The organism is Dolichospermum lemmermannii CS-548, from assembly GCF_028330815.1.
GTDB classification, from domain to species: Bacteria; Cyanobacteriota; Cyanobacteriia; order Cyanobacteriales; family Nostocaceae; genus Dolichospermum; species Dolichospermum lemmermannii.
Genome location: NZ_JAQMTJ010000056.1, coordinates 1 through 57,671 on the forward strand (window position 1 = coordinate 1; position 57,671 = coordinate 57,671).

Genomic DNA, 57,671 nt, shown 5'->3' on the forward strand with positions numbered 1-57,671 from the left:
AAGTAGAACGGCTTGAATAATTCAAAGTTTGTAGTGAGGAATTTATTCCTCATTTGAGGGCTGAAGCCCTCACTACGAAATCATCTCCAGATTTTTTACATTACTTAATATACTTTGATTTATTTTCGTCTACTTACTTAATAATCTTCCAGGTATTCTTAAAGATTCTCTTGGTAGTGCTGGAGGACAACCAGGAACTACTACTCATATAGAAGCTTTTTATCGTTATCGAATGTCAGATAATATTAATATTACTCCTGGTGTAATCTTGATATTTGAGCCAAGACATAGCCCGAATAGCGACATGATTACCATTGGTATTCTCCGAACAACTTTTAGTTTCTAAAGCTATATTTTTACGAATTAAAATACAAATTTTTCTATAATAGGAGTTGCAAAAAAATGTGGACTAAATCTATTAGTAATATTTTAGGAATGGGAATATTTGGCAGTTTTTTAGCTGCTAATTTACCTGTTCAAGGGCAAATTATGATTCAAGGTGGTAATCTATCTGGAAATCTGAATTATAACTATGACAATCCCATAGTACCTGTTTTTAATGGATTAACTGGGTTAGATGTTAACTCATTTAATTTAGAAACTGACATTGGTAGAATATCTAATTTTCAAGGGACTGGACAATTAAAAGAAGTTAGTAATTTAGCAGGTATTCTCCAAAATGGTCAACCGACAATTGGGACTTTATCTGGTTTAATAACTGGGAGATCACAAACTGCTAATGGTAATTCTCTACTTTTTAATAATACTCCTATAACTATCAATGGTGTTGTCTCTTCTCTTCAGAAAATTAATAACTTTACCCAAGCCGGGAATATCGCCATTACTGGTGGCAAGATTGATACTAATTTACTCACCAATATAACTCAACCTGGAGCATTTAATTTTGGGACAAATTTAACAAACCTTGGTGTATTATCAAATTTAGGGAGAACAGCCACAGAGCAGTTTAACTTACCTCAATTAGGCTTGAATCCCCAAGTTATTCAATCATTAACTAATAATCTCAACTATGGGAGAGTTGGTTCTCCTGGGTTGATAACAACTCCTGGACTACCTTCGAGAATTTACCCCGGTTTAACAGCACCCAGAAAATAAATCAACTATAATTCGATAAACTTACAGTATTTTATTGTACAACAGTATAACTGAGTTTATTAATTACAGAAAATGCCGCAAGATTTAACTTTAATCCATAGCTTACTTCTGTTCAGCACCGCATTTATTGCCGGTGGACTCAATGCTGTAGCGGGTGGTGGCAGTTTTATTACCTTTCCTACCCTGATATTTACAGGTATCGCCCCAATTAACGCTAATGCTACAAATAATACTGCCCTGTGGATAGCAGCTATAGCTAGTGCAAGGGCATATCGTCAAGATTTAAACATCGAAAAACGACAATTATTATTACTAGCTGGTACCAGTTTAGTGGGTGGTGTCATTGGTTCAGTGGCTTTATTATATACATCACCAGATGTATTTAAAAAGATGTTGCCCTATTTGTTACTATCAGCAACATTGATATTTACATTTAGTGAATCTCTAAAAAGCTGGCTGCAACTTCAGAGTAAAAATGATGTTTCTGCACCTCCACCTTTATTTATTCTCCTAGTTTCTCAATTGGCAATCTCTATATATGGTGGTTTTTTCGGTGCGGGTATAGGCATTTTAATGTTAGCAACTTTAACCTTTTTAGGGATGAAAAATATTCACTCTATTAATGCTTTTAAAACCTTGTTAGGTAGTTGCATTAATGGTGTGGCAATTATTCCTTTTATGTTCGCTAATTTGATTGCTTGGCATCAAGTTATGATCATGGCGGTTGGTGGTTCTCTGGGTGGTTATTTATGCGCTCATTTTGCCCGCAGACTAGAACCCAGCTTGGTGCGAAAATTCGTGATTGTGGTAGCTTTTGGGATGACTACTTACTTTTTTATTCATGGTTAAGTAGGTAAATACAATTATACTCAAAACGGCTTATCTGTTGCCTTCCATAACCGGAAAGGGAATAAATTCCCTGTCTCATAGCTCAAGTCCGTTAAAACGGACTAATATATTTTCCTAGTGTCTAGTATAAATACTAAATGGACGGGCTAGAAGCCCACCCCACAATAATTGTATGACTGGTGGTCTGTGCAAATATTAATTAAATATAAAACTATTAATTTTGTGACTTTGATTACAGTTTTTTCTATTTGGTAACGCTTGAATGGGAAAATAACTTATTTGTCCACAAGAATAAACAGGACTATCTCAAGGATTACACCATAGGGATCACGGCTAATCTAAGGAAAGTTACATCTAAAGTAAATTTATATATCTCAGGTATGATGATAATAATTATCAGGTTTGAGATAATGACCGAAGATATCAAATTTTTCACATTCACAACAATTAAACAATTTTTGTCACTTTTTCTAAAAAATTATTAAATCCAGGGGTTTTAAAATGCAAGTATCACAAAAGATTCATTGCCCAAATTGCGGTAGTGCTGCTGAACGTCACTATATTTATGATAGTCAAATTACGCGGACACAATGCCCTAGTTGCGATTACCTAATGATAACTTGCACCCGCACCGGTAAAGTAATTGAGGCTTATGCACCAGGCATTTATGCCAGGAAATAATTGACAATTATAATTACCTTTTTGTTGTTCTTAATTGTCCACAAGCAGCATCAGCTTCTAAACCGCGAGAATAACGGACACTAACCGCAGTATTTTGTTGTTGAAGAACATTAACAAAGGCTTCTATTCTCTCACGGGTTGGTCTTTTATAATCTACTTCTTGAATGGGATTATAGGGAATTAAGTTAACGTGACTTTGAAAACCCCGCAGACGTTTTGATAGTTCTAAAGCGTGTTCGGGTAAGTCGTTGACTCCAGCGAGAAGAACATATTCAAAACTAACTCTGCGTCCAGTTATTTCTACATATTCTCGACATTCTGCCAGTAAGTCTTCTATGGGGTAGGGTTTGGCGCTGGGAATGAGTTGTTCTCGTAATGCTTGGTTGGGTGCGTGGAGACTGACAGCGAGGGTAATTTGTAGTTGGTGTTGGGCGACTTCAAGAATGCGATCGCGGATACCTACAGTAGACAGTGTAATAAATCGCGCACCAATTCCCATATCTTGATTAATGGATTTAATCGCTAAAAGCACATTTTCCGTATTCAACAATGGTTCACCCATGCCCATGAATACCACATTACTCACCCGTTCTTGAAAATCCTCTTGGACAGTCAGGACTTGATCAACAATTTCCGCACGGGTAAGATTACGCTTGTAACCACCTTTCCCAGTCGCACAAAAATCACAAGCCATAGGACAACCAACTTGAGTAGAAACGCAGACTGTTAAGCGTTTATCGCTGGGAATACCCACTGTTTCCACAATTTCCCCGTCAGCCAATTTGAGGAGATATTTGACGGTATCATCGGGGGCAACGGAGCGGTAATGTAGAGAAGAACGACCTATGGGAACATCTGCAACTTGCAAACGCCAATTTTTCGGAAATACAGAAATATCAGCGAGCGATCGCACACTCTTATTATAGATCCAATCATGCAATTGCTTACCCCGATAACCGGGTTGTCCCTGCTGCTGTACCCAAGCAGTTAACTCCGTCACGGAAGCACCAAGGAGAGGGGGAAGAAGTTGAGATTTAGTCGAGTTAGGAGAATCTAGCTGAGATACAAACGGCGTAGCAGACATAAGAAATCACAATTTGATGCTAATTTTCTATTGTACTATATTGTTTTTGTTTCGCGCAAAGGGGCAAAGGAGCAAAGGCGCAAAGGAAGAAATAGATTAAGAAATTTCCAAGGTATACTAAACACGGGTGAGATTTAAACTTTTGCCAAATGACAAAGAACCCAAATGTGTAGGGGTAAAGCAAGAGCTAAACCCCTACGTTTAGAATCAAACAATCAAGCCGTTTTGAGTATAATAATAGTAACCTCTGGTGGACAAAATAACCGTCCGGGGAAATAAGTTCCTAGACCTCGATTTACATATAATTGATTATTTCCCACTTTATGTAAACCCTGTGACCATTGCCAATGGCGTAATATAGAATGGGTTTTCCGTAAAAATGGTAATTTACGCCGAATTTTTTTGGGGATTTTTTTGACTATTTTTGCATAGTAAATCATTGCAGATCCGAGTCCAGGAATTACGATTTGTCCACCGTGACTATGACCAGATAATTGTAAATCTACCCGCCATTTTTTGAGAATTTCGGCTGTATCTGGGTGATGAGATAAGACAATCCGAGGTGTAGTAGAATCAAGTTGATTCATAATTGCTTCTGGATTAAATTCTTTGGCATAAAAATCCGCTAATCCCACTAGAGGTAATTTTTCTCCAACTGGGTAAGCAATTTGATTCCAAAGTACATTAATCCCCACATTTGTTAAAGCATTTGTAATTTCTGATCTTGAACTGGGATAACAAATATCATGATTGCCAAGGATAGCATAGACACCATAGCGACTTTCTAGATTTTTTAATCTTAGTGCTAGTTGATGAATTGGTTTAGCAATTGTGTTAACATAGTCGCCAGTTAAAATAACTAAATCTGGTTTTGTGGCATTACTAACTGCAATTGCTTCTGTTAACATTTTTTCTGATAATAGACCATTATCATAGTGAAAATCTGACATTTGTACCAACTTTAATCCTGCTAATGATAGAGGTAAGTTGGGGATTTTTACTGTCAATTTTTCTGTACTCAAAGATCCAGTTAATAATTTGTGCATAATAGAATAAAACTATGTTTATAAATCAAGACAACATTTCTGAAATTTTGTTGGGTTGCTGTCGCTTAACCCAACCTACAATTATCAAAATATAATCGGATTTCTTTTGACATTAACAAAATATTTTGATATTAGCTGTAGCAAAAGAGTAATATATTTGAATACTCAGATACCCGACTTATTTAAGAAGTCGGGTATCTATTATCTATCATTCTATGATGATCTACTTATAGCTATTAGGAAACTAATCTATCTTGTAGTTTTGCCACCATTTCCGCACGAGTAGAAACCTCTAATTTACGGAACATCCTTTTTAAAGCTTGCTTGACAGAATTTTGAGTAATCCATAATTTAACGGCAATTTCCCCATTAGTTAAACCTTGAGCCACTAATTTGGCAATTTCTAATTCTCGCGCTGTGAGAGGACAATTACCAGCAGATGCAAAGGTTTTTGGTGTTGCTTGGAGTGTGGCCATTTTCGCTGATAAATGTAAACAAACTGCACTTAAATCAGCTAAATCATTACTATCAAAAGGCTGACTTCCGGGGTCACGAGCAAAGTTTAAAGTCCCCACTAATTGACCATTACAAACTATCGGACCAGTCATTACGTGTTCGTGACGAGTGCAATAGTTTTTCCAGTCTTCTGGGGATAAAATTAATTGTTCATGGGTGGGGGCGTGACGTTCGACAACATAACGCCCAATGGGGTTAGCTTCTAAGCAGACAGCGGGAATTTCAATTTGAGTATCTAATTGGTCACCTAGGAGATCCATACCCCAATGTTGTACTGCAAAATGGTCGCCAATGGTATCCATGAGAGCTAGTTTTAATTCTTGCTCATTTTGGACATTAGCGATCGCTTGAAAAATGGCGTGGAGAGTTTTAGCCATAAGTGTACCCATTTGGGGTCTATGCGAACCTCGATAATTACCTCTATGCTAATACCAGCAACGATAAAAAGCTATTTTAACTTGTAACCAGAGGACAAGCACGATGACAGTTACTCAAATCTCAGCCCAAGAACTTTTTCAGGCTGCCTATCAAAACCGTTATACTTGGGATGAAAATTTCCCTGGCTATACCGCAGATATTACTTATAAGTATGATGACCAAGTGATCAAAGGTCAAGTGGTGATTGATGCCAATATGAAGGCAGAAGTTCTGAATGTGGAAGACGAAGCTGCTAAAAAAGCCATTCACGGACAAGCTTGGGAAATCGCCGTTCACCGTGTCCGTCGCGCTTTTGAACAAACCCACGGTGCAAATACTTTTAGACCCGGTGAAACTGACGCAACCGGCGCAGTCGAAATTTTTGTTGGTGGAAAGTCAGAAGGAGATAAGTACAAAGTGCGTAACAATGAAGTTTGCCACGTTCACCGTTTAATTCACGGTACTTTTGTGACTATTGACACTTTCAGCAGTCACGACACTGGAGAAGGATATCTTTCTCACACATACAATTCTGTTTATCATGACCCCGAAACCGGCGCTCAAAAGGGCGGTAAAAGCGATTTTACTGATGAATATGAGAAGGTAGGAAATTACTACATTCTTAACCGTCGGGAAATCCGCACGGAAATCGCAGAACGCATTTCTATTCAAGATTTCATCTTTTCTAACATTGAGTTGTTAGGTTAAGTAGAACGGCTTGAATAATTTAAAGTTCGTAGTGAGGAATTTATGCCCCATTTGCGGGCTTCAGCCCTCACTACGAAATCATCTCCAGATTTTTTTCCTTTCTTTGTGAGAAATCCCATGTAAGTCCTGTGTTTAAGCTTATTGTTGGCAGTTTTGCCAAAAATTATCTTTGGCTAAGGTATTGTCATATATTAGATTGTCTATTATTATATTTTTGGTTGTGCTTCTAGCCTGCCGTAGTCAGCAATAATTCTTGGTATTTTCATACGACGAAAAGTGCCAAATCAATGCTATTTTCAAAATTGTCAATGTTTTTACTGAGGGAAGTTCAGCTTTAACAATTTAAAGATGTATTAATCCTTATTAGTACCAATGCCGTAAGGGACTTCCAATCTAATAGGTAAGTGTCTTGGGAATCAGGACTCCTGTCCTTGGGGGGAATGTCTAACTCTCAGACCAACAGAACTACTAAGACAAGAGAGGCTATTCCCGATGAATTGGGAAGCCCTGTCCGTAAGACTGACAGGTTAGTTCACTTAACAAATACGGAAAAATGGGGTCTTTAAGTAAGCCATCTTATCGGATTGTCGCCATACCGGGGGAAGGAATTGGTCCAGAAGTTGTAGAAGCTTCCTTGCAAATTCTTCAACACGTCGCTAAAATTGAAGGATTTACCTTGCGGGTAGACTATGGTTGGCTTGGTGCAACTGCCTTCTTGCAAATGGGTAGTTATTTCCCTCAAGCCACTGTCCAACTGTGCGATGGAGCTAATGGGATTGTATTTGGTGCGGTTAGCCAAGGGGGACTCCTAGAACTGCGAAAGCACTATGACTTTTTTTGCAATCTGCGTCCAATTCGGATTGTTGATAGTTTAGTGCATAAATCTAGCCTTCGGCCAGAAAAGGTTCAAGGACTCGATATACTAATCATTCGAGAATTAGTTAGTGGGATTTATTTTGGACCGGCTGGACGTTCTTCAGATGAAAAGGGAGCTTATGGCTACCATACCATGCTCTACTACGATGAAGAGATTCGACGAATCGCTCGTATAGCTTTACAAAAAGCCCAAGAGCGAAGAGGATTGCTCACCGTAGCTCACAAAGAAAATGCCTTGCCTCATTTGGGTTGGACTCGTCTGGTGCAAGAAGAAGCAATCAAGTTTCCAGGTGTTGTTGTTGAACCAATGCTGGTGGACAACTTAGCCATGCAAATGGTTCTTAATCCCCAGAGATTTGATACAGTTTTGGCGGGCAATATGTTTGGAGATATTCTGAGCGATATTGGCGGAGCTTTAGTTGGATCTCTCGGCTTATTAGGGTCAGCCAGTCTGAATGCTGATGGATTTGGACTATACGAAGCCATTCACGGTACAGCCCCAGACATTGCTGGCAAAGGAATTGCTAATCCTCTAGGAACTCTTGGAGCTTGTGTTTTAATGCTTCAGCAATGGGGGGAAGTGGGTGCTGCCCAACGAATTATAGCAGCGCAAGAGCAAGTGTTATCTGAAGGATATCGGACAGCCGATTTGTTTCCCCAAGGATCTGAAATATTGATCAATACTGAAAAATTAATTGACCTTTTATTAGAAAAACTTTCCAGCTAACAACATTCTCAATTCCGGGGGCTTTATGAGTAGTATCAAACAGATTTTATACTTAGGTGATGATATCAATACTGATGATATTATGCCTGCCAATCGAGCGACAAATGATGACCCTGATAATTTGAAACACTATGCTTTAGAACATCTGATTGGAGTAGGGGAGTTACTAAAATACGATGTGATTGAAGCCGGAGAAAATTTCGGCTGTGGTTCTAGTCGAGAAATTGCCCCCATTGGCATCAAAGCTGCGGGAATAGAAAAGATTCGGGCGAGATCGTTCGCAGAAATTTTTTATCGTAATAGTATCAATATTGGACTTACCCTGGAAATTTTGGGAGAAAAACCGGAGAATCCGGTAGTTGATGCGATCGCCGCAGCCGGTGGATTGATACCTTTTAATCAAAAGCGTCGTCAGGGAAAAATTACCATTCCTGCCAGCGTGACTTCCCCGCGACCCATGACTTTAGTGGAAAAACTTTTAGCCAAATCCTCTGGTAATACCTACGTCACTCCAGGAGAAGTGGTTTTTGCTCAAGTTGATTTAGCCCTATCCCACGATGCTGTGGCCAGCCCTGTCGCTAAAATATTTTATAAACACTATGGAGAAGATGCAAAGCTGTGGGATGCTCAACGGGTAGTTTTAGTCGCAGATCACTTCATCCAAGTCAATGACATCCGTGTTGATCACAAAGCTGAACTCATGTATCAACAGATGGTTCAGTTTGCCAAAGACCAAGAATGTCACTTATTTGATGTAGTTTCCCCAGGGGAAGCCGCAGGTATCTGTCACGTTTTACTTCCAGAAAAAGGATTTGTCCGACCAGGGATGATCATTGCCGGCACAGATTCCCATACCTGCACCTATGGAGCATTAGGAGCTTTTTCCACAGGGGTGGGAACTACGGATATGGCGAATATCTATGCTATGGGGGATATGTGGATTCGTGTTCCCTCAACATTAGTATTTGATTTATCGGGAACTCTACCGCACCATATTAGTGCCAAAGATATTATCTTGTTTATCTTAGGTCAAATTGGTTGTGCTGGTGCTACTGGTAAGGTAATGGAATTTAGAGGATCAATACTCGCACAACTACCTTTTGATGAACGATTGACTTTAGCTAATATGGCTATTGAGTGTGGTGCAGTCTGTGGGTTAATTGTTCCTGATGAAACAACCCGAAATTATGTGAAAAGTCGTTCTACACAAGAGTTTGTAGAAATGATTGCCGATCCTGATGCTGAATACGAAAAAGTATATCAATTTGACCTCAGTAATTTAGAACCACAAGTTGCCCGTCCTCCAAAACCAGATCAGGTCATACCTATTAGCCAGTTAGAGGAGACTCCAATTACCAAAGCTTTTATTGGCTCTTGTACGGGGGGCAAGCTTTATGATTTAGCCCAGGCTGCTGAAGTTTTACAAGGTCGTCAACTGGCAGATGGCGTGAGCTTGTTTGTGGTCCCTGCTTCCGTAGAGATTCGTGAACAAGCTGAAGCCTTGGGTTATCTGGAAATTTTTGCACAAGCAGGCGCACAGATTCTCAAGTCAGGTTGTGGAGCTTGTATTAATTCTGGAATGGGGGTGTTAGGTAAAGAAGAAACGGGGGTTTATGCAACCAATCGCAACTTTAAAGGACGTAGTGGCGATCCTACAGGTAAAAACTATTTGGCCTCGCCAAGAACAGTGGCAATATCAGCCATAAAGGGGAAAATTAGCCACCTTCTGGATGAAAAATAAATCTAAAAAAGAGGGAAATAAAAAATATTTAACCCACAATACGAGAATGCTAGGTGATAAAATGGATGAAATTGTGAAAAAATTTGCAGGTCTAGGTCTTCCGGGCGTAATTCTTGTCCTTTTAGCAGTCACATCAGCAGGTAGTAATGCTGGTATTGTTGCTGCCATTACAGCAGTAGGCGGACCATTTGGCATTGTCGGAGGGATAGGTTTACTCGGACTGACAAAAGTTTTAGGAGATGCAATTGCTGCATACGGGATTGAAGCTATTATTAAGTCCGTCTATTCAGAACGAATCAAAACTGAGTCAGTGAGATTGCTTGTCAAAGAAATTGAAGAGCTACCCATTTCAGACGAGTTAAAACTCAAATTGAAAAATCATCTGAGTTCAGAAAGCAAAAACTATTTAGGGTTTGCTGAAAAAGTTGTCTGTGAGGGCTAGGAGTCAGGAGTCAGGAGTCAGGAGCGATGCCCTGAGCTTGTCGAAGGGTCAGGAGGAAGAATTAGAAGAAGAGAAGAGAAGAATAGTATTGAATCCAAGTGATAGGTTTTTGCTAATTTCAACCCTTATTCCTTGCACCTGATTCACCTTTTTTACCTTCAAACTCTTGATATATCTCAGTTCTAGCTTTATTCAGCAGCCCCTATTTACCCTCGCTAGGAAAAGTAGGTATTTCAACCTTCAAATAGGAAATTGGACACCTTTTTGAGTAATAATAAAGCTACTATTTTATTTCATATTGCTGAATTACTATGCATGGAAATGTTATTCTAGCTATCAGTTCATCGTCATGTTTTTGACTTTTCTAAATTTCCTGATTTGTAGTGTTTTTTGATTAATCATAAAACTTACGTATGGACAGAAAATACCAAATAGGTTGTATAGTTTTCACAGATGCAAATGATGGTTAATTCTTGTAGTGTGTAAGTCCCAAATTATTGAGAATGGCTATAAATTTAAGGTGAATAGGGAGGGAAATGTTAAAAATTGACTTGAAAGCGAATGACTTTTAGCTAACTTAGTATAAATTCTAGAATCGGTTTCTTGCCATATCAAGACTCCAATTTCATTCCCACTAGAAAAGTTTCAACCAACAATATCAGGACTTTAGGTGATCAAAATGGACGAAATCGCAAAAAAACTTGCTGGTCTGGGTCTTCCAGGCGTAATTCTATTAATTTTAGCAGTCACATCAGCAGGTAGTAATGCTGCTATTGTTGCTGCGCTCACAGCAATAGGCGGACCCTTGGGCATCCTTGGTGGTATAGGGTTACTTGGTCTGACAACAGTTGTAGGAGATAGTGTTGCTGCATACGGGATTGAAGCTATTATTAAGGCCGTTTATTCAGAACGGCTCAAAACCGAGTCAGAAACATTACTTATCAAGGAAATTGAAGAGCTACCCATTTCAGACGAGCTAAAAGCTAAATTGAAAGATCATCTAAGTTCAGTAAGTTCTACTTCCACAGAACCAGCTTCAGAACCCAGAATAGTGGAAATTGTTGATGAAAACGAATAATTTCACTATTAAATTGGGTAACATTTAAGAGCGAATAGTAAGTGCCAAGACAGAATTAATTGCATATTGGTTATTTACCAATCTTTTGCCAATCGAGGATTTCAGTCCAGATTTTTGTGTAATTAATTTTGTCCAATTATTTACCAAGTGCATACCGCTATAGTGAGAATAGAAAAATGGCCTGTGGGTCTGATTTTTTCGGGTCACACTCTCAAAGGCCATTATTTTCTAACAAAAAATGATCCAGGATGCGAATGCAACGCAGTGTGCTGGAAAATATCTTAGTTGAAACTGTTCCCTATGACTTACGTCACGCTACGCTATCACCAACAACTTATTCAACAACCCGTAAACTTATGTTGAAACAATGTATTCATGAGTTATTTAAAGCCCAGGTTGCTCGAACTCCGCAAGCAATAGCTGTCGTGTTTAGGGATAAGCAACTGACATACCAGGAATTAGATTTGCAAACAGACCTCCTGGCTAATTATTTGCAAAAACTAGGGGTAGGAACTGGGGTACTTGTAGGAATTTGTCTAGACCGCTCCCTAGAGATGATAGTGGGTTTATTAGGAATTCTCAAAGCTGGGGGAGCGTATCTGCCGCTAGATCCTAATTATCCAGCAGAAAGATTGAACTACATGATACAAGATGCTCAAATCTCTGTGTTGGTAACGCAAGAAAAATGGTCTACTTTAATATCTGATTATTCAGGGACAATTATTTGTTTAGATAGTCAACATGATGCAATTTTTGATCATAGTGATAGCGAAGCGCGACCTAGGAATCGCCATCTTGTGAATACAGTTAAACCTGATCATTTGGCTTATGTCATCTACACATCAGGGTCTACAGGAAAACCCAAAGGGGTAATGATTGAACACCAGTCATTGGTGAATTTTACCCAGATGGCGATAGCTCAATACAACATATCCACGGGCGATAGAATTCTCCAATTTAGCTCGATCAGTTTTGATGTTGCCGCTGAAGAAATCTATCCTGGTTTAAGTTGTGGTGCAACTTTAGTTCTACGAACTGAGGAAATGATAAGTTCCGTCTCCTCATTTGTACAGCAATCTCAAGATTGGCAAATAACTGTCTGGGATTTACCGACAGCTTACTGGCACTTAATAGTAAATGAATTAGCTATGAATCCCATAGCATTACCTGAATCATTACGCTTAGTAATTATTGGCGGCGAACGGGTATTACCAGAACGAGTGAAAACGTGGCTCAAGGATATTGGACATTTCCCTCAGTTAATTAATTGCTACGGTCCAACCGAAACTACCGTTGCTGCTTCAATTTGCTGTTTATCCAGTTTGAGTGCCACCCAACTAGAAAGAACAGAAATACCTATTGGTAAACCAATGGGGGATAATATCGAAATTTATATCTTAGATCAAAACCTGGAATCAGTTCCGACTGAAACCATAGGAGAAATATACATCGGTGGTGCTGGACTTGCAAAGGGCTATTTGTACCGACCAGAACTAACCGCAGAAAAATTTATTAAAAATCCCTTTGACAATTCAAAATTATATAAAACTGGTGATTTAGGACGGTATTTACCAGATGGCAACATAGAATTTTTAGGACGAATTGACAATCAAATAAAATTTAACGGCTTCCGCATTGAACTAGAAGAAATTGAATCCCTCCTCAATCAACATCCCCAAGTTTTTCAAAGCATAGTTATTCTGCGGGAAGATGTTCCTGGAAACAAACGTTTGGTAGCTTATATTGTCCCATCCTCAAGAGAAGAAATTAACTGTACAACGCTGCAAAGCTTCCTGAAAAACCAGCTACCCAGTTACATGATGCCCAGTGTCTTTGTTTCCCTAGACGCTTTACCTCTGACTCCAAATGGGAAAATTGATCGTCAAGCCCTTCCCATCCCTGATATTCAAGAAACCTTTGTAGCACCGCGCAATTCACAGGAAGAAACTCTTGCCCAAATCTGGGGTAAGGTTTTTGGTGTAGAACAGATTGGTATTGATGATAATTTTTTCCAATTAGGCGGTCATTCGCTAATCGCCACACAAATTGTGTCTCGAATTCGGGATGTTTTCCAAATTGAATTATCCTTTGGACAACTTTTTGCAAACCCGACAATTAACGATTTAATTAAGGTAATTATCCAGCAGCAGCAACTACAACAACCATTACCCCTAGCCAAAATTACGCCGATTTCCAGAGAGGGTTATTTACCTGTTTCTTTTGCCCAGGAACGAGTGTATTTTATTGAGCAATTAGCACCCTCCATGACCGCTTACCAATTTCAAGAGAGTTTGCGAATCAAGGGCAATTTAAACATAGATATTTTAGAAGAAAGTCTCAGCGAAATTTTGCGTCGCCATGAAATTTTCCGCACGACATTTCCGGCAGTAGAGGGCAAGTTAGTACAATTAATTCATCCACCTCAACCTGTAAAATTACCAGTAATTGATCTGTCAAATTTTCCTAAATCAGAACAGGAATCGGAGGTACAAAGATTAACAGAAATTGCAGTTCATGAGCCTTTTGATATTAGTCAATTACCCTTAATTCGTTGGACATTATTAAAATTAAGCAACCAAGAATATGTGTTGGTTCATGTTGAACATCACATGGTTCATGATGGTTGGTCATTCAATTTATTTTTGCGAGAATTATTAACATTATATCAAGCCTATTCAGAAGGAAAACCCTCACCCCTAACTGAACCCTCACTCCAGTTTGCCGATTTTGCCCATTGGCAACGACAGTGGGTGTTAACAGAACCAGCACAAGCCCAACTAAAATATTGGCAGCAAAAATTAGCTGGTAGTCCTCCTGTATTAGAGTTACCAGGCGATCGCCCGCGACCAGTCGAGCAAACTTACCAAGGCGGCATGGTGCGGATGGAACTGCCCCTGGATGTTTGTGAAGCCCTGAGAAAAATGGGTCGTCAAGAAGGGGTGACTTTATTTATGAGTATGTTTACGGTTTTTGTAACCATGCTCTACCGCTACACCGGACAAGAGGACCTTTGCGTGGGATCTGGGGTAGCTAATCGCCGTTGGCGGGAGACAGAAGGGTTAATTGGCATGATTGTTAATAACATTGTCCTCCGCACGGATTTATCTGGTAATCCCACCTTTCGAGAACTTCTGGCTCAAGTGCGTAATGTCACCTTGGAAGGCTACGCTAATGAAGATCTACCCTTTGATAAAGTCGTAGAAATTCTCAAACCAGAAAGAAATCTCAGCTACAATCCTCTATTTCAAGTAATGTTCAGCTTCCATGATGCTCTTTTACCTGATTTGAATCTACCTGGATTGAGCATTAAACAGCATGAGACACTCAACAATAAATCAGCCAAATTCGATCTTGATGTTGTTGTGATGCCTCGTTCTGAACAACGGGTAGGGCGCAATTCTCAAGAAGAAGCCAAAGGAATAGAAACAGAGGGCATAACTCTTGTTTGGGAATATAATAGTGACCTGTTTGATGTCACCACCATTGAACGGATGACGGGTGAATATCAAACGTTAGTAGCAGAGATTGTGGCTAACCCTGATCAACAAATTTCCCAATATCCCCTCCTCACAAAAGAGCAGCAGCATCAATTATTAATTAACTGGAACGAGACGAAAACAGCTTATCCTCAAGGGAAATGTATTCATCAGTTAGTGGAAGAACAGGTAGACAAAAATCCTGATGCAGTAGCACTGATATTTGATCATCAAAAACTTACCTATGGAGAATTAAATACACAAGCTAATCAACTGGCGCACTACCTCAAAAACTTAGGAGTAAAACCCGATACATTAGTTGGCATCTGCATTGAACGTTCCTTTGAGATGATCGTGGGACTTTTGGCAATCCTCAAAGCAGGGGGCGCTTATGTATCTTTAGATCCTGCCTATCCCGCCGAACGATTGAGCGATATAGTTAATGATGCTCAACTACCAATTCTGGTAACAATGCAGCAATGGGCAACCATAGCCGCCGATCATAATCTGTCAATAGTTTGTTTAGATACCGAGAAAACTGTAATTGCTACCCAAAGTCAAGAAAACCCTGACCAGGCAGTAGCAGCCACCAACTTAGCTTATGTCATCTATACATCAGGTTCCACAGGCAAACCCAAAGGAGTGCTGATTGAACATAATTCCTTAGTTAATTTTACTCAAACTGCGATCGCCGCATATCAAATCATCCCCACCGATAGGGTTCTCCAATTTGCCTCCATTAGTTTTGATACCGCCGCCGAAGAAATCTATCCCTGTTTAGGCAGTGGTGCTACCTTAGTGCTGCGGACAGAAGAAATGTTACAGTCTGTGTCTGCATTTGTGCAGCAGTCCCAAAATTGGGGACTAACAGTATGGGATTTACCAACAGCCTACTGGCATTTGCTAGTAAATGAATTAGCCAATGGCAATTTATCCTTACCAGAAACATTACGACTAGTAATAATTGGTGGAGAAAGAGCGCTACCTGAAAAAGTAGCAACATGGCACAAATGGGTAGGTAATTATCCAAAATTAGTTAATAGCTATGGTCCAACGGAAACCACTGTAATTGCCACTTTGAGTCCATTGTCTGACAATACTCTCAATCGTCAGGAAATCCCCATTGGTAAACCTATTAGCAATGTACAAGTATATGTCTTAGATAAATACTTGCAACCCGTTCCCATCGGAGTACCAGGAGAACTCCATATTGGCGGAGCAGGTGTGGCACGGGGTTATTTACACCTGCCAGAATTGACCGCAGAAAAATTTATTAAAAATCCTTTTGTCAACAAAGAAGAAAGTAGATTATACAAAACCGGGGATTTAGTTCGTTATCAACCTGATGGCAACCTAGAATACCTGGGACGGATAGATTCTCAAGTAAAAATTCGTGGTTTTAGGATTGAACTTGGTGAGATTGAAACAATATTAAATCAACATTCCCAGGTGAATCAAGCCGTCGTCATTGCCCGTGAAGACATTCCTGGCAATAAGCGTCTTGTCGCCTACATTATTGGTAATCAAGCACAAGTCCAATTGGAGCAAATCCGCCAATTTCTCAAACAGAAGTTACCCCCATACATGATTCCTGCTGCCTTTGTGCCATTAGATCAACTACCAATGACTCCTAACGGCAAGGTAGACCATCGTGCTTTACCAATCCCAGATACTGCTGACACCAATTTAGCGGCAGGATTTGTTGCGCCTCAGACTCCCATAGAAGAAAAGTTAGTCGCAATTTGGGCTGAAGTTTTAAGACAACCGAATATCAGCATTCACGACAATTTCTTTGAATTGGGTGGCGATTCAATCATCAGTATTCAGATGATTTCTAGGGCGAACCAAGCCGGATTACAACTGACTCCCAAACAACTGTTTCAGTATCAAACTATTGCCGAGTTAGCCAATGTTGTCAGCACAAATCGGCAAATTAAAGCCAATCAGGGATTAGTTACAGGTTCAATACCGCTAATGCCTATTCAACATTGGTTTTTCGAGCAAAATTTCCCCGATGCTCATTATTTTAATCAATCAGCCTTGTTAGAGATTCCATCAATAACACAGCCAGATTTATTAAAACAAGCAGTGCAAAAATTATTATCGCATCACGATATTTTGCGTTCATGCTTTGTTCTTGAAAGCCACCCCCCGCAACATATTAATGCTACAACCCAAGAAACAGTTCCTTTTATGCTTGTGGATTTGTCGGCATTGTCTTTAGAGGAACAACAAACTGTAATTAAAACCAAAGAGTCCGAACTTCAAGCCAGCTTGAATTTGTCATCAGGGGAAATTGTCCGAGTTGCGCTGTTTAACCGAGGAATTAATCGGCCAAGTCAATTACTAATTATTATTCATCACCTAGTAGTAGATGGCATTTCATGGCGGATTTTACTGGAAGATTTAGCAACGGCTTATCAGCAACTTAGTAGTGGCGAAACTATCAAATTACCAGCCAAAACAACTTCTTTTCAAGAGTGGGCAAACCAACTACAAGCATATAGCGAATCAGCAACCTTGTCCACAGAAATTGATTATTGGTTATCCCAGTTTGCGGGGAATATTACTTCATTACCCATAGATTATCCTGACGAAAAAACAGAAAATACACTAGCTGTAACTAATTCCCTAACTCTCTGTTTAAATGAGGAGGAAACCCGCGCCTTATTGCAGGATGTTCCCGCTGCCTATAATACACAAATTAATGATATTTTGTTGACTGCATTGGCACAAAGCTTTCATGAATGGACAGGAGCAAATTCATTAATTGTTGATTTAGAGGGACATGGACGAGAAGACTTATTTGAAGATATAGATTTATCCCGGACTGTCGGTTGGTTTACTACTTTATTTCCTGTACAATTCAACCTTGGTTTGGGGAATCAGTTAGAAGAAACTTTGAAATTAGTGAAAGAACAACTGCGTCGCCTACCTAAACATGGTATTGGCTATGGTATCTTGCGATATTTACATCCAAGTTCGATAATTCAAAATAAATTCCAAACTTTACCTCAAGCAGAAATCAGTTTTAATTATTTAGGTCAATTTGATCAAGTTCTGTCTGCCTCTGCCATGTTGGGAGCAGTTAAAGAATGGAAATCAGAACAAAGTCAGCGGGGGTATTGCAGCCATCTCTTGGCAATAAGTGGATTGATTCACTCAGGAAAGTTAGAAATGGAGTTTGCTTATAGCGAGAAAATTCACAAGGGAGCTAGTATTGAAAAGTTTGGGCTGGGATTTATGGAAGTATTAAGAACCCTGATTCTTCACTGCAAATCAAAGGAGTCATCCACCTATACCCCTTCTGATTTTGCTGCTGCTAAAATCAATCAACAACAGCTTGATAAATTAATAGAAAAAATTAATAGAAAAAACCCCAAGAGTTAGATGAATTAATAGTTTAACTAAAACCTACAATCCTGCTGTGAGATGCTTGATTTCCAAGATTAATTATTGACAACCATTTAATTAAATTTATGCAAGAAATAGTGATTGATTCTAATGATGACGTTGATGATTATTCTGCCTTAACTGAGCAGGAGCGACATAAAATATTGGTAGAATGGAATGATACCAGGGCAGATTATCCTCGACATTTGTGTGTACATGAATTATTTGCAGCACAAGTGGCAAAAACTCCAGACAATATTGCTGTCATTTTTGAGGGGCAGAAACTTACTTATCAAGAGTTGAATCACCGAGCTAACCAAGTGGCTCATTATTTGCAATCTTTGGGTGTTGAGCCAGAAGTGCTGGTAGGGATTTGTGTGGAGCGTTCCCTAGAAATGATCGTCGGAATGTTGGGCATCCTTAAGGCGGGTGGAGCCTATGTGCCACTAGATCCAACCTATCCGAAAGAGCGTTTATCGTTTATGCTCTCAGATTCGCAAGTCCAGGTGGTGTTAACCCAAGAAAAATTCGTTGAAGAGTTGACTGCAAGCGGGGCGAAGTTGGTTTTTTTGGATACTGACTGGGAATCTTTTCAGCGAGAGAGCAACGAAAATCCTGGTAGTGGGGTTACATCAGCAAATCTGGCTTATGTAATTTATACATCAGGATCAACAGGAACACCCAAGGGCGTGCTGATTCAACATCAAGGGGTGTGTAATCTAATCCACTCACAAATAAAGCTGTTTGACATACACCACGCGAGCTGTGTTCTTCAGTTTGCTTCTTTCAGCTTTGATGCTTCAGTTTGGGAAATTTTCATGACTCTGTGTTCAGGAGCTAGCCTTTACATTGGAACTCAAGATTCCTTGCGCCCAGGAACGGATTTAATGCAATTTTTGCGTAAGCAATCAATAACTCAGGTCACATTACCACCCACGGCACTAGCAGCGTTACCAAAAGAGGAATTGCCAAACTTGCAAACCCTCATCGTTGCCGGAGAAGCTTGTAATCCGAAGTTGATTGCTGAATGGTCAAAAGGGCGGCACTTTTTTAATGCTTACGGGCCAACAGAATCAACAGTCTGTGCTACAGTATCACAATATACTGGCAACACTCAAATGACGATTGGTCGAGCGATCACTAATACACAAGTTTATATTCTCGACCACTATCAACAACCAGTTCCTATAGGTACTCCTGGCGAATTGTACATTGGTGGCGACGGCTTGGCTAGAGGCTACTTAAACCGCCCAGAGTTAACCAAGGAAAAGTTTATTCCCCATCCCTTTGAGGAGGCAGGAGGCAGGAGGCTTTACAAAACTGGGGACTTAGCCCGCTTCTTACCAGATGGCAATATTGAGTTTTTGGGGCGACTCGATCATCAGGTGAAGATTCGCGGCTTCCGTATTGAATTAGGAGAAATTGAGGCGCTTTTGAGCCAACACCCGGATGTACAAGAGGTGGTAGTAATCGCCCGTGAAGACATCCCTGGTGATAAACGTCTTGTCGCCTATATTGTGCTTAACCAAATTGATGCAAGCGTGACTACCCTCAAACGCTTTCTTCAAGAAAAGCTACCCTACCATATGGTGCCAGCAGTCTTTGTAATCCTAGACTCCTTGCCCCTTACTGCCAATGGTAAAGTCGATCGTCAAAATCTTCCAGTTTGCGATCACTCACGCCCCGATCTTGAAGAAACCTTTATCGCACCTCGTAACTCCAGTGAAGAAACACTAGCAAGTATCTGGGCTGAGTTACTGGGACTTGAGCAGATAGGAATCGATGACAATTTTTTCAATTTGGGTGGTCATTCCTTAATAGCAGCTCAGATGCTTTCCCGCGTCCGCGAAAGTTTCCAAGTTGAGTTATTCTTTCACCACATTTTTGCCAATCCTACCATAGCGGTTCTAGCTGGGCTGATTGAACAGCACAGCCACCTCAAGCAGCAATTGCAACGTCCTGCTATGCAACCGATTTCATGGTCAGGATACTTGCCTGCTTCCTTTGCTCAAGAGCGAGTCTATTTCATCCAAGAATTAGCTCCTGAAAGTACTGCCTATCAAGCTCAGGTAACTCTGCGATTCACCGGAAAACTGAATGTGGGAGCATTAGAGCAGTGCCTGAGCGAGATTGTCCGACGACATGAAATCTTCCGTACGACTTTTCCGGCAGTAGATGGACGGTTATTTCAGGTAATCCACCCAGCCTCACCACTTAGGTTAACGGTGGTAGACCTCCAGACATTTCCTGAATCTGAGCAAGAAGCAGAAATTAAACGCCTATTTGACGCAGAGGTGCAAAAGCCCTTCTACTTAAATCAACTGCCATTAGTCAGGTGGTTATTGTTGAGATTGAGCGACCAAGACCATCTGTTAATCCATATCGAACATCACATGGTTCATGATGGCTGGTCTTTCAATAACGTGTTCTTAAATGAGTTTCTAGAACTTTATCAAGCCTTCTGTTTGGGTAATCCTTCCCCACTGCCAGAATTAACATTCCAGTTTGGAGACTATGCCCATTGGCAGCGAGAGTGGGTAAAAAGCCAGGAAGCCCAAGCCCAATTAGCCTATTGGCAGCAGCAGTTATCCGGCAGTCCGCCCCTCTTGGAATTACCATATGACCGCCCACGACCAGCAGAACAAACTTACAACGGCGCTCAAGTCAGGTTAGAGTTGCCCATTACTTTGTGCGAATCCTTGAGAGTTCTGAGCCGTCAAGAGGGAATTACCTTATTTATGACGACCTTGGCGGCGTTTTTAGTAATTGTCCGCCGATACACTGGACAGGACGATCTTTGTGTGGGTACGGCTGTTGCCAATCGGCGGATGCGCGAGACAGAACAATTAATTGGCATGATCGTCAATAACCTGGTTTTACGCACCGATTTATCTGGTAATCCCACGTTTCGGGAGTTGCTGGGTCGAGTCCGCAAAGTGAGTCTGGAAGCCTTTGCTAACGAAGATTTACCCTTTGATAAGGTTGTGGAGGTGATCAAGCCAATACGGAACTTAAGTTATAATCCTCTGTTTCAAGTGATGTTTAGCTTCCATGATTCTCCCCGTCCAGACTTAACTTTACCAGGCTTGAACATCACAACGAATGTAGCCCTCAGCAACAAATCAACAAAGTTTGATCTTGATGTTGTGTTGATTCCGCATTCCCAGCTAAATGGCAAAGATAAGGGAATTACTCTTATTTGGGAATACAACGCTGACTTATTCGACGCTGCCACAATCCAGCAGATGGTAGACCAGTATCAAGTTTTACTAAAAGGGATTGTTGATAACCCAGAGCAGCGAGTTTCTGAATTACCGATCCTAAACCAGCCTCAGCAGGAATTATTGATGGAATGGAATCAGACTCATAGAGAATATACGCAGAAAAATTGTATCCATAATTTGTTTGAGTCTCAGGTAGAGTTAACACCCGATGCTGTAGCTGTAGAACAGGATGGTCAAAAATTAACTTATCGTCAATTGAGCGATCGCGCCAACCAATTAGCCCACTATCTGCAAAGTTTGGGAGTTAAACCAGAAACCCTAGTGGGAATCTGCATTGAACGCTCCTTAGATATGATTATCGGCTTACTTGGGGTGATTAAAGCAGGTGGCGCTTATGTTCCTATTGACCCATCCTACCCCCAAGAGCGAATAGCTGAAATTCTCGCAGATACGCAACTAGGAATTTTGCTAACCCAAGATAAATTCCCAAATCAACGGCTAGATTACACAGGAAAAACAATTTGTTTAGATACAGATTGGTCAATCATTTCTCAACACAGCACAGCTAACCCGCACAGTGATGTCAAACTTCATCACCTATCCTATATTATTTATACTTCTGGTTCTACGGGTAAACCCAAGGGGGTAATGATTGAACATCGGTCATTAATGAATTTTGTAATTACTGCCATTGATAAATATGGAATCAATACCAGCGATAGGATTTTACAGTTTGCGTCTGTTTGCTTTGATACTTCCATTGAGGAAATCTTTCCCTGTCTGTCCGTTGGTGCAACCTTAGTGTTACGCACGGAAGAAATGCTCCACTCCAGTGATGAATTTTGGCGGTATTGCCAAAAATGGCAATTGACTGTTTTGGATCTGCCCACAGCATACTGGCATCAGTTAGTAGCAGAACTTAACCCTGAAGATGCCCCCATTCCTGAAGGTTTGAGAACTGTAATTATTGGTGGTGAGGAAGTCCAACTAGAAAAGGTGCAACATTGGCATAATTGTGTAGCTGATCTTTCCCCAGCCCCCCAATTGTTTAATAGTTACGGACCAACAGAAGCAACGGTTGTCACCACCTTAGAACTTTTAACCCCAGTTGCACCTGTTAGCATTGGCCGACCCATTAGTAATGCTCAGGTTTATATTTTAGATCAATATCTGCAACCTGTACCCATAGGAGTTCCTGGAGAAATGCACATTGGGGGAGCAGGACTAGCTAGAGGCTATTGGCAACGTCCAGAATTAACCCATGCCAAATTTATCCCCAATCCCTTTGAGGAGCTAGGGAATAGTAAACTGTACAAAACTGGGGATTTAGCAAGATTCCGCGCCAATGGCAGTCTAGAATATCTGGGACGAGTTGACAATCAAGTGAAGATTCGCGGTTTCCGGATTGAGTTGGGAGAAATCGAAACGGTATTGAGACAACACCCACAAGTGTTACAATCTGTGGCTATCGCCCATGAAGACGTTCCCGGACAAAAGCGACTCGTTGCTTATATTGTTCCCCAGCATCAGCAACCAACAATTGATGAATTGCGCCATTTCCTCAAGGAAAAACTCCCAAATTACATGATTCCAGCGGCGTTTATGCTGCTGAAAACTCTCCCCATAACTGCCAACGGCAAAGTAGATTATCGCGCTCTCCCAACCCCCGATTTTTCTCATCATGTCGAAGATAAATTTATTGCTCCTCGTACAGTTATAGAAGAGAAATTAGTGGCGATTTGGTCGGAAGTTCTCAGAATAGGAAAAGTTGGCATCCACGATAACTTTTTTGAACTGGGTGGAGACTCGATTCTCAGCATTCAGTTAATTTCCAAAGCTAATCAAGCAGGTATTCAAATTGCTGCTAAACAGCTATTTAAGTATCAAACCATTGCCGAATTAGCGGCTGTAGCGGGTATCACTCGCCAAATCAATGCTGAACAAGGTTTAGTAACTGGTGCTGTAAGGTTGACACCTATTCAAAATTGGTTTTTCGAGCAGAAATTACCCAGACCTAATTATTTTAACCAGTCAGCACTGCTAGAAGTGCCATCAGACTTGCAACCTGAGTTATTGCAGTCAGCATTACAACAACTGTTAGGACATCACGATGCTTTACGGCTGCGGTTTGTACAGGAAGGGGGACAGTGGCAACAAATTAACGCTACACTTCCAGAATCTGGCGTAGCCATATTGAGGTATGAAATTCCCAAATTGAACCTTTACAACTCTTACCTTTGCGTCTTTGCGCCTTTGCGTGAGACTAAAATTCATACCCTTAATCAGCAACGCCCAGAATCTTTGCCATTGAGGATCTTTGATTTGTCCCACCTATCACCAGCAGAACAGCAAACAGCAATAAAAGCGACTGATGCTGAACTTCAGGCTAGTCTGGATTTATCTACGGGGGTAATAGCACAAGTCGCTTTATTTCAATTAGGCAAAAATCAACCCAGTTATTTGCTATTTATTATTCATCATTTAGCCGTTGATGCTGTGTCATGGCGGATTTTAATAGAAGATCTAACTACTGTTTACCAACAAATTAGCCGCAATGAAGTTATCAAATTACCACCAAAGACAACTTCCTGGCAATATTGGAGCGATCGCCTCACAGAATATGCCCAAATCGAGGCTATCAAAGAGTTGGATTACTGGCTAAATCAATCTAGCATTCAAGTCACAGCTTTACCAGTAGACTATCCTTCAGATCAAGAAAATAACACTGTAGCCTCAACCGCGTCTGTGTCACTGGCTTTAAATGAAGAACAAACCCGCGCCCTCTTACAAGATGTACCCTCTGCCTACAATACTCAAATAAATGATGTACTGTTGACTGCCCTAGTGCAAAGTTTTGCCCAATGGACAGGAGAAAGTTCTTTACTAATTGATTTGGAAGGACATGGCAGGGAAGACTTATTTGAGGATGTAGATTTATCGCGCACTGTCGGTTGGTTTACGACATTATTCCCCGTGAGGTTACAACTACAAGAAATTGACCATCCAGGAAACGCTTTAAAGTTTGTTAAAGAACAACTGCGGCAGATTCCCAACCGAGGAATTGGTTATGGTGTATTGCGATATTTGCAGGAAAACAGCACAATCCGCGAAAAATTACAGTCACTACCATCAGCACAAATCAGTTTTAACTATCTTGGTCAATTCGATCAAGTGCTGAAAGCCTCTGAATCCTTGGGTTTGGCTAAAGAATTTAAAGCTGAACAAAGCTTACTCAATCAACGTAGTCATTTATTAGGCATCAGTGGTTTTATTCGTGGAGGAAAACTGGAAATGACTTGGGCTTATAGTCAGAAAATTCACAAGCAAGACACCATTAAAAAGTTAGCTTTAGGATTTATAGAAGCATTAAAAAACCTAATAAATCACTGTCAATTAACGGAGTCTCAAAGCTATACTCCCGCGGATTTTTCAGCAGCCAAACTCAATCAACAACAGCTAGATAAATTCCTATTCAAAATTAACAAAAACAAACCCAAGTAGCTATCATCAACTAATTCCCAATTCCCAATTCCCAATTCAGAGGTAATTTCATGCAAAATATCCAAGACCTTTATGAACTTTCGCCCATGCAACAAGGGATGTTGTTTCATACCCTTTATGCACCCGAATCAGAAGTTTATTTTGAGCAGTTGCTTTGTATCCTCTCTGGAGAATTGAACTTTCCCGCGTTCCAAAAAGCTTGGGAACAAGTTGTGGCGAGACACTCAGTATTACGCAGTTCTTTTTATTGGGAGGAGATAGAAAAGCCCTTGCAAATGGTAAGTAAGCAAGTGGATATCCCATGGATGAAAATAGACTGGCGAAATTTCACAGCTGATGAACAACAAAATAACTTAGAGAATTTTTTGTTAAGCGATCGCCAAAAAGGATTTGATCTGAGTATTGCTCCCTTAATGCGCTTCACCCTCATCCAATTAACAGAGCAGACCTATCAACTTATTTGGAGTCATCATCATATCCTATTTGATGGCTGGTCAATGCAGATTATCCTCAAAGAAGTTTTAGCTTTCTATGAAGCACAGCAGCGAGGGGAACATTTACGCCTCCAACCTGTTCGTCCCTATCGAGAATATATTGATTGGTTACAACAACAGGATATTGATCAAGCCAAGAGATTTTGGCAAACAACTCTCCAGGGTTTTGAAACTCCGACCTTTTTGGGAGGAAATAGGGGAGAGGGAACATATCATGAGCAGCATTTCCAATTATCGCCAACTGTCACTGAAAAATTACAAGGTATGGCCAGACAGCACCATTTAACCTTGAATAATTTGGTACAGGGAGCTTATGGGTTATTAATTTCCCGCTACAGTGGGGAAAGTGATGTCATCTTTGGTGCAACTGTATCCGGTCGTCCACCGACCCTGGAGCAAGTAGACTCAATGGTAGGACTATTAATTAACACTCTCCCCATCCGAGTCAAAGTTACCAACAAGACAGAATTATTACCCTGGCTCAAGCAATTACAAATCCAAGCATTAGAACAAGAACAGTATGCTTATTGTTCCCTCGCAGAAATTCAAAATCAGAGTGATATTTTCCCCGGATTGCCACTATTTGCCAGTCTTTTAGTCTTTGAAAATTATCCATTAGATTCTGCCCCACAAGAAACCAAAAAAACTTTAGAAATTAGTCATATTAGTTGTTTTGAACGCACAAATTATCCGCTGACGATAGTTATTAATCCTGGTTTGCAATTAGCTGGCAGAATTGTTTATGATACTAGCTGCTTCGACGACAAGAAAATTGCTCGCATGATTGGACATTTCCTGACATTGCTAACAGGAATGGCAGCTAATTTACAACAAAATATTTCTGACTTATCTCTAATGAGTGCAGCCGAAGCAGAAGAATTAATGCTGCTAGAAAATCAACAAGCAACAAATACTATTAATTACAAATGTGTTCATGTTTTATTTGAAGAACAGGTAGAAAAAAGCCCTGATGCAGTAGCAATTATATATGAACAACAACATTTAACTTATCGAGAATTAAATAACCGCGCCAATCAATTAGCCCATTATTTGCAATCACTGGGAGTTAAACCCGAAGTCCGAGTGGGAATTTGTGTTGAGCGTTCCCTAGAAATGGTCATCGGTATTCTGGCCATTCTCAAAGCTGGTGGGGCTTATTTTACCCTAGATCCAGCTTATCCTCCCGAAAGATTAGAGTTCATGGTGGCAGATGTACAAACACCGATCTTACTAACACAAACTCATTTACAAAATGGACTACCACTGAATAATCAAACTGTGGTGAATCTTGACACAGATTGGGGAATTATTGCCCAATACAAACAAGACAATTTAAACAGTGAAGTTAATCCAGAAAATTTAGCTTATATCATTTATACCTCCGGCTCGACAGGAACACCAAAAGGTACAGAAGTTCCTCATCGTAGCTTCATGGGTTTTATGTTTGAAGTTGATTACGTTCACCTTGATGCCGAAAAAATTTGGCTACAACATTCATCAATTTCTTGGGATGCACTGACGCTAGAACTTTGGCCATCATTACTTTACGGTGGACGTTGTGTGCTTTATCCAGAGAAAATTCCCACACCAGCAGGCTTAACCCGCATTATCCAAGAACAAGGAATTAATATCCTTTGGCTAACTTCCGCTTTCTTCAATCTGATGATTGATACAATGCCACAAGGGTTATCGGGAGTTAAACAACTACTCATTGGGGGAGAATCTATTTCTGTAGATCATGTTCGTCGCGCTTTAGAAATCTTGCCAGAAACGCAAATAATTAACGGTTATGGACCTTCAGAATGTACCGTATTTACCTGTTGTTATGCCATTCCCAAACAAATTACTGAAAATATCCATTCTATTCCTATTGGTAAACCCATTGGCGATCGCACAGTTTACATATTAGATGAAAATTTACATCGAGTGCCAATTGGTATCCCTGGTGAACTTTATGTGGGTGGTGCGAGTGTTGCGAGGGGTTACTTAAATCAGCCCGTATTAACCAGTGAAAAGTTTATTCCTAATCCCTTTATTCAAGGAGATACCCTTTACAAAACCGGAGATTTAGTCCGCCGTCTACCTAATGGAAATCTAGAATTTATCGGTCGAATTGATACCCAAGTAAAAATTCGCGGTTTTCGGATTGAATTGGCAGAAATTGAGGCAGTTTTGATTCAAAATCCTGACATCAAACAAGTTCTAGTTATTGCACGGGAAGATGAGTCAGGGAAGAAATTCCTAGTAGCCTATTTGGTTACGAAGGATAATTCACCTACTTCTAGCAGCTTCCGAAATTTCCTCAAGGAAAAGCTACCAGATTACATGATACCTACTGCTTTCGTAGTTTTATCAGCATTTCCCCTCACTCCTAATGGTAAAGTCAACCGCCTTGGTTTGCCTATTCCCGAAGGTTTCCAAAGAAATGTAGAGGTTGATTTTGTGCTGCCTCGCACGGCTACAGAACAAGAATTAGCCACAATTTGGACTGAAGTTTTGAAATTAAAACAGGTGGGAATTTATGATAACTTTTTTGAGTTAGGAGGACATTCTTTACTCGCTACTCAAGTGATTTCTCGATTAAGAGAAGCCTTTTCTCTAGATTTTCCTTTACGTTATTTATTTGAGAATCCCACAATTGCTGAACTTGCCCACAAGGTTATGGAACAACAAATTGAACAAGCAGAAAATGATGCCCTAGCCCAGATTTTAGGCGAAGTTGATGGGTTATCAGATGAAGAGGTAACACAAGCATTAATGTTTTGATAATTTATTTGATAATTTATTTGATAATTTAATTTAGCAATTTGATGATACTAAATACCAGATCACCAGGAGCGAAAATATGTCGAATATCACATTGTCCAATATTGCTACCGAACAGCAATTAATTAAGACTTTATTTACTGCGGTTGATTCCCGTGATTGGAATTTATTATTGCAGTGCTTTGATCAAAGTATTATCTATGAATGTCCCGGTTATCAGCCTTTTATGGGACTTGATGAATTACTCAATTTTTATCAGCATGAGAGAATTATTGCCTCTGGTGAACATCGCATTGAACATATTGTAATTGACAATAATTGGGGTTCTTGCTGGGGGCAGTTTATTGGTATCAATAAAAATGGCTCTCAAATTAATGAGCGTTTTGCTGATGTGTATTCTTTTGCAAATGGCAAATTTAAAACTCGACGCAGCTACTTTTTTCGACCAGCAGTATAAGTGACAGTAAAGCCTATCACTTGACCAAATTCAATACTATTCTTCTCTTCTTCTAATTCTTCCTCCTGATTTCTGACTCCTGACTCCTGACTCCTGACTCCTAGCCCTCACAGACAACTTTTTCAGCAAACCCTACTTACTTATATGAGCGATTTACTAAAACGGCTGGAAAATCTTTCACCAGAAAAGCGAGAATTAGTCTTACAAAAACTAAAAAAACAACAACAATCTCCACAGCTTACACCAGTATCAAGGGATCAATTTTTGCCTCTTTCTTTTGCTCAACAAAGACTGTGGTTTATTGACCAACTAGAAGGCGAAAACTGCGTCTATAATGTCCCATTTTTCTGGCAAATTAGCGGATTGCTGAATATCAATGCTTTAGAACAAGCTATAACAGCAATTGTCCACCGTCATGAAGTATTACGTACTAATTTTTGTGTGATCAATGAGTCACCTATACAGGTGATTCATCCTCATCCTCAAATGAAAATGCAAGTGCTGGACTGGCGACAATTAACAGCAGAAGATCAGTTAAGCAAAGCCCAGCATTTAGCTACAACAGAATTACAACAGTCCTTTGATTTATCAAATGCGCCTTTGCTGCGGGTAAAGTTGTTGCAACTAGCTGACCAATCCCATTTATTGTTGCTTGTCATTCATCACATTGTTTGTGATGGTTGGTCAATGGGAATCTTCCGTCAGGAATTGTTCACCCTTTATACTGCCTTTTGTAGACAAGAATCCTCTCCCCTGCCAGAATTATCGCTGCAATATGCGGATTTTGCCCACTGGCAAAGACAATGGCTACAGGGCGATGTTTTGCAAAATCAACTCAATTACTGGCAAAAACAATTAGCCGCAGTTCCGCCGCTGTTAGAATTGCCGACAGACCGACCCCGCCCGTCCACGCAAACCTATCGGGGAAGTAGTGAGTTTTTGCAACTTGATCAGGATGTAACTCAGCAGTTGAAGCATTTAAGTCAACAGTCAGGAACAACTCTGTTTATGACTTTATTGACAGTATTTACGCTCTTACTTTCACGCTACACTGGACAAGAGGATATTGTAGTTGGTTCAGCGATCGCTAATCGTAACCGCCAGGAAACAGAGTCACTAATTGGCTTTTTTGTCAATACTCTAGCATTGCGAACTAATCTACAAGGGAATCCAACTTTTAAAGAATTACTGGAACGAGTCAAACAAGTAACTCTGGATGCTTATGATCATCAGGATTTGCCCTTTGAAAAACTGGTTGATGAACTGGGATTAGAGCGATCGCTTTCTCATCATCCCCTATTTCAAGTTGTTTTTGGTTTTCAAAATGAAACTCAAGAAATATTGTCAACCAATGGATTAACCCTGACCCCATTTACATGGGAAAATACAACGACTTTGTTGGATTTGTCGTTAATTTTCCGAGAAACACCGCAAGGTTTAACAGGAGAATGGGAATATACGACTGATTTATTTGAATCTGAAACAATCCAACGAATGGTGGGACATTTTGAAGTTCTACTGAAGCAAATTATTGATCATCCAAATAAACCAATTAATACTCTATCCTTGCTGACAGAAACAGAAATTCAGCAACTACAAAATTGGAACCAAACTCAAACATCATACCCCCGCGATCAGACTTTAGTGGACTTATTTGAACAACAAGTTATTAAAAATCCTGATCATATTGCTGTAGTTTTTGAATCTCAGCAGCTAACTTATCAACAATTGAATAAAAAAGCCAATCAATTAGCTAATTATTTACTAAAAAATCACCAAATTCAACCAGATAAATTAATTGGTATTGCTGTTGAACGTTCTTTAGAAATGATTATTGGTGTACTTGGTATCCTCAAGTCTGGTGGTGCTTATGTACCAATTGATCCCAATTATCCCCAAGAACGGATTCAGTTTATGTTAGCAGACTCCGAGATATCGGTATTACTAACACAAAGTTTTTTATTAGAGCAATTACCTTTAGATAATTTAGAAAATTCTGTTCAAGTTATTTGTTTAGATCCAGAAAATTTTGCTCAAGAAACAACAGATAATCCTCATTCTCAAAGCCAGCCTGATAATTTAGCCTATGTTATTTATACTTCCGGTTCAACAGGACAACCCAAGGGGGTAATGATTGAACATCGGGCAATTGTCAATCTAGCTTTAGCCTGGACTACAACTTTTCAAGTTCAAAATTACAGCCACTTACTGCAATTTGGGTCTTTTAGTTTTGATTTATCTATTGGTGAAATTGCGACTGCTTTATCAGCAGGTGCTTGTTTATATTTAGGCAATAAAGATACTTTGTTACCTGGTCAAAGCTTAGTTAACTTTTTAACTGAACACAAAATTACTCACGGCTTTTTATCACCTTCAGCTTTATCTGTCTTACCAAAGGCGAGTTTCCCTGATTTACAATGTTTAACTGTTGGAGGAGAGGCTTGTCCGGCTGAATTAGTAAGTCAATGGGGAAGAGAACAACATTTATATAATTGCTACGGTCCAACAGAATCTACTGTGACGGCAGCTATTTATCTTTGTCAACCCAATGGCGAAAAACCAGCAATTGGTAAACCAATACCTAATGCTAATATCTATATTTTAGATGCAAACAATCAACTATTACCTCCAGGAATACCAGGAGAATTATGTATTTCTGGGGTTGGTTTAGCTAGAGGTTATCTCAATCGTCCTGAAATTACAGCCGAAAAATTTATGGAAATTGATTTATTCGGTAAAACTGAGCGCATTTATAAAACTGGTGATTTAGCAAAATGGAATGCTAAGGGTAATTTAGAATATTTGGGTCGGATTGATGAGCAAGTAAAATTACGGGGTTTTAGAATTGAACTCGGAGAAATTGAATCACTGTTATTACAACATCCATTAGTTCAAGAAGCTGTTGTCATTTTGTATGAAATTGATAGTAATCCCAGATTAATAGCTTATATTACAGAAGTAGAAAAATCCGTCAATTTAGAAAGTGAAGTCAAGGAATATCTGAAAAATAGTTTGCCAAATTATATGCTCCCTAGCCAGATTATGGTATTGGAGCAGTTGCCTCTGACTGCTAACGGTAAACTAGATCGCCGAGCATTGCCAGCACCAAATACAGGCATTTCTACTAACTTGGAAACACCAGTCACTCCCACAGAAGAACTACTGGCTAGTTTATGGCAAGGTTTATTAAAAGTTAAATCTGTTGGTCGTTCTGATAACTTCTTTGAATTAGGTGGACATTCCCTGTTAGCTACTCAATTAGTTACCCGAATTCGTGATATTTTCGGGGTAGAAGTACCTGTTCGTAAGATATTTGAGCAAAACATTTTATCTGAGTTAGCGAGGCAAATTGATAAAGCATCTGCGAGTGTTGCTTTACCTCCCATTTCACCCCAGTCAGAAAATGAACCAAAAACTCCGTCTTTTGCCCAATCAAGACTTTGGTTTATCGCTCAACTGGAAGCGAAAGGAACTTCTTCTACCTATAATATGCCAGTGGCCTTTCAACTAGATGGCAACCTAAATTTAGAAGCTATGCGGCAAAGTTTAACTTATCTGCTAGAACGGCATAGCAGTCTACGCTCTTATTTCCCTACTTTGGAGGGAGAACCCCAAGTAGTAGTTAAAAATGTCGAAGATATAGAAGTATTAGAAATTGCCGACTTACAAGCACTCCCTGCCCAAACTCAAGGGGAAACTGTGCAACATTTATCTGATCTTCACGCTCAAAAATCCTTTGACTTAAATACTGGTCCGCTGTTCAAAGCGAAACTGCTGCAACTGAGTGAGCAGAAAAATGTCCTGCTGATTAATATGCACCACATTATTAGTGATGGCTGGTCCATGGGATTATTTAAGCGGGAATGGGAACAAGCTTATACTGCTTATGCTGCGGGTTCTGTGCCGAACTTGTCACCATTAGCGATTCAATATAGTGATTTTGCAGCTTGGCAGCGCAGTTGGTTACAAGGGGAAACCTTATTAACTCAAGAAAATTATTGGCAACAACAGCTAGGGGATGCGCCTCGCTTGCTGGAATTACCCACTGATTATCTCCGTCCAGCGCAACAAAGTTACCAAGGTGAGCGTGAAGAATTTTCTTTGAGCAAAGAACTGACTCAGAAACTTAAAGCTATTAGTCAACAACAAGGGGTGAGTTTATTTATGACCCTGTTGACTGCTTTTAATATCTTACTATCCCGTTACAGCCGCCAAGAGGATTTATGTGTTGGTTCTGCGATCGCTAATCGCACCCATAGCTATACAGAAGGGTTAATTGGCTTTTTTGTCAATACCTTAGTATTGCGAAGCAAAATCAAGTCAGAGCAAAGCTTTAGTGAGTTACTGCAACAAACTCGCCAAACTTGCTTAGATGCTTATGCTCATCAAGACATTCCTTTTGAGTATTTAGTTGAAAAGTTACAACCAGAACGCAGTCTCAGCCACAATCCCTTGTTCCAAGTGATGATGGTGTTGCAAAATGCGGTTGGAGCAGGGGCGAAGGTTCATTTACCAGGGCTGGAGATTCAATACTTAGAACAAAGTTTCCCATTTGCCAAGTTTGATATCCTGCTGGATTTGAGCGAAAGAGACGAGCAACTACACTGTATGTGGGAATATGCCACAGATTTATTTGCGGCCTCAACCATTAGGCGCATGGCGGCACATTTTGAAGTTTTGCTCACAGCAATAGTTCAAAATTCCCAACAACCGATTTATCAGCTACCCATCATCACCCCCGCAGAAATCCAACAACTGCAAGTTTGGAATCAAACTGAGACAGATTACCCTCAAAACCATACTTTGGTGAGTTTGTTTGAAAATCAGGCTGCAAAAACGCCCGCTCAAATTGCAGTAGTGTCGGTAGATCAAAGCTTGAGTTATCAAGAACTCAATCAAAAAGCAAATCAATTAGCAGATTATTTATTGCAACTCAAAAGTCAGCAACAATTATCTGATCCCCCATTGATGGCGATTTGCATGGAGCGATCACTGGAAATGCTGATCGGCATATTTGCGATCCTCAAAGCAGGTGGTACATACCTACCAATTGATCCGAGTTATCCCCAAGAACGCATTCATTTAATGCTCGAAGATAGTAATGCTGCGGTATTACTGACAACGAAATCTCTGCCACAGCAACTTCCCTTAGAAAAACTCAAAAGTACCTGCCAATTAGTATTTTTAGATCAACCCACCTGGAGCGATAGCCCAACAGAGAATCCTCAAAAATTCATTCGTTTTGATGACTTAGCTTATGTAATTTATACTTCTGGTTCTACAGGCAAACCTAAGGGCGTTGCTATTGCCCATGCTAGTGCGGTAGCATTTGTAAACTGGGCGCATTCAGTCTTTAGTACAGAACAGCTTGCAGGTGTTTTAGCATCAACTTCAATCTGTTTTGATCTCTCCATTTTTGAAATTTTTGTCCCCCTGACTCAAGGGGGGAGTGTAATTTTGGTGGAAAATGCGCTCTACATTGAGCAAGCACATCAGAGTTCGATCCCGATAACTTTGATTAATACTGTACCGAGTGCGGCGGCTGAACTCCTGAATATGAATGTAATTCCGTCCAGTGTACAGGTTATTAATTTAGCGGGTGAACCCTTAAGAAATAACTTGGTACAAGCTTTATATCAAAATACATCTGTACAAGAAGTTTATAATCTCTATGGACCTTCTGAGGACACAACTTATTCAACATTTACGAAAGTTGCCAAAAATGCCCAGCACGAACCTACCATTGGCAAAGCGATCGCCAACACTCGCATCTATATTTTAGATCATGCTAATCAACCCCTGCCCCCCGGTATTCCTGGGGAACTGTGCATTGGGGGTGCAGGTTTAGCACAGGGCTATTTGCATCGTCCCGATTTAACTGCCGAAAAATTTATCACATTGGAATTATTCGGTAAAACTGAGCGAATTTATAAAACTGGTGATTTAGCCCGATGGCTACCTGACGGTAATTTACAATACTTAGGACGGATCGATCATCAAGTCAAATTGCGGGGTTTCCGGATTGAATTAGGTGAAATTGAAGCATCTTTACTCAAACACCCCAAAATTCAGGAAGCGGTTGTTTTGGTGCGGGAAGACAGCGAACACGATTCCTACGGAGAGCTTCGCTATCAACGTCTAGTTACTTATGTTGTCCCCACAACAGAAGGCGACTATACCAGCCAAAGTGAACAGGTAGAATTGTGGGAACAAGTTTTTAATGATAGCTACACTCAACAAACAACACCAACCGATGATCCAACTTTGAATCTTGCAGGTTGGAAAGATAGCTACACAGGAGAGCCAATTTTGCGATCAGCCATGCAAGAATGGCGTGATACAACAGTTGAGCAAATTTTAGAACTTGCACCCAAACGAGTTTGGGAAATTGGTTGCGGAACAGGGATGTTATTATTTAAAGTTGCATCCCATTGTCAACATTATTTAGGTACAGATTTTGCATCGAGCGGATTGCAGTATATTGAACAACATCTCAAACAGCAATCTCTCCAAAATAAAGTTACTTTAAAACAAAGTGCTGCTAACCAGTTTGATGGCATTGAATCCAATGTTTATGACTTGGTAATCATTAATTCTGTAATTCAGTATTTCCCTTCTTTAGATTACTTGTTGTCAGTAATTGCAGGGGCAATCAAAACTGTGAGCCATCAAGGAAAAATATTGATTGGGGACGTGCGAAATCTCCATTTATTATCAGCTTTCCACACCACCACAGAATTTTATCGCGCCCCTGATGACTTATCAATTCAGGACTTGCGCCAAAAAATTCAAAACAGGATTCGCACGGAAGAAGAATTGCTGATTGACCCTGATTTCTTTATCGCTCTCAAGCAAAGATTTTCTCGGATTAGTCACGTCCAAATTGAATTAAAACGGGGTTACAGTCATACGGAAATGAGTCGTTTTCGTTATGATGTTGTTTTACATTTAGATCAAGTAGATATTCCCCTAACTCAACCTCAATGCTTAGATTGGCAAGAACAACAGTTAAATCTGGCAACAATTGAGAGAATTTTAACAACCGAGCAACCAGATTTACTAGGGATTAAGAGTATTCCTAATGCACGTCTAACTCCAGAAATGGCGTTGTTAGCACAAATTCCTCAATTAGATGGTACTGTCACAGATTTAAAAGCGGCAATTGCCCAAGTCAAATCAGGGATAGAACCGGAAGCATTCCGAAATTTAGCGCGAGATTTGCCCTATAAGGCTTTTATCCAATATAGCTCCACAGGATTTTCTGATTACGATGTTGTTTTTCAACGGCATATCTTTGAAGAAGACAAAATCCCAAGATTTGCGACAAAAGGCAATTGGCGGCTGAAACCTTGGCAAAATTACGCTAATCAACCGTTGCAATATCGCACCAATCAAATTGATCCAGCTTTATTAGCAGAATGGCGGGACTTTTTAGAGAAAACCCTGCCTGATTATATGATTCCCAGTCATTTTGTTGTTTTGGACAAACTGCCACTGACACATAATGGTAAAGTAGACAGAAAAGCTTTACCTGCACCAGATCCAAAAGTTGCAGTCACAGATATTGAGTTGCCTGTAACGGAGACCGAAAAATTGCTGGCTCAACTTTGGGCGAAGTTATTGAAATATGAGGTCATAGCCCGACAAGATAACTTCTTCAACTTGGGAGGACATTCTTTATTAGCTACCCAACTTTGCTACCGCATTCGTGACACTTTCAAAGTAGAACTGCCACTGCGTCAAGTATTTGAGTCTCCTACTATCATTGACTTGGCAAATTATATAGATAGCTGCATTTGGGTTAATTCGACAACCACAGATATACAACCTTTAAACTCAGACGAAGAGGAAATTGAACTATGACCATGACACAAAATCAGCAAATAGTTTCTTTAATGCTGCGTTTGCAGAACATGGGCTGCCGAATTTGGGCTGAAGATGATAAGTTACGGATTCGTACTAGCAAAAACGCCCTCACTGCTGAACTCAAGCAGGAAATTCAAGACCAGAAGGCAGATATTCTCGCTTTCTTGAAAGCTGCTAAAACACAAGCTGTTTCTACAGCGGAAATTCCGGCTTTAAGCGCTGACTCTCCCAAGCTTCTGTCCTTTGCTCAACAACGTCTCTGGCTATTAGCACAACTCCAAGGGTCATCAGCTACTTACAATATGCCGATCGCTTTACAACTGAACGGCAACCTGAATATTGATGCCCTACATTCTAGTTTGGCTGATCTGCTGAATCGGCACGAGAGTCTGAGGATGTATTTTCCCACAGTTGCCGGACAACCACAAGTTGCCATTCGCAGTTTAGACGAAATCGCAGTTTTAACGGTACAAGATTGCCGGGAATTAGGGAGTGGGAACAAGGGAGAGCTTGATTTAGATACCCAATGCCCAAATATCCAAGATTTAATTGACGCTCATGCACAACAACACTTGGACTTAAATACTGGCCCTTTGTTTAAAGCTAAACTGCTGCAATTGGAGGTTTATCCTGAGCGAAGCCGAAGGGAGCAAAAATCTGTCTTGGCTATCAATATGCACCACATTATCAGTGATGGCTGGTCAATGGGAGTATTTTTGCGGGAGTTATGGCAGGCTTATACTGCTTATTCTCAAGGTAAGACCCCGAATTTTGCTCCTTTACCGATTCAATACAGTGACTATGCAACTTGGCAACGCCACTGGTTACAAGGAGAAGTATTAGAAAAGCAGATTAATTACTGGAAACATCAACTAGGTGATGCTTCCCCATTACTGGAATTACCTACAGATTATCCCCGTCCAGCACAGCAAAGTTACAGAGGCGATCGCTATATCTATGCTCTTACACCGGAATTAACTGCTGCTGTTAATGCTTTTAGCCAACAGCAAGGCGTAAGTTTATATATGACCTTGTTGGCTACTTTGAGCATTTTACTATCTCGTTACAGTCGGCAAGAAGACTTATGTATTGGTTCTCCCATTGCTAACCGCACCCATAGCCAAACTGAAGGGTTAATTGGCTTTTTTGTCAATACTTTGGTTATGCGTCAGCAAATCAAACTAGAGCTAAGTTTTATTGAGTTTTTACAACAAACCCGCCAAACTTGTTTAGATGCTTATGTTCATCAAGACGTTCCCTTTGATGTGCTGGTAGAAAAGTTACGACCAGAACGCAGTATGAGCTATAACCCTTTATTCCAGGTCATGTTTACCCTGGAAAATAATGCTAGTCCAGATTTGGATTTATCAGGGTTAGATACTGAATTGCTGGGAGTCAAGGGTGCGATCGCTAAGTTTGACTTAACCCTGATGGTGATGGAAGATGATCATCAGTTAAATTGCTCTTGGGAATATGCTACGGATCTATTTAAAGAGGGTACTATCAAAGGGATGGCAGAACACTTTGAAGTGCTGCTGAAGGGAATTATTGATCATCCTCACCAATCAATCAATACTTTGCCTTTGATCACAGCAACGGAACTGCTACAAATACAACGCTGGAATCAAACTCAAACTGATTATCCTCAAGATAAAACTTTTGTTGATTTATTTGCAGAACAAGTTGCCAAAAATCCTCATAATATTGCTGTAGTTTTTGAATCGGAAAGTCTAACTTATCAACAATTAAATGAAAAAGCCGAGCAATTAGCTGATTATTTAATTGAAAATTACCAGATTCAAACAGATACATTAATTGGTATTAGTGTTGAACGTTCTTTAGAAATGATCATTGGTGTTTTGGGTATTCTTAAAGCTGGTGGTGCTTATGTACCGATTGATCCTAATTATCCCCCAGAAAGAATCAAGTTCATGCTAGAAGATTCGCGGATATCGGTTTTATTAACTCAAAGTTTTGTAGTACATAAATTGCCTTTAGATAGTTTAGAAAATCCTGTTAAAGTTATTTATTTAGATGCAGAACTAGACAAATACCCATCACCAATTGTCAATTGTCAATTATCAACACTTCGACTTCGCTCAGTGAACACCTTCAATTGCGATAATTTAGCTTATGTTATTTATACCTCTGGTTCAACGGGAAAACCCAAAGGGGTAATGATTGAACATCGAGGACTGGTAAATTTAATTTTGGCAGTTGATGAAATTTTGCAAATTCAATCCCAAAGTCGTGTATTACAGTTTGCTAATTTCAGTTTTGATGCTTCCATTTGGGAAATTGCTCCTACTCTTTCCGCAGGTGCTTGTTTGTATCTAACAAAAAAAGAAACCTTGTTACCTAGTCAAGAACTGATTGACTTTTTAACTGAACACAAAATTACTCATCTTACTATCCCACCTTCAGTTTTATCTTTGTTACCTCAAGCCACCTTACCTGATTTGCAAATTTTAATTACTGCTGGTGAAGTTTGCTCCAAAGAATTAGTTAACCGTTGGGCAAAAGGAAGAAGTTTTTTTAATGGTTATGGACCAACAGAATCTACAGTTTGTACCAGTATAGCTGTTTGTCAACCCGATGGGAAAAAACCACTAATTGGTCAACCGTTATCTAATCTCCGCACTTACATTTTAGATAGACATCATCAACCATTACCCCCTGGTATTCCTGGTGAATTGTGCATTGCGGGTGTGGGTTTAGCTAGAGGTTATCTGAATCGTCCTGAAACTACTGCCGAAAAATTTATTGAAGTGGAATTATTCAGTCAAGTTGAGCGAATTTATAAAACTGGGGATTTAGCAAGATGGAGAGATGATGGCAATTTAGAATATCTAGGACGCATGGATGAGCAGGTAAAATTACGGGGTTTTAGGATTGAATTAGGGGAAATTGAATCACTTTTATTACAATATCCATTAGTTAAAGAAGCTGTTGTAACTGTAAATAAAACTGAGAATAACCAAAGTTTAATTGCTTATGTAACGGGAATTGATGATGATTTTTGCAATGATTTGAAAAAATATCTCAAATCCAGTTTACCTGATTACATGATTCCTGCTCAAATTGTCGTATTGAACAAGTTACCTTTAACTCCCAATGGCAAAATTGACCGTAAAGCTTTACCTGTTCCTAATATTAGCATTCAAGCTGCATACACACCCCCGCGCCACAAAGTCGAAGCACAATTAGCGCAAATTTGGTCTGCTCTTCTTGAACGTCAAAAAATTGGCATTCATGATAACTTTTTCGATTTGGGCGGCCATTCTTTATTGGCAGTCAAATTACTCAATCTTGTGCAACAAGAGTTGGGACAACAACTGGCCTTGAGAAGTTTATTTCAGAATCCTACTATTGCTCAACTGGCACAACACATAGGTAATAGGGAGATTCAAGAGTCAAATCCTGATTTAGTAACGATTCAGCCTCTAGGAGATGCCACCCCCCTATTTTGCGTATCTGGCTCCAACGGACACGGTTTCTATTTTCGAGATTTGGCAATCAATTTAGGCACTGAACATCCTGTCTATGGACTCGATGCACCAGGAAGAGACGGACTGAGCATACTTCCTCACTCAGTAGCTGACCACGCAAGTCAACTGATTGCCCAATTACGTCAACAACAACCCCAAGGACCTTATATATTGCTGGGGTACTCTTCCGGTTGTAGTGTCGCTTTTGAAATAGCTTCCCAACTGGAGCAGCAAGGTGAAAAGGTGAGTTTACTAGCTATCTTGGATTCGGGATTGGTTTCTAATCCGGAACATTTCAAAAATAGAGCAGATATTGATTGGATTTGGCAAATAATCCAACGAATCGAAGCTTTAAAAGGAGTTTCTTTCGGTTTAGAATACGCTGATTTAGCGGCTCAACGCGATGACCAAGCCCGTTGGGATTTGGCGGCAGATTATTTATACCGTCATAATGTCCTACCGGAACACGCCAGCCTTGATTTACTTAAAACTAATATGCAAATTATGAGAGTACAGACGCTCAATTACGTAGATTATCAGCCTGCTCATCCCATTTCTGCCCCGATTGTTTTATTCCGCGCTGAAGACGTGCCGGAAATACTGGTGCGAGAACTCCAAACGCTTACTGATTACGATTTACCGGACTGGGGATGGCAGGCATACACTCAAAATCACGTCAAGGTGATATCTGTACCTGGAACCCACGGTCAAATGCTTCATGAACCCAATGTAAACATATTGACTTCAAACTTACGGTTAATGATGACTTAATTCTAATTTTCTTGATTTTCAATTTTAAATTGGTATAAAACAATGCAAACTCTTCCGATTAAAATTTCCGACGAAACCCTCCGGGATGGAGAACAGCAAGTAGGCATTTTTTTCTCTTATCCCACCAAACACAAACTGGCTCATCTGATTGCCCAAACAGGAGTTGATGAACTTTGCATCATGCCCTATGTTTATGAACAGGAGGCTAAACTAGTTAAAACATTAGTATCAGAGGGATTGGATGGTGTTGTCACTGCTTCTACGATGATGGGAAAAGAGTATATTGATCATGCGAAGAACTGCGGGGTTAAGCGCATTATTTTGTTTCATGCTGTTTCTGATCGTTTGCTGTTTCTGCGAGATCCCGAAATTCGCCTCATGAGCGAATTCCAAGGAAAAACAATTGATGATGATATCCCATCTGCAATCATCAATAGAATTCGTCAGAATGCTATTAATGTCATTGTAGAAAATTTGCACTATGCCACAAAAGTGGCCGGACTCAGAGTCAATTTTGCTGCGGAGGATGCTTCTAGAGCAGATTTTGACTTTTTGGTGGAATGTATTCGCTCATGCAGTCCTTATATTGAAAACTTTTTACTGTGTGATACAGTAGGGGTGCTAAATCCAGAAAAGAGTTATATCTGGATTCATGATTTGCTGCAATCCACTACTGGGGTAGGACTGGGGGTACACTACCACAATGATATGGGGTTGGCTCTGGAAAATACTCTCCAGTCTCTGATGGCGGGAGCGACTTTAGTATCGGGGACGTTTTGCGGGATTGGAGAACGAGCCGGAAATGTTGCCATTGAGCAGGTGTTAAATGGGTTGCGAGTCCGGTTTGGCATTGAAGTTGAGGGGATCAACTATGATGCGATCGCCGCAGTGACTAATTATATTGAGCAACTGGGGATTCGTCCCGCATCTCCTTACTCTCAAACTGCACAACGCCACGAATCAGGTATTCATGTTAATTCTTTGTTTCGTGATCCCAAGAGCTATGCAGTATTTCCACATAACAAAATAGATGTTGTATTTGGCAAATGGAGTGGAGTCAGTAATTTCCAATATCTATTTGAAAAACAACTGCAAAATCCTCAATCTAGAAAGCAGTATGAAAAAATGCGTTCCGTCATCAAATCTCTGGCAATGGAAAAAGAATGTTACTTTACAGCTAACGAAGTCTTAGAACTATGGAAAGATGGTATCTTTGAATAATCAATCGTAAAAATTTACGACTCAGAATTCGGAATATTTAAAGAATCAGGAGAGTATTAGCTCAATACTGGATTGCTAGTCTGGCTTTTTGCTCCTGAGTATTAATATGGAATGCTATCGGACTCCTATTTGATTTTTGATAGCTTGCTGTAGCCATACAAGACTTAGTGGGTATCAAGTCCGTCTTTTCTGTTCCCTGTTCCCTACCTCAAAACACTAAAATAATTTTTTTAAGATGCAAGCTAAACCTTTTATTGATAAATCCGCCACAAATAATTCTGCTCCAGTTGCTAACCGATTTTGGGAAAATGTCAAAGCGGTTATTGGTCCTTATTGGTATCCCACAGAAGCCAACGGTAGAGCATTCTCAGATGTAGTGCGGACATGGGGAATGCTGATTCTTCTCATATTATTAATTGTCGCACTTGTAAGCGTAACTGCTTTTAATAGCTTTGTTAGCCGTTATTTGCTTGATGTGATTACTGAAGAAAAAGATTTAAAGAAATTTATTGATATATTATTGGTTTACGGTGCTGCTCTGGTTTTGGTGACACTTTTAGTAGGATTTTCTAGATTTGTTAGAAAACAAATTTCTCTTGATTGGTATGAATGGTTAAATCATCAAATTTTATCAAAATATTTAAGTAATCGTGCCTACTATAAAATCAACTTTCAATCTGATGTTAGTAATCCAGATCAACAAATATCCCAAGAAATCGAACCTTTGACTAGAAATGCTCTCAGCTTTTCAGCGACTTGTTTAGAAAAAGTCCTGGAAATGATAACTTTTTTAATTATTCTCTGGAGCCTTTCTAAATTTGTAGCAATTGCCCTGCTTGTTTATACTATAGCGGGTAATTTAATTGCCCTTTATTTAGCTGAACAATTAAATAAGATTCAAGAAGAGGGACTCGAATTTACGGCAGACCACACTTATAGTCTGACTCATGTTCGTAATCATGCTGAATCAATAGCTTTCTTTCAAGGAGAAGAACAAGAATTAAATATGATTCAGCGCAGATTTAATAAGATTATTCAAAATACCAAACGCAAGATTAATTGGGAAAGAAGTCAGGATATTTTTAACAGAGCATATCAGGCTATTATCCAAATATTTCCATTTATAGTATTCGGACCTTTACAGATTAAAGGGGAAATTGATTTTGGGGAAATTGCTCAAGCTAGTTTAGCTTGTAATCTGTTTGCCAATGCTATAGCCGAATTAATCAGAGAATTTGCAACTTCAGGAAGATTTTCTATTTATGTTGAACGTTTAGTTGAATTGTCAGATGCGTTAGAAGCGGTCAACAAATTACCAGAAAATGTCAGTACAATTAAGACAATAGAAGAAAACCGTTTAGCTTTTGAGAATGTTACTTTACAAACACCCAACTATGAACAGGTAATCGTCGAAAATTTGTCTTTGAGTGTTCAACCTGGAGAGGGGTTATTAATTGTTGGGCCTAGTGGTCGAGGTAAAAGTTCCCTGTTGAGGGCGATCGCTGGTTTGTGGAATGCGGGAACTGGTCGTTTGGTAAGACCCCCCCTAGAAGAAGTTTTATTCCTACCCCAACGTCCTTATATAATTCTAGGTACTTTGCGCGAACAGTTACTTTATCCGCATACAAATCGCAAAATGAGCGATGCAGAACTTAAAGAGATTTTACAACAAGTTAATTTACAAAACTTAGTTAGTCGTATAGATGGCTTTGATACAGAAGTTCCTTGGGAAAATATACTCTCATTGGGAGAACAACAACGTCTTGCCTTTGCACGCTTATTAGTTACTCGTCCTAGTTTCACTATCTTAGATGAAGCCACAAGTGCTTTAGATTTGAATAATGAAGAAAATTTATATGAACAATTACAATCAACGAAAACAACTTTTATTAGTGTAGGACATCGAGAAAGTTTGTTTAATTATCATGACTGGGTTTTGGAACTTTCACAAGATTCTAGTTGGCAACTTGTAACTGTGGAGGATTATCGGCAGCGGAAAGTAAAAGAAACAGTCACTAATGGTCCCAAAAATCCTCAAGTCACAATAGATATTTTACCTAACAATGAATCTTCAACTCCACCAGAAATAGCCATAAATTCTCCCGAAAATCCTCAAATCACGACAGATATTTTACCTAACAATGAATCTTCAACTCCACCAGAAATAGCCATAAATTCTCCCGAAAATCCTCAAATCACAATAGATATTTTACCTAACAATGAATCTTCAACTCCACCAGAAATAGCCATAAATTCTCCCGAAAATCCTCAAATCACGACAGATATAGATAAAATTGTCGGGCTTTCTCATCAGGAAATGCACAAATTAACAACCTATTCATCACTTGGTACTGTTAGAAGTAAAGCCAGCAAAGGTAAATCTATTACTACTCAGGATGGCTCTACCTACCGCTATAATAAAGACTCAAAGGTGTTAAAATGGGTAAAAGATTAACAAATATTCATACTTTTGATAATCAAGCTTATGCGAACTAGACAGCAGAAACAACTAATTACTTACAAAAGTATTTCAATTTATAACCAAAACTATCAAGTACCCGTAATGAAAAATAACGGGGTAAAAATAGTTCAAAAAAAAATCCAAGAACGTCAAACCTTATTTAAAGAGGGTGTGCGATATCATCATCATCTTGGTGGACTAATTAAGCGAAAATCAGAAATTAGCCAGGGAGAAATTCTTGAGGAAATCCAATTATTTATTAATGACTATACACATATTATTGATTTTTTAGAAAATTACAAGAATAGTTATCATGATTTTTTATTAATCCTTACGGAAGATTTGAAAAAATTATTCAAACAAAAATATTTAGAAATAAAAAAAATAGAAGATGAAAGAAGTAATTTAGAACTTAAAAATCATCATAATCCGGCAATACTAGATGAACTAAGATGGGAGAAAAAAGAAAATTTTAAAGCAGTGTTACTCTTGAGTAATGCTTACTTTTTAATGTTGGAAAAAATCAGTTTAATCAGCGTAGGAATTACAAGAATTGCCGAAGATACACAAAATCAAAAAGAAATAGTCAAAAAAATAGTTAAAGACTTAGAAGTCTATCAAGAAATTTACGAATATCAAAGAAAAGCCCAGAAAATTCGTCAAGAAATAGCCAAAATTGCCCATACTGCCATCAATCTCGAAACCTCTTTACAAGCATACTTTAGACCCTTTCAATCATTAATAGAAGAAGTCGTCAAAATAGATGAATATTTTTACGCAATTGTCGGAGATATTAAAAATTTAGGAGATAACGTTTTAAAGTATCAGTCAAATTTAGCTCACATTGAAGTCAAGGAGGGTATTTCTGATACTTTTCTTAATTTTATGGTAACAAGTTATGAAAGAAAAGCTAGATTAAAAGATGCTTTCATTCAATCTCAATTATTAGATTGGCAAATCCATAATTTTGATTTGAACGAAAATAGTGTCTTTTTGGATCAAGGTATTGATTTAATATCAAACTATATATCTGAGCAATTCACCGACCAAGAAAACTTGCTCAATATAGCAGACATAAATTTTACTACTGTCGTTCCGCTATCTGCTGATAAAGAAACAAGATTGATGGGATTGGTGAATAATAATGTTACTTTGACAAAAGAATTTTTCAGCAATCAAGATATTGATTATACTCAATTACGGGATCTTCTAGCGCAGCACAGGTGGCAAGAAGCTGATATTGAAACCGCTAAATTAATGCTAACAGTCATGAAAAAGAATTATTGGAATGAAGTTTATCAGCAAGATATTGATAATTTTCCTTGTCAAGATATTCATAATATCGATCAACTGTGGGAACAATATAGTTATGGTTATTTTGGCTTTAGTATTCAACAAACTATTTGGAGCGAAATGGGTGGTCAAGTAGACTATGAAACAGAAAAGAAACTTGGCGATCGCCTTGGTTGGCGAAAAGAGGGAAACTGGTTAGAATATGAAGAACTAACTTTCAAATTGTCCCCGATGACACCGATGGGACACTTACCAGTCAAATGGTTACACTATGATCAACACAGTGCTGAATTAACCTCACAATCATCTACAGAAAACCTTTCCATGGCAGCTTGGCGGGTAAAATCTTGGTTAGTTCGACAAATGCACTTATTCTTTTCTCGTGTAAAAAGCTGTCAAGACCTATGTGCGAATAACAAATTTGTTAATCGCAGGCAAAATTAGAACTAGATTTAATTTGAGGACAGTTAGGGTGCGGAAGGTGGGCTTTATGAGCCATTGTTTGCAAGAATACTTAGGGCTTGCTGAATAAGTCTCTCAAATCCACATTTACTGAAGTCAACTCTCGGTTCATCAGATAAAATCTACCTATAATACTAACAGAATTATAAAATCCATTTTTAGATTTTTTCAGCATTATTTTGGCATTTCTTTGATTATTTATCCCTTTAAGGATGAGAACACCAGCAAAATTAAAACTACCTGATGCAGTTAATTTACTGCTATTTACACTAGCAGTAATATTAGCAAAAGTATAACCTAAAAACTTGAGATTCCCGGAAATACTAGCAGAATTATTGATATTACCATGAGTTCCCTTGCCTAGATTAACTGTAGCACCGTTGAAAGCTAAAATGCCAAAGTTAAAATTACTTGTGGCTTGAAATCCACTCTCATTCAGACTAATTCCTAGTAATGTGAATTGTTTACCCATGAGAGTAATATCACCTAAACCAAAAATCTTTTTATTCATTAAATCTACTTTAAACTTAGGAACATTTAGCTTGAGAACATTGGCTAAATTAAGAGCTACATCATTAATTAAAACGTCTTGAAGGTTAAATGATAACGTACCCTTACCTAAAGATTGATTAAAACCAATAATATTTGTTTTTCCGGTTGCGCTTTGATTCTTTAAATTAACTGTGAGATTAGGAATAGTCAAAGTTAAGAAACTTGCTAAATTCAGTTGAAGGTTCTTCAGGTTAACACTATTGTGATTAACATCAAAGGTAATCCCTAGCAGAGTATTACCCAAAATTGAAACCTTTCCTGAACCACTACCACAACCAGATTTTATATCTATAGTTAGGTCATCAACATCAATGCTCAATAAATTAGCTAAACTCAAGTCAAAGTTTTTAAAGGTAGCATTGCTAGAAGTAATTTTAAATTCAACATTTGCAATTTGATTATTAAACAACTCTACATAGCCATCTCCCTGAAAATACTGCTCACTAGGTGTTACGTTTAAAGCTAAATCTAAGCTATCGTCATCTGTTCCCTTAATTTTGATAAATCCTAAATCTATTTCTAAAACTTTTAACGAACCACTAATATTATTTAAACTTTTGTCACCTTCAAGGAATAAGATTGCTTCATGACCCCAAGCATTGACTTTGCCATTAATTTCTAAACCTTCTGATATTGGTTGGCCTGCAATCATCGTCGGGAAGGGAACATACTTAATTAATGGGTTAATTTTTCCGTCTCTATCCCTATCAATTGATTCGATAGTCAAATTTACCAGACTTTCTAACAAACCTAGTGCTTTGTTAACTAAATCAATTGAACAACCTACTTGTTTGGTAATAAAAGAACTGACTAGACCGCGCCACAAATCTATTAAACTAACGGCTTGATTGGGAGTTAAAACTAAAGCTAATCGCTCAGGATCATTAGTATCTATGAGGAATGCTACCTCAATATCTATTTTTTCCCATCTCAAATCACCAATGAAGCCAAAATTATCAAAGTAAGGAGGTAAATATGTTCCACCTCCTTGAAACCTGATATTGCGAAGTTCAGTTCCTGCCAAACCATAGGGATTATGCCAGGATTTTTCACTTTGTTGACAGAAAGATGCTGTTAAAGATTCAGGTTCGAGAGAGAGAGAACCAGAAAGAAATAGTTTAGGTTCTTTTTCCTGGGTAGGGTCGTAACCTTGAAGAATTAAATTTCCAGTTAATCCAAAGTTTGGCTCTAAATCAGGATCAATTTTTAATTCCATGAGCAAGTTACTAAAATTAGCTTTAAATTGTTGGCGGGAAAATAGTTGCATATCACTTGCAATATTACCTGTTAAGCTAACTTGTCCTGTGGGATTGAAACTAATCATAGATTCCAAGTATGTAATCCCTAAATTTTTATGTAGAAAATTACTAAAGTTTTTAGGGAACTTTCTTAAATCAATATCTCCGATAAAGTTTAGTCCTCTGTTTAAATTAATATCACCCGATTTTGAATGTGCAAAAGAATGGGCAATGTTAGTGATAATTAACTCTGAATTGGCTAATTTTAGATTGTTGATAATAGGAATTTTATTTGTGAGTTTACTGAAACTAAAATCACTAGTTAATTGATATCTTAATGTGGTTTTTCGTCCAAAAATCAATTCAATTTTTCTGTTATTTAGGAATCCTCGACACCTAATTTCAATTTTATGATGATTTTTATAAAGTTTACATTTTGATGCGGATATTTTAATTTCAGGTTGGCTAAATATTTCAACAATAATTCTATCTAGGGCTACATTCATGTATGGGATTTTACTATGAATATTAAAAATTTCGTCTAAATTTAATTGCAAATCATGATCTAAATCTAAATCTAAATAAACTTCTGAATTTGACGAGACTAAATCTATATTATCCAAAGATTCCAGTTTTAATTTGAGAGCCTTAGGTAAGGTAATTCCTGCTAAGTCAATGTTAGGAGACATAAGTAAATTGACGTAAATGTTTTGAAGTTTTGAAAGGGTAGACCGTGTTTGACGACCGTAGCGAGAATTCGGCTTTGGGGTACTACCTAAGTATATTCTGTCCGCAGAATCTCAGCGGCTTTAGCCGCTGAGAGTGTCAACCAATTTCCACTTTGTCCAGTTCTTTAACTGCAACACTAGCGCAAAATTCAAAAGTCTGATATCATGAATTAATGAACGGGTGAGTAGCTCAACGGTAGAGCAGTTGACTCTTAATCAATTGGTTGCGGGTTCGATTCCCTCCTCACCCATTAGCTTTCAGCGTTTTCAAGATTTGACCTTGACTAGGTATTGCCTAGTTTTAGTCAATACCTAGTCAAGGTAAATTGGTTTTTTTTTGATATTATTTTCTTTATTTTTGCTTTCACTTTTCATCACATTTGGCAGCAGCTTACTGCCCCATTGGCGTTTTTTATCGGTTTTTGGCTTTTATACCTTTTGCAAAATCCCGAATAGAATGGGACGGTGCCAGGTAAGCACTAGGCTGAAAAAAAACGTTCCAAAAAGCTTTTGACCTTTTGGAACATTTGTGTTTGAAAAATGAAAAAAAAATAAAAAATGGGTCATCGTGTGGCTACCTTCAACTTTTCTTCAGTATGTCTTAGTACTATTAGTTCTTCAATTATTACATAATTTAATGCCATGCCGCCTCTAACAGCGACAGCCGCGGCTGAGTTCAAGTTGAGTGGATTAGAAGTGCCTGCGGAAGGGAGTTCGTCAATGACAATTCTAGCCGTTTTTGTTTTGGTTGATGTTTTCATGGTTTTTAGTCGGAAGTCGTGTGTGTAATGTTGTCGACAAAAGACGAAATACTCATACTCACACCGAGTATATCATACAAAAAGTTTTTTTACACAACACAACGTTTTTTCAAAAAAATTTTACTTGCCAGTCACCCACTTAAAATCGTTCCGCCTTCTTGCCCTTCCCGCCTTCTTGCCCCACCCCCCAACACACAGACAGGACGGGACGCACAATATTCCGAGTGTCTTCTGTATTCTTCCGTGTTCTGGGGTGCCTGGAGTGCTTCGTTTAATTCCATAACTCGTGCGAGGTACAAGGCGAGGCCACGGAAGGCGATCGCACATCATCAATGGTATAATCGTCAAAACGGCGATATTTATGAAATTTGGTATGAGAAAAATATAGGGATTTGAAAATGAATGAATTAGCACCAATCATTAAATTAGGTAATCCGATATTACGACAAAAAGCTGTTGCGGTTGAGAATATTCAAAATCAAGAAATTCAAAACCTCATTGATGAACTAATTACCTCAGTTGCTCAAGCTAATGGGGTGGGAATTGCTGCACCACAAATAGCAGCATCTTACCGTCTATTTATCGTTGCTTCCCGTCCTAATGCCAGATATCCCCACGCACCAGAAATGCAGCCGACCGCAATGATTAACCCCCGAATTATTGCCCATTCTTCGGAAATGGTGAAAGGTTGGGAAGGTTGTTTAAGTGTTCCTGGAATTAGGGGTTTAGTCCCTAGATATCAAACAATTGAAGTTGAGTATACAGACCGTTATGGCAATTTACAAAAACAAGAATTAACTGATTTTGTTGCCCGAATTTTTCAACATGAGTATGATCATTTGGAGGGATTAGTATTTTTAGATCGGGTAGAAAACAATCAGGATTTAATTAGTGAAGAAGAATATCAAAAATCTGTAATGGGTAATGGGTAATGGGTAATGGGTAATGGGTAATTGGTAATTGGTAATTGGTAATTGGTAATTGGTAATGGGAAGAAAAATATTATTCCCTTCCCACAATTTGATCAGAATCCTAATTTTTCTAAAATGGGTTTTGTAGACACAATATGTCTCTCTAAACCCAATTCTTTGGGACTGACACCTAAAGCCAAAGCAATTAATTGGGGTAAGTGTAAAATCGGTAAACCTAACTTTTCACCAATTACCTTTTCTACTTCTGGTTGACGAGAATCTAAATTCAAATGACACAAAGGACATGGTGTGACAATACAATCAGCACCATTATTTAAAGCTTCTTGGATATGATTTCCCGCCATTTGGAAAGATTCGGTTGTCGCGTAGCTGGATAAAGGCCAACCGCAGCATTGAGTTCTGCCACGATAATATACAGGTGTCGCCCCTACTGCCCGAAATACATTTTCCATTGCTTCGGGTTGAAAAGGATCATCATAGGGCATGGATTTTTGAGCGCGGAGGAGATAACAACCATAGAAAGCTGCACATTTTAATCCACTTAATTTCTTGGTAACACGCTGAGTAATTTCCTCTAAACCATAATCTGTGACTAAAGCATAAAGAAGATGTTTAACTTCTGTACTCCCCCGATAGGGTGAACAACCTTCTTTTTCTAATAAACCATTAACCTTATTCACGTAATCAGGATTTGTTGATTGACATTCTTTTAATCGTTCATCAACATGACCAATAACACCTTGGCAAGTGCTGCAATGGGTAAGTAAAGGGAGATTTAATGATTCTGCTAACGCGATATTTCTGGCATTAACGGTATCTTCTAGTAGTTGAGAATCTTCTTTAAATGTCCCTGAACCACAGCAAGAGGCTTTTTTCAGTTCAACCAATTCAATACCCAAGGCTTGAGTGAGAGACTGGGTTGATATATACAGTTCCCTACAAGCCCCTTGAGCTACACAGCCTGGATAGTAAGCGTATTTTAGCGGTTTAGATAGCATAAAAGTATAGTTGGTTTATTGTTTAGAGGTGATGAGGATTGATTAATTGGGTGGTTACTGTGGTTATTAAACCTTTATCTCTCATTTCCAGGATCTCCTTCATCTTTAATCCTCAGTTTTAATGATAGAACCTATACTCAGGTTCACCCTTTCCGATAAGATGTATATGCCCAAAAAAAACTTTGTTCATTTAGAGCAAATCATAGCAACTTGTTAAGGACTTTTATTTATGAGCCAAGCAGCAACTTTTGAAAAAGTTAAAAAAATTATCGTTGAGCAACTTAGCATAGAGGATGCGGATACGGTTACACCAGAAGCCAATTTTGTTGATGATTTAGGGGCTGATTCCCTAGATACAGTGGAGTTAGTTATGGCTTTGGAAGAAGAATTTGATATCGAAATTCCTGATGAAGCGGCTGAAAAAATTAAAACTGTTCAAGACACTGTGGATTATATCTCTAGTCACGCTACTGCATCTGCATAGGCAAATTTTGATTCAGCATTGACGGGTTTAAACAAATACTTTAAGAGTATACAAATTAACTGGATAAACCCGTCCTTAGATGAGTGCTGAGTGTCTAAACTGTAAGTTTGACTTCAAAAAAAGCCCCAAAAGTCCATAATATTGAGCAAACAGTATAGTCTTAACTAAGAATACTTAACTCCGAAATCACCCCTCTTAATTGTTTCCCTGCTGCTTTTTCGCCATATTTAATGCAATCATGACAGACTATAAACGTAACCGCGTTGTTGTAACAGGTGTGGGCGCGATTACACCTATTGGTAACACACCAGCCGAATATTGGGAAGGATTATTAAGCGGACGAAATGGGATTGACTATATCACCGCCTTTGATGCTTCTAAACATAGTTGCCGCATTGCGGGTGAAGTCAAGAACTTTGATCCACACACTTACTTAGATCGCAAAGAAGCCAAGCGGATGGATCGGTTTGCCCAATTGGGTGTATCAGCAGCTAAACAAGCTGTTGCTGATTCAGGTTTAGTAATTGATGATCTCAACGCTGAACAAGTTGGTGTAATTATCGGTTCGGGAATTGGTGGAATTAAAGTTTTAGAAGACCAACAAACCATTTACTTAGATCCTAATAAAGGTCCTAGTCGTTGTAGTCCCTTCATGATTCCCATGATGATCGCCAATATGGCAGCAGGATTAACAGCAATTCATACTGGGGCAAAAGGTCCAAATTCCTGCTCTGTAACAGCTTGTGCTGCGGGTTCTAATTCTATCGGCGATGCTTTTCGTCAGATTCAAGGCGGATATGCCACAGCCATGATTTGCGGTGGCTGTGAAGCCGCAGTTACACCCCTGTCAGTGGCAGGATTTGCGGCTGCTCGCGCCCTGTCCACCCGCAATGATGATCCGGCTCATGCTTGTCGTCCCTTTGATCGTGATCGTGATGGCTTTGTCATGGGTGAAGGAGCAGGAATTTTAATTCTCGAAGAATTAGAACACGCCCTCAGCCGGGGCGCAAGGATTTATGGGGAAATTGTTGGTTACGGGATGACCTGTGATGCTTATCACATGACTTCTCCTGTTCCCGGTGGTTTAGGTGCAGCCAGAGCGATTGAGTTAGCTTTAAAAGATGCGTCACTGACACCGGAAATGGTTAGTTACATCAATGCTCATGGAACTAGTACATCAGCTAATGATGTGAATGAAACCGCGGCGATTAAGAAAGCTTTGGGAGATCATGCGTATAAAGTAGCCATCAGTTCTACTAAATCCATGACAGGACATCTGTTAGGCGGTTCTGGTGGGATTGAAGCTGTAGCGACAATTTTAGCGATCGCTCATGATCAAATTCCCCCCACCATCAACATTGAAAATCTTGATCCAGAATGTGATCTAGATTATGTCCCCCATACCAGTCGCGCCCAAACAGTCGAAGTAGCCTTATCTAATTCCTTTGGCTTTGGTGGTCATAATGTTACCCTAGCCTTCAAGAAATTTACTCCCTAAAGATACTTCCTAGTCAGGTATTAGGTGACAGGTGACGTTAATAACCTAATCACCCATTACCACGACTTGTATTATTGATCCCCAAATAATTTTGCTAGTGGTTAGCTTTTAAAGAAGTGAACCTGTGGCAAGTATGATAGAGATCATTCCTAACTGAACAGTTAGTTTAGGATAACCAAATTATCGGCTTTATTCATCACCAAGAACTCAGAATATCCCCCTTGTCCATTGACAATTGGGAATGAGATGATGAAGAAAGTGGGATCACTTTATAATGAACCCAGCAAGAAAAAGCTAAAAAGAGTCCTAACCCGTCGTTAACAATAAAGAGATTATGGCTGTTGCAACCCAATCCATCCAAGAACTTTGTATTAATTCAATCCGCTTTTTGGCTGTAGATGCCATAGAAAAATCCAAATCAGGACACCCAGGACTACCGATGGGCGCGGCTCCAATGGCTTTTGTACTTTGGGATAGCTTCATGCGCTATAACCCCAAAAATCCCCAGTGGTTCAACCGCGATCGCTTTGTTTTGTCCGCAGGTCATGGTTCAATGTTGCAGTATGCCCTACTGTACCTAACAGGCTACGATAGCGTTACCATAGACGATATCAAGCAATTTCGTCAATGGGGTGCTAAGACCCCAGGCCACCCCGAAAACTTTGTTACAGCCGGTGTAGAAGTCACAACAGGCCCTTTAGGTCAGGGAATTGCCAATGCAGTTGGTTTAGCAGTAGCCGAAGCACACCTAGCTGCTAAGTTTAACAAGCCTGATGCCACAATTGTTGACCACTACACCTATGTAATTCTTGGTGATGGTTGCAACATGGAAGGTATTTCCGGTGAAGCTGCTTCTATTGCCGGACACTGGGGATTAGGTAAACTCATTGCTCTTTATGACGACAACCACATCTCTATTGATGGTTCTACAGATGTAGCATTTACAGAAGATGTTTCCAAACGGTTTGAAGCTTACGGTTGGCACGTTCTCCACGTTAAAGATGGTAACACCGATTTAGCCGGAATTGCCCAAGCTATTGAAGCCGCAAAAGCTGTCACCGACAAACCCACCATGATTAAGGTGACAACCACCATTGGTTATGGTTCTCCCAACAAACAAGATACCGCTGGTATTCACGGTGCGGCTTTGGGACCAGAAGAAACCATCGCTACCCGCAAAAATTTAGGTTGGGAATACGACGCTTTTGTAGTTCCTGAAGATGCCCTTAATCATACTCGCAAGGCAGTAGAACGCGGTGCTGGTTACGAATCCGCATGGAACACAGTCTATGCTGGTTACAAAGCTAAATACCCCCAAGAAGCGGCTGAATTTGACCGTTTCATTAGCGGCAAATTACCAGAAGGTTGGGATCAAGTATTACCTACCTATACACCAGAAGATAAAGCATTACCTACCCGTAAACACTCAGAAAACTGCCTCAACAAACTAGGGGCTGTTTTACCTGAGTTAATTGGTGGTTCTGCTGACTTAACCCACTCCAACCTCACCGAACTCAAAGGCGCTGGTGATTTCCAAAAAGGACATTTCGCTAATCGCAACATTCACTTCGGCGTACGTGAACACGCCATGGGTGCAATCTGTAACGGTATGGCGTTGCACAACTCAGGTTTGATTCCTTACGGCGCAACCTTCTTAATCTTTACCGATTATATGCGGGCTGCGATTCGTTTGGCTGCTCTTTCCGAAGCTGGTTCAATTTGGGTGATGACTCATGACTCCATTGGCCAAGGTGAAGACGGTCCTACACACCAACCCATTGAAACCCTTGCTTCTTTGCGGGCTATTCCTGATTTAACCGTAATTCGTCCCGCTGACGGCAATGAAACCTCTGGTGGTTACAAAGTCGCCATTGAGAAGTCTAAAGCAAATGCTTCTACTTTATTGGCGTTCACTCGTCAAAACGTTCCTAACTTAGCAGGTACATCCATTGCAGGTGTCGCTAAGGGTGCGTATACAATTGTTGATTCTCAAGGTACACCAGATATCATCTTGATTGGTACTGGTTCAGAAGTCAGCCTCTGCGTTAGTGCAGCGGAAAAATTAACTGCGGTCGGTAAGAAGGTTCGCGTTGTTTCTATGCCTTCTTCAACCTTGTTTGACACACAAGATGCAGCTTACAAAGAATCTGTTCTTCCTAAAGCTGTTACTAAGCGTCTATCTGTAGAAGCTGCTAGTAGCTTCGGTTGGCACAAGTATATTGGTAGCGAAGGCGACACTGTAAGTATTGATACTTTTGGTGCTTCTGCTCCTGGTGGTATTTGTTTGGAGAAGTTTGGCTTCACTGTTGATAATGTTTTAGCTAAAGCTAAGGCTTTGTTAGGTTAATTATCACAGGATATTTTCTGATTTTGTGGGGTGGGCTGTAAAGCTCACCTTTTTTTTGTTCTATCCTAATGAATCCTGATATTGTCTTTCTCCTTTTTTTTCAGCAAACCCAATTTAATAGGAAATTAAATATTGAAAAATATTATAATGATGTATTAGATGAACTTTGAGAACAATATTCTTTTGTTGCAGCAGCATTATCTATTTGGTTTCTGAGCGTATCCATCATTTCTATTACTATTCTATGCAATTCATCGTAATCTTTTTTATCTATATCAAGATAATTACCATGAGCTATAATGTTCCTTTTCCCTAACAATTTTTCATCTATTAATACTTCCTTTGATTCATAGAGTGAATAATCTAAACCAATCATACATATTATTTCTTTAAAAACTGATGATGATAAATTAGACGTAGCAATTCTAAATTCATATTTTATCACACTTCGCTCATTTAATTTAGTCATAAAAAATTCTGCAACTTCATTATATATAGTTGCTTTTTCTGTTTCCTTAGCTTGATCTAATTGATCTTTCATTGCCAAAGCTATAAAATTATTTGCTAGTTGATTATAAGGTAGCTTTTGCATAGCCACAAATTCTACATAGCTATTAGCTGATACTTTAACAAATCCTTCCCAATGAGCATAAAGCATAGTAATACCACTGCGGACTAATGCATTTCTTTTTGCTAATTCAAAATCCTTTGAATCAATCAAACTTTTCAATATTGAAAGCTCTTTTTTTCGCCATGCAAGTTCTTCTGCTAACTTATCACTAAGCTGTTCTAAAGTGCGTATTTTCATGGCTGGAAAATTTTACGTCCCAAGGGAACTAAGTTTGGTGTTCTACGCTTTGCAGAAGTACCTGAACCTCCTGAACTTGACCACTGTTTGTATTCAGGATTTACCCAAACTTGCTTTACTTTTTCTTTGATATTAATCTCTGAATTAGATAAATTTTTGTAGTTGTAACCAATTCCTAACGCAATTACCTCATAAGCAGAAACCAAAAATCCTCCTAAAAATCTATTTTTAGTATGGGAGTATCTGCGAAAACTTTCATTTCCAAGTTGGTCATATAAAATTTCAAATGTCTTATTAAAAGCAGTTTCTTCTTCACTATAATTAAATTCTTGATTTTTAGCAATTTCTAGAATTTTATCAGTCAAGAAAATACTTAAATCATTACCTATTTTTTTTATTTCATTTTCTTCAAGAGTACGGAATACCAAAAATCTTACTAACAATTCCATATCATATTGTTCATCATTCTGTCGATCACTGAGAGCTATACATTCTTGGAAATTTTCATTTTCACTTAATTTTTTTAGCCAGTGAAACATTTCTTTGTTATACATGACAAGAATACAGTTTCTTACCTCCTGTGCTGTAGCTATTGAACCACCATTATTTAATCTTTGAAATAATTCGTATTTGGCAATTTCATCACTTTCTTTGAGAAGAATAGTTGCACCAATTTTAGCTCTTTTTATCAATAAGCGTTGGGCTGAAGTGAGAGAGTTAATAGGATCATCAGGATCTTCCCATTTCTTTCCTTCCAAATTTGATAAATATTTAGTTTTTTCTAAAACCAATGGATCTAAAAGTTTTTGATCTTCATCTTTTAATTTTCCCACAAATTCATATATTGTAGATAATCTTTGTAGTCCATCCACAACATCCCATACACCATCGTCACGTTGAGAAACAAAGATGGGTGGAATTGGTATACCCAGTAAAATAGATTCTATTAAGCTAGTTTTTTGGCTAGAAGTCCAACGAAAAATCCTTTGAAATTCAGGATGTATATCAATTTCGTTATTTTCATAAAGGCTGATCCATTCCCCAATAGACATTGAATAGTGATCGGATCTAATCTCTTGCCTCATTTTGTCAATTTCTTCCTGAAGTCCCATGTTATTACTCCAATTTTAAAAAAGGTAAAATCTAGAAAGCCAGCTTTTACAAGCTGTAA

28 protein-coding genes, 1 tRNA gene and 1 pseudogene are annotated in these 57,671 nt (G+C 39.2%); 23 read left to right on the top strand and 7 right to left on the bottom strand.

The window, feature by feature from the left end:
• Nucleotides 1–169: 169 nt before the first annotated feature.
• The 4 genes and pseudogenes from PN450_RS02710 to PN450_RS02725 all read left to right on the top strand — a co-directional run.
• A pseudogene (locus tag PN450_RS02710) lies at nucleotides 170–346 on the top strand (carbohydrate porin); the annotation flags it as partial.
• A 56-nt stretch (nucleotides 347–402) separates the two neighbouring features.
• Entirely contained in the window at nucleotides 403–1,116 is a 714-nt protein-coding gene (locus PN450_RS02715; protein WP_148763036.1) for a hypothetical protein, read from the top strand.
• A gap of 72 nt (nucleotides 1,117–1,188) precedes the next feature.
• The gene (locus PN450_RS02720) at nucleotides 1,189–1,965 is read left to right on the top strand and encodes a sulfite exporter TauE/SafE family protein (protein WP_148763034.1); all 777 of its coding nucleotides are present in this window, start codon (nucleotides 1,189–1,191) and stop codon (nucleotides 1,963–1,965) included.
• A gap of 501 nt (nucleotides 1,966–2,466) precedes the next feature.
• Nucleotides 2,467–2,646 (top strand): replication restart DNA helicase PriA, encoded by a 180-nt coding sequence (locus tag PN450_RS02725; RefSeq protein WP_271835352.1) that lies wholly within the window; start codon nucleotides 2,467–2,469, stop codon nucleotides 2,644–2,646.
• A gap of 13 nt (nucleotides 2,647–2,659) precedes the next feature.
• On the opposite strand, the gene rlmN is transcribed toward PN450_RS02725, so the two are convergent.
• The 3 genes from rlmN to PN450_RS02740 all read right to left on the bottom strand — a co-directional run bounded on the left by rlmN (nucleotide 2,660) and on the right by PN450_RS02740 (nucleotide 5,669).
• Nucleotides 2,660–3,730: a dual-specificity RNA methyltransferase RlmN gene (gene rlmN / locus PN450_RS02730; protein ID WP_271835353.1), complete on the bottom strand. Its 1,071-nt coding sequence runs from the start codon at nucleotides 3,728–3,730 to the stop codon at nucleotides 2,660–2,662.
• A gap of 215 nt (nucleotides 3,731–3,945) precedes the next feature.
• A complete protein-coding gene (locus PN450_RS02735; protein WP_271835354.1) occupies nucleotides 3,946–4,776 on the bottom strand; it encodes a metallophosphoesterase in 831 nt (276 codons plus the stop codon).
• 236 nt (nucleotides 4,777–5,012) lie between these two features.
• Complete coding sequence (locus PN450_RS02740) at nucleotides 5,013–5,669, bottom strand: LuxR C-terminal-related transcriptional regulator (RefSeq protein ID WP_015078969.1); 657 nt, start codon at nucleotides 5,667–5,669, stop codon at nucleotides 5,013–5,015.
• A gap of 103 nt (nucleotides 5,670–5,772) precedes the next feature.
• Between PN450_RS02740 and PN450_RS02745 the strand changes: the two genes are divergently transcribed.
• The 14 genes from PN450_RS02745 to PN450_RS02810 all read left to right on the top strand — a co-directional run bounded on the left by PN450_RS02745 (nucleotide 5,773) and on the right by PN450_RS02810 (nucleotide 46,136).
• Complete coding sequence (locus PN450_RS02745; protein WP_015078970.1) at nucleotides 5,773–6,417, top strand: DUF3386 domain-containing protein; 645 nt, start codon at nucleotides 5,773–5,775, stop codon at nucleotides 6,415–6,417.
• 553 nt (nucleotides 6,418–6,970) lie between these two features.
• A complete protein-coding gene (locus PN450_RS02750) occupies nucleotides 6,971–8,020 on the top strand; it encodes an isocitrate/isopropylmalate dehydrogenase family protein (RefSeq protein WP_271835355.1) in 1,050 nt (349 codons plus the stop codon).
• A 25-nt stretch (nucleotides 8,021–8,045) separates the two neighbouring features.
• A complete protein-coding gene (locus tag PN450_RS02755) occupies nucleotides 8,046–9,761 on the top strand; it encodes an aconitase/3-isopropylmalate dehydratase large subunit family protein (protein WP_271835356.1) in 1,716 nt (571 codons plus the stop codon).
• A 61-nt stretch (nucleotides 9,762–9,822) separates the two neighbouring features.
• Complete coding sequence (locus tag PN450_RS02760) at nucleotides 9,823–10,203, top strand: hypothetical protein (RefSeq protein ID WP_210422362.1); 381 nt, start codon at nucleotides 9,823–9,825, stop codon at nucleotides 10,201–10,203.
• A 679-nt stretch (nucleotides 10,204–10,882) separates the two neighbouring features.
• Complete coding sequence (locus tag PN450_RS02765; RefSeq protein ID WP_015078974.1) at nucleotides 10,883–11,281, top strand: hypothetical protein; 399 nt, start codon at nucleotides 10,883–10,885, stop codon at nucleotides 11,279–11,281.
• Between the two features lie 254 nt (nucleotides 11,282–11,535).
• A complete protein-coding gene (locus tag PN450_RS02770; RefSeq protein WP_271835357.1) occupies nucleotides 11,536–18,147 on the top strand; it encodes a non-ribosomal peptide synthetase in 6,612 nt (2,203 codons plus the stop codon).
• A gap of 89 nt (nucleotides 18,148–18,236) precedes the next feature.
• Complete coding sequence (locus PN450_RS02775; RefSeq protein ID WP_271835358.1) at nucleotides 18,237–24,875, top strand: non-ribosomal peptide synthetase; 6,639 nt, start codon at nucleotides 18,237–18,239, stop codon at nucleotides 24,873–24,875.
• Nucleotides 24,876–24,925: 50 nt separating this feature from the next.
• Nucleotides 24,926–28,135, top strand: coding sequence for an amino acid adenylation domain-containing protein (locus PN450_RS02780; protein WP_271835359.1), 3,210 nt, complete (start codon nucleotides 24,926–24,928; stop codon nucleotides 28,133–28,135).
• Nucleotides 28,136–28,214: 79 nt separating this feature from the next.
• Nucleotides 28,215–28,592 (top strand): nuclear transport factor 2 family protein, encoded by a 378-nt coding sequence (locus PN450_RS02785; protein ID WP_271835360.1) that lies wholly within the window; start codon nucleotides 28,215–28,217, stop codon nucleotides 28,590–28,592.
• Between the two features lie 144 nt (nucleotides 28,593–28,736).
• Nucleotides 28,737–36,455 carry a non-ribosomal peptide synthetase gene (locus PN450_RS02790; protein ID WP_271835361.1) on the top strand — a complete coding sequence of 2,573 codons (7,719 nt, stop codon included), beginning with the start codon at nucleotides 28,737–28,739 and terminating at the stop codon, nucleotides 36,453–36,455.
• Nucleotides 36,452–40,717, top strand: a complete 4,266-nt coding sequence (locus PN450_RS02795) for a non-ribosomal peptide synthetase (protein WP_271835362.1) — start codon at nucleotides 36,452–36,454, stop codon at nucleotides 40,715–40,717. Before PN450_RS02790 ends, PN450_RS02795 begins: the two co-directional genes overlap by 4 nt.
• Before the next feature lie 42 nt (nucleotides 40,718–40,759).
• Entirely contained in the window at nucleotides 40,760–41,938 is a 1,179-nt protein-coding gene (locus PN450_RS02800; RefSeq protein WP_271835363.1) for a 2-isopropylmalate synthase, read from the top strand.
• Between the two features lie 235 nt (nucleotides 41,939–42,173).
• Nucleotides 42,174–44,393 carry an ABC transporter ATP-binding protein/permease gene (locus PN450_RS02805; protein ID WP_271835364.1) on the top strand — a complete coding sequence of 740 codons (2,220 nt, stop codon included), beginning with the start codon at nucleotides 42,174–42,176 and terminating at the stop codon, nucleotides 44,391–44,393.
• A gap of 30 nt (nucleotides 44,394–44,423) precedes the next feature.
• The gene (locus tag PN450_RS02810) at nucleotides 44,424–46,136 is read left to right on the top strand and encodes a GUN4 domain-containing protein (protein WP_271835365.1); all 1,713 of its coding nucleotides are present in this window, start codon (nucleotides 44,424–44,426) and stop codon (nucleotides 46,134–46,136) included.
• A gap of 70 nt (nucleotides 46,137–46,206) precedes the next feature.
• On the opposite strand, the gene PN450_RS02815 is transcribed toward PN450_RS02810, so the two are convergent.
• On the bottom strand, nucleotides 46,207–48,633 hold the full coding sequence (locus tag PN450_RS02815; protein ID WP_271835366.1) for a hypothetical protein: 2,427 nt from the start codon (nucleotides 48,631–48,633) through the stop codon (nucleotides 46,207–46,209).
• A gap of 218 nt (nucleotides 48,634–48,851) precedes the next feature.
• On the opposite strand from PN450_RS02815, the gene PN450_RS02820 reads away from it, so the two are divergent.
• Together PN450_RS02820 and def are read left to right on the top strand one after the other, a co-directional pair.
• A tRNA-Lys gene (locus PN450_RS02820) sits at nucleotides 48,852–48,923 on the top strand.
• 908 nt (nucleotides 48,924–49,831) lie between these two features.
• On the top strand, nucleotides 49,832–50,365 hold the full coding sequence (def, locus tag PN450_RS02825) for a peptide deformylase (protein WP_271835367.1): 534 nt from the start codon (nucleotides 49,832–49,834) through the stop codon (nucleotides 50,363–50,365).
• A gap of 92 nt (nucleotides 50,366–50,457) precedes the next feature.
• Here the strand turns inward: def and PN450_RS02830 are convergent, their stop codons facing one another.
• Nucleotides 50,458–51,363, bottom strand: coding sequence for a CoB--CoM heterodisulfide reductase iron-sulfur subunit B family protein (locus tag PN450_RS02830; protein ID WP_271835368.1), 906 nt, complete (start codon nucleotides 51,361–51,363; stop codon nucleotides 50,458–50,460).
• Nucleotides 51,364–51,592: 229 nt separating this feature from the next.
• Here PN450_RS02830 and acpP point away from each other — a divergent pair, with 229 nt between their 5' ends.
• From acpP to tkt, 3 genes are all read left to right on the top strand, one after another.
• Nucleotides 51,593–51,847, top strand: coding sequence for an acyl carrier protein (acpP, locus tag PN450_RS02835; RefSeq protein WP_168653244.1), 255 nt, complete (start codon nucleotides 51,593–51,595; stop codon nucleotides 51,845–51,847).
• A gap of 238 nt (nucleotides 51,848–52,085) precedes the next feature.
• Nucleotides 52,086–53,345, top strand: a complete 1,260-nt coding sequence (gene fabF / locus PN450_RS02840; RefSeq protein ID WP_271835369.1) for a beta-ketoacyl-ACP synthase II — start codon at nucleotides 52,086–52,088, stop codon at nucleotides 53,343–53,345.
• A 334-nt stretch (nucleotides 53,346–53,679) separates the two neighbouring features.
• Nucleotides 53,680–55,692: a transketolase gene (gene tkt, locus PN450_RS02845; RefSeq protein ID WP_271835370.1), complete on the top strand. Its 2,013-nt coding sequence runs from the start codon at nucleotides 53,680–53,682 to the stop codon at nucleotides 55,690–55,692.
• A 142-nt stretch (nucleotides 55,693–55,834) separates the two neighbouring features.
• On the opposite strand, the gene PN450_RS02850 is transcribed toward tkt, so the two are convergent.
• Both PN450_RS02850 and PN450_RS02855 read right to left on the bottom strand, forming a co-directional pair.
• On the bottom strand, nucleotides 55,835–56,500 hold the full coding sequence (locus tag PN450_RS02850; protein ID WP_271835371.1) for an MAE_28990/MAE_18760 family HEPN-like nuclease: 666 nt from the start codon (nucleotides 56,498–56,500) through the stop codon (nucleotides 55,835–55,837).
• Nucleotides 56,497–57,552 carry a DUF262 domain-containing protein gene (locus tag PN450_RS02855; protein ID WP_271835372.1) on the bottom strand — a complete coding sequence of 352 codons (1,056 nt, stop codon included), beginning with the start codon at nucleotides 57,550–57,552 and terminating at the stop codon, nucleotides 56,497–56,499. Before PN450_RS02855 ends, PN450_RS02850 begins: the two co-directional genes overlap by 4 nt.
• Nucleotides 57,553–57,671: the final 119 nt, after the last annotated feature.

Bases quoted from the DNA above. Each gene is read 5' to 3' on its own strand.
- PN450_RS02715 (WP_148763036.1), top strand. From the start codon at position 403: ATGTGGACTAAATCTATTAGTAATATTTTAGGAATGGGAATATTTGGC.
- PN450_RS02720 (WP_148763034.1), top strand. From the start codon at position 1,189: ATGCCGCAAGATTTAACTTTAATCCATAGCTTACTTCTGTTCAGCACC.
- PN450_RS02725 (WP_271835352.1), top strand. From the start codon at position 2,467: ATGCAAGTATCACAAAAGATTCATTGCCCAAATTGCGGTAGTGCTGCT.
- rlmN (WP_271835353.1), bottom strand. From the start codon at position 3,730: ATGTCTGCTACGCCGTTTGTATCTCAGCTAGATTCTCCTAACTCGACT.
- PN450_RS02735 (WP_271835354.1), bottom strand. From the start codon at position 4,776: ATGCACAAATTATTAACTGGATCTTTGAGTACAGAAAAATTGACAGTA.
- PN450_RS02740 (WP_015078969.1), bottom strand. From the start codon at position 5,669: ATGGCTAAAACTCTCCACGCCATTTTTCAAGCGATCGCTAATGTCCAA.
- PN450_RS02745 (WP_015078970.1), top strand. From the start codon at position 5,773: ATGACAGTTACTCAAATCTCAGCCCAAGAACTTTTTCAGGCTGCCTAT.
- PN450_RS02750 (WP_271835355.1), top strand. From the start codon at position 6,971: ATGGGGTCTTTAAGTAAGCCATCTTATCGGATTGTCGCCATACCGGGG.
- PN450_RS02755 (WP_271835356.1), top strand. From the start codon at position 8,046: ATGAGTAGTATCAAACAGATTTTATACTTAGGTGATGATATCAATACT.
- PN450_RS02760 (WP_210422362.1), top strand. From the start codon at position 9,823: ATGGATGAAATTGTGAAAAAATTTGCAGGTCTAGGTCTTCCGGGCGTA.
- PN450_RS02765 (WP_015078974.1), top strand. From the start codon at position 10,883: ATGGACGAAATCGCAAAAAAACTTGCTGGTCTGGGTCTTCCAGGCGTA.
- PN450_RS02770 (WP_271835357.1), top strand. From the start codon at position 11,536: ATGCAACGCAGTGTGCTGGAAAATATCTTAGTTGAAACTGTTCCCTAT.
- PN450_RS02775 (WP_271835358.1), top strand. From the start codon at position 18,237: ATGCAAGAAATAGTGATTGATTCTAATGATGACGTTGATGATTATTCT.
- PN450_RS02780 (WP_271835359.1), top strand. From the start codon at position 24,926: ATGCAAAATATCCAAGACCTTTATGAACTTTCGCCCATGCAACAAGGG.
- PN450_RS02785 (WP_271835360.1), top strand. From the start codon at position 28,215: ATGTCGAATATCACATTGTCCAATATTGCTACCGAACAGCAATTAATT.
- PN450_RS02790 (WP_271835361.1), top strand. From the start codon at position 28,737: ATGAGCGATTTACTAAAACGGCTGGAAAATCTTTCACCAGAAAAGCGA.
- PN450_RS02795 (WP_271835362.1), top strand. From the start codon at position 36,452: ATGACCATGACACAAAATCAGCAAATAGTTTCTTTAATGCTGCGTTTG.
- PN450_RS02800 (WP_271835363.1), top strand. From the start codon at position 40,760: ATGCAAACTCTTCCGATTAAAATTTCCGACGAAACCCTCCGGGATGGA.
- PN450_RS02805 (WP_271835364.1), top strand. From the start codon at position 42,174: ATGCAAGCTAAACCTTTTATTGATAAATCCGCCACAAATAATTCTGCT.
- PN450_RS02810 (WP_271835365.1), top strand. From the start codon at position 44,424: ATGCGAACTAGACAGCAGAAACAACTAATTACTTACAAAAGTATTTCA.
- PN450_RS02815 (WP_271835366.1), bottom strand. From the start codon at position 48,633: ATGTCTCCTAACATTGACTTAGCAGGAATTACCTTACCTAAGGCTCTC.
- def (WP_271835367.1), top strand. From the start codon at position 49,832: ATGAATGAATTAGCACCAATCATTAAATTAGGTAATCCGATATTACGA.
- PN450_RS02830 (WP_271835368.1), bottom strand. From the start codon at position 51,363: ATGCTATCTAAACCGCTAAAATACGCTTACTATCCAGGCTGTGTAGCT.
- acpP (WP_168653244.1), top strand. From the start codon at position 51,593: ATGAGCCAAGCAGCAACTTTTGAAAAAGTTAAAAAAATTATCGTTGAG.
- fabF (WP_271835369.1), top strand. From the start codon at position 52,086: ATGACAGACTATAAACGTAACCGCGTTGTTGTAACAGGTGTGGGCGCG.
- tkt (WP_271835370.1), top strand. From the start codon at position 53,680: ATGGCTGTTGCAACCCAATCCATCCAAGAACTTTGTATTAATTCAATC.
- PN450_RS02850 (WP_271835371.1), bottom strand. From the start codon at position 56,500: ATGAAAATACGCACTTTAGAACAGCTTAGTGATAAGTTAGCAGAAGAA.
- PN450_RS02855 (WP_271835372.1), bottom strand. From the start codon at position 57,552: ATGTCTATTGGGGAATGGATCAGCCTTTATGAAAATAACGAAATTGAT.